Raw genomic sequence first — 57,671 nt, 5'->3', positions numbered from 1 at the left:
TCCTGCGGGATGGGCGGCAGGTTCATGGTCAGGTCAACTACGGCCGGCCCCGTATGACGCCAGTGACTTTCTCCCGCGCCGACACGGACAAAGGTGCCCCGGCCGACCGTCGCATCAATCAGGCCGCGCCGCCGCGCCTCGGTAAACGCCCGGGTCACGGTCGTCAGATTGGCGTCAAGATACTCTGCGATTGTTCGCTGTGGAGGCAGCCTGTCTCCTTCCCTCAGCTCACCCTTGCGGATGGAAAGTGCCAGAGCATCCGCGATCGTCAGATAAATGGCGTTCGGACTCCGTTCGATCTCTTCTTTCCAATGGGCCAGATAGGGGTATGCGGACATGAAGTGAGACTTCCATACAATGGTAAGAGTTATATTTAAACATAATCCGCACAATCAACGCAATCATGCCCAAACCAGACCACTCCACTCCACTGAATGGTCTGCTGTTGTATAAATGCCGTTCGTTCAACGGCACATGTTCCCTGCATCCACGACGTTGTCGGCCGCCTCACGCACGCTGAAGGCAAGCAAGAACCAAAGGTGCAAATTGAACCGCCCCGGGTTTACCGGAGAGTAAAACACTCAAAGGATGAGCCCTATGACGAACCAGAAATTCACCCCTGCCTATCCTGCTGAACTTCGAGAACGCGGAGTTCGGCTTTTTCGAGAGCACCGAGGTGACTATGCCAGCGACAATGCGGCTTACAAGGCGATTGCACCGAAGCTTGGTTGTTCTCCGGACAGCCTGCGTGCCTGGTGCCAGCAGGCCGAACGTGACGCCGGCCAGCGCGGCGGGCTGACGAGCGCTGAGAAGGACCTGAACTCAAAGATCCGTCGTGCTGTGCGCACCCGCGGCCATTTCCCCAGTGAAGAGGCCGCAGCAAAATTGATTCACCTGGCGCTCAATGCTACCTCAGCAGAGTGGAAGCCCTCAGTGCGCGAATGGTACGCTGTCAGATGCCAGCTCGCTATCATGTTCGATGATCGTTTCCCAATGGCCTGAAAAAATGGCACCGCACAAAATTCTACACAGTCTCGGCAACACATCTCAAGGCGCACCGGACATCGGTATCCCTGCTCGAAAAGGGGCTTTTCCCCGCCATATCGGACGGACAAAAGCGGTCTGAACTCAAAACTTCATGCTGTGTGCGATGATCAGGGCCGGCCTGTCCGTTTACATCTGACTGCGGGACAGATCGGTGACTTCAGAGGCGCAGACGTGCTTCTGGCAGATCTCCCCGACGAAACAGAAGAAATCATCGGGGACAGAGGCTATGACAGTAACCGTATCAGGTTATCGCTTGCAGAACGCAATATCACTGCCTGTATTCCCCCGAAAAAGAACCGAAAATTAAAGCCGCCTTACAACTGGCATTTGTATAAAACACGCCATCTGATCGAAAACATGTTCGCAAAGCTGAAAGACTGGCGGCGTGTTGCAACCAGATACGACCGCTGCGCTCATACATTCATGTCTGCAATTCACATCGCAGCAAGCTTCATCTTCTATCTCAAAAAATGAGTCCTGAGCCTAAGAGATGGTGCCTCTTTCTCTCGCTCAAATAAAGCAGCACCAACTCACAGAGATGTCGTTAGGCACCCCAAAAGGGCGGCAACTATTTGGGCCCATTTTGGGCCCACCATGATGTGATATCTAGTTGTATCCAGTGACAATCAGTGATATTAAATACCATGTTATCAACAAGTTAATCTGAAAAACCCAGCTATTTAGCCACCACTTATCGCCCTTTCACGGCGGCAACACGGGTTCGAATCCCGTACGGGACGCCAAGTTTTTCAAGGACTTGCAGCAGGTTAATCTGAAAATCGTTGATTTTTGAGCCAATCCCCAGCCAAACTGGGAGAGGAAAGCTGTTACCCAAGGGCGTCTGGTATCGTGGCCCCAACCAATATCAGGCCCGCAGGATGATGAACTCCTGCGAAGCTGCTTCTCGACCAGACGAGGTTTTCAAGCATTACCCATATATGGTGTGGCTCATCAGGTGGTCGATTGAACAAGGCAGCTGCTTAGGGGAATCCTTCAGTTTGCGCTGGTAGGATATAGACTTCCACAGGCAGACCTTCCCTCGCTCACGTGAAGAGTGACAGACACAAAGAAGAACTTGATCCCGAAATCCGCCCTATGACCAAGGGCGCACAACGCGTTCTCACGAAAAAGCGGGCCACCATGGAAAAATTACCTGACCGAAAAGACATTGTCTTTTCGGTGGGAGAGAGAAAAATCTTTTCTGTTCTGTTCGGTCGCATGACCCGGCAAGCCGGAATTCAGGATTTGACCTTTCATGATTCACGTCATGAAGCCACATCGCGGTTGGCCCGCTATCTGAACCCGATTATACTGCCCCAGCTCACGGGCCATCGCGATCTGAAGTCACTCAATCGCTACTACCAGCCCGTGCCCGGAGATATCGCAAACAAAACACACTAGCTGCCTGTCAGGATAATCAAATGTAACCAGAGCACGTTTAAAAAAAGCCTAAACTATGGTTCCAAAAGCATTTATCGTTAAGATCATCATTGATGATTAAGTGATAAAACAGAGTTCAGGCCAGCAAGTGTCACGAGAAAATTTTAGCGAACTGCTTTCTTTTCTGGCAGTTGCCCAAGAACGGAGCTTTACAAAGGCGGCGGCCCGCAGAGGTGTCACGCCCTCTGCAATAAGCCACACCATGCGTCTTCTGGAGGAACGACTAGGCGTCACTCTTCTGACGAGAACAACACGTCGTGTCGTTCCCACGCCTGCGGGAGACTATCTGCTGCAAAATATTCAGCCGCTTTTCGACGAAATCGAGAACCGAATGAGCAGCCTTGACGAATTCCGCAAATGTCCCAGAGGCAATCTTCGGATCACCGTGACAGATGAATCTCTGGGCTTCTTTCTTCGACCTCGTATTGCAGATTTTCTAAAGAATTACCCGGAAATCTCCCTTGAGATCTCAACGGATTTGCGCCTGATTGATATTGTGGATGAAGGTTTCGACGCGGGCGGGCGCCTTGGAGAACTGGTGACACAGGGGATGATTTCAGTGCCTGTATCGCCTGACATCCCATTTGCAGTTGTTGGGTCTCCGACCTATTTCAAAAACCATGCCATCCCCAAAACCCCGGCCCGTCTGCAAGAGCACAACTGTATCGGTGTTCGTCTACCCACCCATGGAAAGATTTATCCGTGGCGTTTCAGACAGAAAGGAAAAGACCTGAAATTTCAGCCTGTCGGTCAATTTATCTGCAACAACGTGTTCGGTGCGCGCGATGCCTGTCTGGACGGTATTGGTCTCGCCTACATTCCTAAAATTGTTACAGAAGAACACATCCAGAATGGCAAACTGATATCAGTTCTGGAACCCTTCTGTCCGACGCATCTGGGGTTTCATCTCTTCTACCCCCGACACCATCGCCATTCGATGCCTCTGTCGCTGTTTGTCGAGGAAATGAAAGTAAAATGAGAAAGCCTGCTCTTAAGAATACAGGCTTTCTGGCGCGAAGGTTTAACTGCCGATAAGAGGAAGCTGCTTAAGCATTTCCTGCAGGTTCAGGGCATCCCAGGGCATGTGTTCGGCAATTGTCATACCGACCACTTCTTTTTCAGTCGTCACTTCCTGAATCAGTTTCAGAACGTCGGGAATGTTGAGTTTTCCCTCAGCAACGTCTCCAAAATCATGCTTGCCACGACCCGGTTTTGCAAAAAGCAGAGAACGGAAGTTATGCGGATCCAGCACATCAAGATCCAGATGAATAGCAAGCACTTCAATCTGACTGTCTTTTAGCCATTCCATAACCGGCTGTGCACCATCACGCACCTGCTGAGGTGAACATGTCCGCAATCCATGATCCGCAATGAACTGGGCTTCGAACGGAAGTGGATCATGAATGCCCGCAATCATCACATTCTTTGCAGGAACCGGCTTTGTCACTGCCTTTGTCAGGTCGGGATCGCCATGGCCTAACAGAGCCCCCAGAACGTGTGCATGTGCGTTCATATACTGCTTTGGGGTCTGAACGTCTGGATGGGTATCAATCCAGAGCACCCCCAGCTTATCGCCATAGCGTTCTGAAAGCCACGAAAAAGGCACGAGTGAGACAAGACAGTCCCCGCCCAGAACCGCCAGTGACTTCGGTTGATGACGTTCAATGATTGTCCGGGCTTCTCCGATTTGTTTCAGCAAGACACTGCGTCCACGCATTTCATTTTCGACTGGCAGAGGGACGTCTGTCGGAGCGTCAACCGGAACTTCCTCAACAGGTCCAGCAGAAGGAGGAGCCAGCCAGGCTAGAAGTTTTGACCCCAGATAATAGGGAGGATTATCTCCGCCTTGCCACTGAGGGAAAATAAGTCTCAAAGTTTGGGAATTCTGATCCGCCATGGAAGACCTCCTGTCAGGTAAGTGCATGCGGTATGCCTCGGCACCGATCAGACAACTCGCCATCGCGCCAGATGTGAGGGCGATTATCTTTCTTCTTTCGTAAAAAATCCGAGATTTTCCAAACCGCTTCATACAATAGAGTATTTCATGAGAAATATAGAATTAATAGATGTTTATTAATGAAATTTACTCACAAACATTTTGATAAAAAACTCTATAGTCATGCAACCCCTTCGATTTTAAGACAGGAAAATCTCTAAAAAAGGCCAAAGCTGTATCCACGTCGTGTGGATTGGCCCTATCTGAGTTCATATGAAAATGAGTGCCATAAATGAATATAATTACTTCATGTTTAGTAAATACTCATTTACTTTTTGTTTGTATGTTTAATGCGACATTATAGGATATATTTTCCAACCTGAAATTTCAGCAAAAATTCTCTCATCATGCAGCATTTGATTTCTCGGGAGCTTTCTCCTGGTCGCCAGAAACTGGTCATCCTGTCTCTGGCGTTGGGATAATTTGTGTCAGTCACCACTGAATTTCTTCCTATAGGTATCCTGCCTGATATTTCGACAACATTTCCTGTAAGTTCCGGAACGGCGGGGCTTACCATGACAGTTCCTGGAATGATGGCAGCACGTTCCGCTCCTGAGGTCATGCTTTTTTCAAGGCTCATAGATTGTCGCAGGATTGTTTTATGGCTCTCCCTTATTCTGCTCGCAGGTTACCTGATTGCCATCATGGCACCGACATTTGCAGTGATACTGCTTAGCCGGGCACTAGTCGGTATCAGTCTTGGTGCATTCTGGGCGATGGGCCTTTCTGTCGCAGTAGAACTCGGTGCCAAGGAAAAGACGCATAAGGCAGCCGCGGCTGTTTTTGCAAGGGTCAGGGCAGCCATGATCCTTGAGGTTCCAATGGGATCTCTTGTAGCCGAATAATCATCCTGGTGTGGTGCATTTGTGGCCGCCGCAATCATCGCCATTGCCGCTTTAGTCATGCAGTGGAGAATGCTTCCAACTGTTCCAGCGAAAAGCCATGTCCGGCTCACTGACTTCAAAGCATTCGTCTGGATACGCGACGCACGGAAAAGTATCGTTATGATCGCTACCGTTTTTGCAGCACATTGTGCAGCCCAATCTTTCGGGGTTTTCCAAGAGAAACCTCAAAAAATTATTCTCCATTTTAAACCCTAAGCTGCTTATGATGCTTCCCGTTTTCTGTTTCACCACAATCAAACAACCACGTTGCACTCTGATGGAAGTGTCATCATTCAATTTGTAGCAAACGGATCACTTGAGATAGCAAATCACCTTTTCACTTGGGGCAACACAGTCGAAATTGTTGAACCCCACTCTCTTCGAGAAAAACTCTGCGAAATGCTAGAAGCAGCATTCCAACATCACAAAGCTACGACCATTTCTGACGCATTGAACCATTAAACACTTTTTTATGAGCTCATTTATAAGAGTAAAAAACAAAGAGGAAAAGAATAACATTCTGCTACCATATGTTCACCAAAAACGATAGAACACCATAAAATGTAAACATGCATTACTTATTGCATTTACACAAAATGAATATCTTTATGAGGATTAATACCCTATGTTTGATAATACTAATTTATTCCGCTGGGCAACATCAGAGTTATCACAAGATGCTTTTATTTGCTGGCTGTTAAGTTGGGCTGATAGCTCATGTGCAAGCAAAGACCTTAAAATGCATAATGCAGGAAAAATATTTGTTAATTACTTACTTGAATTAAGCAAAGAGAACCCCATTTCAAGTGAAAATATCGTTGTTAAAAAACAACTTGATTCAGCGGACATTGTTGCTGAAATTGGCAAAAATCTCATTCTTCTTATCGAAGATAAAACTGATACTTCCGAACATGGCAACCAATTAGATCGCTATAAAACTGCAATCCAAGCCCGTTACCCCAACCGGAAAATCTTACCGATTTTTTGCAAAACAGGAAATCAATCGAATTATAAAAAAGCAAAAAAGTCTGGATACAACCTTCTTTTGAGAAGAGATTTTTTGAATGTTTTAATAAAAATTAAAGAAAGTGGGTTAGAAAACAATATATTCAATGATTTTTTATCGTTGCTTGATTTTCGTGAAAAAGAAACGCAAAATTTTCTCCACCTTCATCCTAACGACTGGTCCCGTTATTCTTGGCAAGGTTTTTTTCTCTCTCTTCAAGAAGTTTTTCCGGATCTTAATTGGGGATATGTTGCCAATGCACAAGGCGGATTTATGGGAGCTTGGTGGCATTTTGGGGCTTGGTCTGGCTGGCAAACCTACTTGCAAATAGAAGAAAAATCTCTTGTCATGAAATTAGGCTGCTGGACAGAAAAACACCTACCAGCCGCCCGATCGTCTGTTAGAAACAGATGGTTAAAAACGCTTAAAGCCGCAAACAAAGAGAGCGATATAACAATAACTCCTCCAGTAAGGCGCGGAAATGGACGTTCTATGACAGCAGCCCTTGTCAGTTCGGAAAGAAACTGGATACAACTCAATAAAAATCAACTCATTGATTTTGATGCCACGGTGACTTTCCTACGTAAAGCAATGGCAGTAATTGATAAGGCCCGTAGTGATTTAACTTTTGCTGATGATAAGTAAGAAAAGTATTCCATTTATCTTTTTTAAAAAATCAGAAATTTACAGGGGGCTATTTTCTGCCTCCTGTGAAATCTCATAATAATTTAATGAATTATCTTGATTACTCCACGGGTTTACCCACGAAGTGAACCCTTTACCACTTAAGGCAAACGGGTTTGAAGCCCGTGCAGAACACCACGTTTTTCGTAACGCTTACAGAGGATTTTCTTAAAGTTCCACTCCCTCAAATCGCAATGTTGGCGCGCACTTCTTCTGCATCCATTTCTGCAACTTGCCCAGAAAGTATAATTTTACCTCTATCCATAACCTCTACGGTATCAGCAAGATTAAATGCAAAATCAAAGTATTGTTCCACCAACACAATGGCCATGTCTCCACGATCTCTCAACATAGAGATAATAGTGCCAATGTCCTTGATAATATTGGGTTGAATGCCTTCTGTTGGTTCATCCAACACCAAAAGCCGAGGGCGGATAATAAGGGCACGTGCAATAGCCAACTGCTGTTGCTGCCCGCCCGATAGGTCACCTCCACGTCGATTAAGCATTTTTCCCAAAACAGGGAACAGTTCAAAAACTTCGTCTGGTATTTTTCTGTCTCGCCGTTTTAGAAGGCCATACCCGGTTTCAAGATTTTCACGCACACTCAGCAAAGGAAAAATATCGCGCCCCTGCGGCACTGTCGCAATGCCCCGCCTTGCACGTTCATAAGCGGAAAGGCTTGTGATATCCTCTCCCTCCCATACAATCTTACCTGAACTGACAGCATGCATACCTGTAATGGCACGCATAAGGCTGGTTTTACCAACCCCATTACGCCCCAGCACACATGTAACCTTGCCTGCGCATGCTTCTAAAGAAATACCTCGCAAAGCAATGGCAGCCCCATAATGCAGATGCACATCCTCAACCCTAAGCATAAGGACATTCTCCTTTTCTGCATTTACGGTTCAGCATTTTAGCGTCCAAGATAAACCTCAATAACTCTTGGATCATGACTGACATCTTCCAAATTACCTTCCGCCAGAACAGATCCTTCATGCAACACCGTTACTGTCACCCCTAATGCACGCACAAAATCCATGTCGTGTTCTACAACGACCACACTACGTGTTTGGTTGATCTCTCGGAGCAACTCCGCGGTTGCCATGGTTTCTGCATCTGTCATGCCCGCTACGGGTTCATCCACCAAAAGCAAGTCTGGCTCCTGCCCTAACAGCATGCCTATTTCCAGCCACTGCTTCTGCCCGTGGCTCATCCCACCAGCCTGCCGGGCAGCATGATCTTTCAAACGGGTCGTTTCCAGAATCTGGTCTATGCGCTCCTGCTCTTTACCTGAAAAACGCGCAAGCAAAACAGAAAATGGTGCACGAATACCACTTAAAGAAAGCAATAGGTTTTCTTGCACAGTTAACGCTTCGAACACTGTTGGTTTTTGAAATTTGCGGCCAATTCCTAAACGAGCGATTTCTGGTTCATCCAGTTTGATCAAATCATCTCCACAAAACTGAACTGTGCCTGTATCTGGGCGCGTCTTTCCCGTGATGATATCCATCATCGTCGTTTTGCCTGCACCATTTGGGCCAATAATTGCCCGCATTTCCCCTGGATGCAGCGTCAGGTTCAATCCATTAATAGCCCGGAAACCATCAAAAGCTACGCTAACATCACGCATTTCCAGCAAAGGTGTTTGACTCACGCCTCTTCTCCTTCCGGGTTAGAGACTTCAGGCGTAACTTCCTCCGGCTGCTTTTTGACAAGATGATGCCGCAACCCCATAAGGCCCTGAGGGAGAAAAAGGGTGGTAACAAGAAAGAGCAAACCAAGCCCATAAAGCCAAAACTCTGGCAACCATGCGGTAAAAAGTGTTTTACCGCAACTTACCAATACAGCCCCAAGCACAGACCCTGACAATGTACCACGCCCACCCACGGCAACCCAGATAACAGACTCAATAGAATTGGCAGGAGCAAACTCACCAGGGTTGATAATACCCACCTGTGTTACATAAAGAGCGCCGCCAATGCCCGCTACCATGGCCGAAAAAACCCATATCAGCAGCTTGGCCTGTTCTGGACGGTATCCTAAAAAACGCGTGCGGTTTTCTGCATCTCTTACAGCCACCAGCAGATAACCAAATCTGCCCGATACAAGCCACCGAGAGAGCAGCAAACCCCCTGCCAACACAGCCCCAGTAACCACTAAAAGTACTGCGCGTGTAAGAGGTGAATGCAAATCCGCCCCTAAAATATCCTTAAAATCTGTTAGGCCATTATTGCCGCCAAAGCCTAAACCATTCTGAAAAAATGCCAACATCAAAGCATATGTTAGAGCCTGCGTGATAATGGAAAGATAAACACCCGAAACACGAGAGCGAAATGCTAACCAGCCAAATACACCAGCCAGAATACCCGGCACTATCAGTACCAGTAACATCGCCCATGCAAAATGATCACTCCCCCACCAGTACCATGGAAGTGACTTCCACGATAAAAAGATCATAAAATCTGGCAAATTGGGATTACCATAAACGCCACGGGTGCCAATTTCCCGCATGAGGTACATGCCCATGACATAACCACCCAATGCAAAAAATGCTGCATGCCCCAATGTAAGAATACCTGCAAAACCCCATACAAGATCAACAGATAAAGCAAGTATAGCATATGCCAAATACTTGCCTGCCAATGAAACAACAAAGGTTGAAACATGGAGTGGATTTGCTTCTGGAAGTAAACTTGCACCCGCCAACACAATCGTAACCGCAAATGCCACTGCAGCCATACGTATGGCGCCGGAAAAAGACTTTGTGGTTGAAGGTGACAGCGCGTTCATGACTCTACACCCCGACCACGCACAGGGAACATACCTCTCGGATGCCGCTGAATATAGAGAATAACCAGAACAAGAATGGCAATTTTAGCTGATACAGCCCCAATAGTGGGTTCCAGTATTTTTCCACCCATACCAAGTGTCATGGCCGCAGCTAATGTGCCCCACAGGTTACCAACACCACCAAATACCACCACCATAAAGCTATCAATAATGTAAGACTGCCCCAAATTAGGGCTTACATTATCAATCTGGCTTACAGCCACCCCGGCCAAACCAGCAAGCCCAGCCCCCAGCCCAAAAGCCAACGCATCTACACGCGGTGTACGTATCCCCATCAACGCTGCCATACGGCGGTTTTGTGTAACAGCACGCATTTCCAAGCCAAGTGATGTTTTGCGCATAACCAGCATAAGCGCGCCCAGAACCAAAAAGGCAAAAACAAAAATTGCCAATCTGTTTAAGGTAATATCCACACTCCCAAGCATCCATGATCCAGAAAGCCACGCAGGTGTTATAACCGCGATATTGGTAGGCCCGAAAATAGACCGAATAGCCTGCTGAAGAATGAGAGAAAGCCCCCATGTTGCCAACAGAGTTTCCAGCGGTCTGCCATACAAAAAGCGGATCAAACCGCGTTCGATAAGAATACCCAGCAAACCACACACACAGAACGCAACAGGAATTGCCACTAAAAGGGAAACAGGCTCTAACCACGGAACGGTTGCCCGAATACCCTGCTGCACCAGCCATGTTGTATAGGCGCCAATCATCATCAGCTCACCATGAGCCATGTTGATCACACCCATAACGCCAAATGTAATGGCAAGCCCAGTTGCAGCCAAAAGCAATACAGACCCATAGCTCAGCCCGTAAAAGGCATTTTGCAATACGCTCCATACACGCTGTTTCAAATCTATGCTGGAAACAGTTTTTGCCGCTGCCTTCCGCACTTCCACTGTTTCATGATCAGATGCAGCTACAACAGCAAGTAAGCCGCGTGCTTCCAGATCTCCTGCTGAACCAAGCGTTTTTACAGCAGCCAAACGTGTGGCCTCCTGCCCCGGTTGCACAGGTTGTGCCAACATTGTTGCCGCATTTGCCTGTTCAAGTTTCAACCGAACATGACTGTTCTTTTCACGCTCCAGAGCATGATGAATAACCGGCAACATGGCAGGATTATGCTGCGCATACATTTGAGTTGCGGCTTTTAAACGCACTGTATCTTCTGGAGAAAGCAATTCCAGTTCTGCAGTTGCGCTCGCCAAAACCTGGCGAACATGATTATTCATCCGCACAGGTTTAAGATCGGCTGGTATATTTTGTACAGACTGACCGGTTCGAGCATCAACATAGGTTGTGCCTGCCCGAATAAAAACCCCACCCGCAGGAGAATAAACTAGATGCCGTTTTTCCAAGGCATCTATAACCGCTCCAGCTTGCGGATTACCAGAAGCCACCATAGCCGAAACCGTATCAGCTATGGCATTAAACTGGCCACTTTCCAAACCTGAAAATTCGTCTGCTGCTGCCACTCGCATGCCTGAAAATGCAAGCAGTAAACAGACAGCACCAGCCCACAGAAACTGGCTGAACCTACGCATGCTTTTTACCAATACACGTTTTAGTGGCTGTATTATAATTCCCACACGAAATTGGCTTGCTCCAGTCTCCGATCAGATTTTTAGTTTCTGGCACCCACGGAGACCAAGCCTGCCCAGCTATTGTGCTGGGTGTTTTCCAAACAACACTAAACTGACCATCTTCCTGAATTTCACCAATATATACAGGCTTTGTGAGATGATGATTAGGTAGCATTTGCGCTACACCACCCGTAAGATTAGGTTGGCGAATACCTATCATGGTATCTATAACTTTATCATGATCTGTAGTGCCTGCTTTGGTTACGGCCTGCACCCACATATTAAAGCCAATATAATGGGCTTCCATTGGATCATTTGTTGTGCGTTTTGGATTTTTTGTAAATTCATGCCATTGCTTGATGAATAACTTATTTTCTGGCGTATCAATGCTTTCAAAATAGTTCCATGCGGCAAGTTGCCCAACCAATGAGGTTGTGTCCATACCTGCCAGCTCTTCCTCACCTACGCTAAATGCCATTACCGGAATATCTGTTGCAGACACACCTTGGTTACCCAGCTCCTTATAAAAAGGAACGTTGGCATCACCATTAATAGTGGACACAACAGCAGTTTTTTTGCCAGCCGCTCCAAACGCCTTAATTTGCGAAACAATGGTCTGCCAATCAGATTGCCCGAATGGTGTATAATTCACCATAATATCTTCGTCCTTAATGCCTTTGGACTTCAGGTAATTGGCAAGAATCTGGTTTGTGGTCCGAGGATAAACATAATCTGTACCAACTAAAGCAAAACGTTTGGCGTTACCGCCCTCTTCGCTCAACAGATAATCTACCGCCGGAATAGCCTGCTGATTAGGCGCAGCACCTGTGTAAAAAATATTACGGCTACATTCCTGCCCTTCATACTGCACCGGATAGAACAGAATACCGTTGAGTTCTTCAAACACCGGCAACACAGATTTACGGGAAACACTGGTCCAGCACCCAAACACAGCATCTACTTTATCAACAGAAAGAAGCTGACGGGCCTTTTCAGCAAATAGCGGCCAGTTTGATGCCGGATCTACTATCACTGGCTCCAAAGGCCGCCCCAGCAAACCACCTTTGCGGTTTTGCTCCGCAATCAGCATGAGCATGACATCTTTTAGTGTTGTTTCACTAATAGCCATTGTCCCTGAAAGGGAATGCAAAATACCCACTTTAATGGGTTGCCCGGTGGGAGCTGCTGCCAAGGCCTGGCTTGGCCGATATGCTGCGCCTATGGCTGCAACTGATGATGCCAGGGCTAGGCGCCCAAACGCACGACGGGAAAATTTTGGCAAGATGTCGGACATAAGAAAGCACTCCAGTTGCTGCTAGACCCTACGTCAGCGCATCATGGTGTATTTTCCTATACGCATGATTGCGTATAGCCCCATACGGCTCTATGTTACGATACTATAACAAGATATCCAGAAGATCAGGAATCCGCTTTTGCCTCATGATACCAGCCACCTGCGTATCGTGCGTACTCGCAGGGCATATAATCGCTGGGCAGCAGACCAGACTTTTGAAGATTATGCACTGCGCTTTACAGCCCGAAGCGCCCGCACTGCCACCCCCATGCGCGCAGCTTTTACTGCCTTGGGGTCTATCTCGTTTCTGGCACTAGAAGCTATCGGGGGTACACTTACACTCGCTTTTGGCTTCACCAATACAGCTATTGCCATTACATTTGTAACGGTTCTTATTTTTTGTATCACTCTACCGTTATGTGCAACGGCTGCAAAAGCTGGCCTAGATGTAGATCTTTTAACGCGCGGAACAGGCTTTGGTTATATTGGATCAACTGTTACATCGTTAATTTACGCCAGTTTTACATTTATCTTTTTCGGCTTAGAAGCTGCCATTCTGGCGGGCACCTTACACATTCTTCTCAATATTCCATTATGGCTTGCCTATCTTGCATGTGCGGTAGTTATCATCCCACTGGTTGCACGAGGTATAACATTTATTGCAAAATTTCAGATTATTACATTCCCTATATGGTTTTTTCTTAACCTTCTACCGTTATCCATACTTATTATACAACACCCACTTTGGTTAGCTGAGTGGACACATTTTTCTGGGCTGTTACAACACACATCAGGAATTGATACTCTCGCTATTGGCAGTGCAGCTTCTGTTATGATCGTTCTGGTTTGCCAAAGTGCAGAACAGATTGATTTCTTGCGCTTTCTTCCTCCACTTACGGCACAGAACAAACGGCAATGGTGGAGTGCTCTGATTTTAGGTGGCCCAGCATGGATTGTTCTGGATGCAGCCAAGCTTCTTGCCGGATCATTTCTTGGATGGGTTGCTTTACGTGCAGGTTTTTCACCTTTACAGGCCACACAACCTGGTTTGATGTATCATTTGGCATGGAGCAGTTTTACGCCCCCAGAGCTTGCTACAGCCCTTACGATCGCTTTGGTGGCTGTGTCTCAAATCAAAATCAATATTACAAATGCGTATGCAGGATCTCTCGCTTGGTCGAACTTTTTCTCCCGACTTACACATTCTCATCCTGGACGGGTCTTTTACGTTCTTTTTAATATTACCATTGCCCTGATTCTTATGGAAGCTGGATTGGTAAACACAATCCAAACAGGTATCATCTTTTATGCCGTTCTGGCATGCGCATGGATTGGTGTTATCCTTGGGGATGTGACCATTTGCAAACCTTTAAAGCTTTGCCCATCAGAAATAGAATTTAAGCGCTCATTGCTGCCGGATCTCAACATTGTTGGCATTGGCGCTTGGGCTTTAGGAGCAGGCATTGGCACCCTTGCCATGTCTGATTTACTAGGGGTGTATGCCGCTGCTTTTGCACCATTTCTAACACTCTTTGTTGCCTGTGGCACAACGCCTCTTCTGGCTTATCTTACCCATGGACGCACTTACACGGCACGCAAACAGCCCGCAGAATGGAATACCCAGCCGGTTATGCGCTGCGTGATCTGTGAGCATGAGTTTGAAGCCGAAGACATGACATCCTGCCCAGCATATGGGGGTACCATTTGTTCCCTATGTTGCTCGCTTGACGGGCGATGTCATGATCGTTGCAAACCTATTGCAACTCACCTTTCATACCAACTCACTGCCCCATTGCGTACCTTACCTTCTAAACTTAGGCGCATTCTTGTTTCTCCCGGTGGGCGATTTGTATGCCTTCTTATCTGTATCATTTTTGTGCTTGGGTTTCTTGCGCACAAAACCGGGCTGCCGTTTGATGGCACATTGCTCATTGTGTTTCTGGCCTGCGTTATAGGCGCATGGCTTTTGGTTATGGCGCAGGAAGGCCGTAAAACGGCAACACGGGAAACACTGCATCAAACACGCCTGTTGATGAACGAAATACGTGCACGTATGCGTATGGATCAGGCATTACAAAATGCACGTGAAAAAGCAGAAGCTGCCAGTTTGGCAAAAACGCGCTACATTAGCGGTATCAGCCACGAAATCCGCTCTCCTTTAAATGCAATCATGGGGTATATCCAGCTTTTACAGCATGACGCACGTATGCCTCCAGAACGGCAGAAAACACTCAGTATCATGCGGGAAAGCGGAGATCATATCACAAGCATTCTTTCCGGCCTGCTGGATATTTCGCGGATTGAAGCAGGACGCATTGAATTACATTCTGACACAATCCCGCTTGCAGCTTTTTTAGAATCTGTCGCTCAGATGATGCGCCCACAAGCACAGGCAAAAGGGCTAAAATTCTACTGGAAGCCCCAGTTTTTACCATCTGTTGTAACATGCGATGAGCATCGCCTCAGGCAAGTTCTGCTCAACCTGCTTTCAAATGCAATTAAATATACACAACAGGGTTCTGTTACTTTTTCTGCCCGCTGGCATGCACAAATTGCTGAATTTACCGTAGAAGATACAGGTTCCGGAATTGCCATAGAAGATCAAGAACGTATTTTTGATCCTTTTGAACGGGCAGCAGCAACAGCCAATATTCCCGGCACTGGGCTTGGGCTTACTATCACTAAACTTTTAACAGAAGTGATGGGGGGAGAATTGACCTTTACCAGCACAATGGGCAAAGGGTCTTGTTTTAAATTACGCCTTATGTTGCCAGATAAAGATATTCAACTTTCACCGATCCTGCCGGCTTTTCCCATCGGATATGAAGGGCCAAAACGTACAATCGGTATTGTCGATGATAGCTCCAGCCACCGCCAGATTATGCGGGAACTCCTTGAGCGCTGCGGCTTCAATGTACGAGATTTTGAAAATGGACGGGAATGTCTGGACTGTCTTGATCTTGCATGCCCAGATTTATTGTTACTTGACCTGACAATGCCTGAAATGGATGGGCGCGAACTTGCGTTGCGTATTCGACAAACTTCTGCAACCCATATTCCCATCATGTTTCTAACTGGTAACCTTGTAGAAAGTGCCAACCGGCATGTGGCTTCCTTGGAGGATTGTCCTGTTATTGGAAAACCGGTTAATCTTTCAATCCTCATTCAGGAAGTCGGAAAGATTCTTTCTTTATCATGGATCTTTCCAGATTCTTATATAGATGACTACCCAAAACAAGCTGAATTTCAGAAACCTACTGACCATTTACCAGAAAAAGAACGTCTTTATTTGCTAGCTGCTTTGAATAGAGGCAACCTAAAACAAGTGCGAGAAAGATTAGCCTCTCTGCAATCAGAAAAGCCTATGTTACGGGATATGATTGCCCCACTGGCAAAAATGGCTGCCACCTATCAACTGGAAGCACTTCGCATCCAACTGGAGCAGGACGAGGCATGAAAAGCTCATCCCCCCAACGTCGTACCATTCTAATCGTTGATGATGACCCATCTGTTCTGGGCATGATGGATGAAACACTCTCTGATAATGGGTATTCTGTACTTTTGGCACAGTCTGGAACTTCCGCCCTAGAAGTTGTGGCACGCACAGTGCCCGATCTTATTCTTGTGGATGCTCTTATGCCCGGCATGACAGGGTGGGAAGTATGCGAAACACTGCATCAGGACTATCACCTTTCATCTATCCCACTAATATTCATGACGGGTTTAACAGAAACAGAACACGTGCTTCGGGCTTTTGAAGCTGGAGCAGTTGATTACGTTACAAAACCTTTAAGACTAGAAGAAACTCTCGCGCGTATCAGCGTGCATATAGAAGCGGCAGCTCGTATTCGAACCGCTCAAACTGCACTGGATAGTGCTGGTCGCTTTCTGTTCGCAGCAACTTCAGCAGGTAATCTATTATGGCGCACACCCCAAGCGGCAGATCTTTTAGATAAAGATGAACTTGATTTACCTGCCATCCTAAGGCGCTTTCCAACGCTTCCACCACCTGGGCAAGTGATTGACCAGAAGCAGGTAGGTGAAAATGAAGTTCTTATCACCTTTGTGGGTGTTTCATCTACAGATGAACTTTTGTTCCGAATTTCTTCTCATGCGCTCTTGCCGGAAAAAACCTTACAGGAAGCACTGAATATAAGCGCTCGGGAAGCAGAAGTACTACTATGGATTTCTCGCGGCAAAACAAGCCGTGATATTGCAGATATTTTGCTGGTAAGCCCCAGAACCATAGATAAACATATTGAACAGATTTATAATAAAACAGGTTTGAGCACACGTTCTGCTGCGGCCGCAACTGCATCCAGGATCCTGCAGCAACAATAAGCAGGACCCTTAGATTTTTTAATGTAGAAGCCTATCGTGCCTGTTCATCCAACAAGCGTTCATCATCTGCATCTGGCAGCGTCATCGCCGGGCACACTTTGTGTTCCTGTGCCTTTCTGATATCTGCAAGCTGTGATTCCAGCTTATTTATACGTTCATCAGAAATATCTTCCCTTAAAGGCTTACCTTCTGGCGTAAGTGTCATGCCGTTCATCACACCAATACCCGGAATAGGATCTAGTTTTACGTAAAATCCGCTATTATCCGTATCATTACCTTTCTTTTCGGCAGCAACCTTTTTCTTCTTTAGAGCAGATACCTGGTCTGAAACCCTAACCTCTTCCGCAAAAAGATGTCGGCAATCAAGGTTTCGAATATCTGACTCTGCATATGCTGCCCCGGCAAAAAGACCACAGAACACTACGAATGCTCCCTTCAGCCCACGGCACATCATGATCTGCATTTTGTTATCTCCCGGCATCCCTTAAACACCCAATTTTTCAGAAAATGATAAGTTCTGAAAATATGATTTTAGTATTGAAGCTGCATACCTAACAGAAAGGCATTTGAGGCTTTTGTTTTGGCTTCGTGATACCTAACATAATCCAACGTAAACCGTAGATTATGACCATCTAATACATAGTTTGCACCGGCATCAAACTGTGTCGTTTTAGGATGCCCTGATCCATACAAATCTTTTTTGAAGCGGAATTCCTGATACCTTACGAGCGGCTGCAAACGCCCCCAGCCCAATGTGTACGGAATAAGGTAGGCTGTACTGGCAAGAAAAGCCGTGCCATCACTAATTCCACCAACATTCCCGTATTCTGCCGCTCTTTGGCGATAGCCAGAAGCAATATCCTGCACACCACCAGTATAATACTGATAATAAGCACCTTCTAGCGTATACACACCATGCTTTGCATTTTTCCCGATCTTTTTTTCAAAAAGACCGTCAATATTCCATGCCTTGTAATCACCTTTATCCTGCGCTGTACCAACGCCATCAGTTTCGTACTGACCCGCCAAACCAATAGCAAGAATATCGGCTTTGCCGTAATAAGTGCTGGCGGTATAATAGGCTGGTGATGGCTCTGGATCTAGAAAGTTATATTCCAACCGTGCAGCAAACAAAGGATGCTCACCATAATTTGAGCCTCCTTGTACCCAGTTATGGCCTCGGTACACACCTGCCATATACCGGAAATGGTCTTTCACCAGCTTGCCCCACACTGTAATACCATCATCACGACCAGACCATGCCCCTGGATATTGTGACACAAAGGGAAAAGCATAAGTGCTCAGGAAATATGGGCCATCCAGGTTGGATCGATCACTTGGGGTCAACATCCGCCCCATCCAAACATTAAAGAACTTCCATGGTTCAACCTGAAGAATACCGTCCAAAACATTCCAGTTGCCATCACGCAAACGCTCAAGATTAAGCGTGCTTTTTACATATTTATGAAACTGCGCACCCATATAAATACGTAAGTCATTAGCACTAGCGGCTCCGGAATGTGCCGGAGTAGCGTTGGGATCATTAGATAGGTACTGCCCACGCACACCAACACCCAAGGTAAAAAACTGATCCTTACCAAAGTTAAAGGTTGCCGCCGCATGGGATAACTGCGGCAATGCTGCGCTGACCACGACACAAAGAGACAGAATCGTTGTTCCACACTGAAACAATTTTGTTTTACGACTTAATGAAAACCGCGATAGCAACGCGACCATGACCTTCTCCCCTGTAGCCATAATTGCCAAATGGCCATGTCGTTACATTACGATAACGAATCTTTTTGGGGGTATGGGTGAAATTACCTAGATCGAATTAGAAAGAGAAAATCCAAATATGAACCTACGAAATGATATATATATTGGTTACATGAGATACATTTTTATTTAATATTTTATGTAATGAAATTACAATACCTATGAGCTATAATGTAAAATTTATATAAAATGATAACTCATAGGTATTTTAAATAAGAATGTTATTTTCTTTTCTAGAGTGCTCCACGTTCAATAATAAATTGAGCAATATCTTCCACACCTTCGCCTGCTCGAATATTTGTAAAGACAAAGGGCCGTTGCCCACGCATCTTGCGACTATCCCGATCCATAATGCCTAAATCCGCTCCTACATATGGTGCAAGATCAATTTTATTAATGACCAATAGGTCGCTACGCGTAATACCTGGCCCACCTTTGCGGGGGATTTTATCTCCAGCAGAAACATCAATGACATAAATAGTTAAGTCAGCCAATTCTGGGCTAAAAGTTGCCGCCAGATTGTCTCCACCACTTTCCACCAAAATGAGATCAAGCTTTTCAAAGCGTTCTGATAATTCAGCAATACCAGCAAGATTAATACTTGCATCTTCTCGTATTGCTGTGTGCGGGCACCCTCCTGTTTCTATCCCCATAATACGTTCTGGTGGCAAAGAACCTGCTCTAGTCAGAAACTCAGCATCTTCACGCGTGTAAATATCGTTTGTTATGGCCGCAATATTATATATATCCCTAAACCAGCGGCATAAGGCATCCATTAATGCTGTTTTACCCGTTCCTACTGGGCCACCAATACCGACACGTAGCGGGCCATATTTTATGTCTGTCATGTTCTAAATAGCCTTGTAACCTGAGTTTCATGGTGCATGGCAGCAAGATCTGCGCAAAAGCATGCTCCACCAATATCTTCGAGTGTGAGGTTCTGGGTTTTCTGAGTAGCTTTCTGCAACGTTGTTTCCAAACTAGCCAATGCCCGCAGTCCATCTGTTTGCCCTAAAGGCACCAAACGCACTGCGGCAGAAACTAACGCAGCAATAGCAGCATACCCACCCGCCAAAGCTGCTTGCTGGCGTGATACGTTACCATATCGAAACACGACACCTTGCGCGACTGGCAAAGGCCAACGGATATGAGACGGAATAATATCCTGTGGAACAACATTCCAGACTGCAGCGGCTTTCTGAAACGCCTCTCCTTGATACACAGTTTCTTCATAACGCTCACGCGATGAAGCACAGGCACAGGCAAACTCAGCAACCTCATATAACTGTGCCTGATTATATGCGGCATCCCAAGCTGCCTGCAAAATTATCTGATCATTCTGCAAACTTCCGTAATAAAGAAGAGCTTCTATCCATTGGCATAATGATGCGACATTATGCACATCGCCATTCTCAACAGCCCATTCCAAGCCATGACTATAAGCATAGCTTCCTGTTGGAAATGCTGGAGAGACCCATGAAAGAAGACGCAAAAAATCCTTACCTTCCATGCTTTCTTCATTAATCATGAGAGTGGTGTGTATGTCCGTTTTCATGCTGATGTGCACCTATATGCCCTGCATACGCACCACTTTCGGGATCAAATGCAGCCATGACCATATGCACATGGCCACCAAGGCCACGAATCATATCTGCAATGACATGATCATGCCTTATAAGAATACGGTGTTCCTCAATAGTTGCGGGAAGATGCCGGTTTCCTATATGCCATGCCAAACGTAACAAATGTAAGCCATTTATTGCCGTGACTTCCATAAGTTCTTCCGGAAGCGATTTTACCAGAATAATGCGTCCATCCTGTAGTTTCAGACCATCACCAGCCCGCAACAAACGTGCATGTTCCAGATCAAGAAGGATTTTTTCACCAGATTGCAAGCAAATAACCATACGGCGGCGGTGGCGGCCCTCATAGTCGGCTGCAAAAATTTCGGTTGCTGCTGTTTCTGGCCAACTTCCTGCTGGAAGAATTTCAATTATGCGTTGCATCAGAACAGAAAATACCTTTGTGCCATAGGAAGAACTTCTGCAGGTTCGCATGTCAGTAACACACCATCGGCGCGCACTTCATATGTTTCGGGGTCTACTTCGATATGTGGCATAGCATCATTATGAATCATGCTGCGTTTACCGATACTTTCTCGTGTATTGGACACTGCGGAAAGTTTACGTTGTAGCTTAAGTTTATGTCCTAAATCATCTTCCAGTGCGGCTTGAGAAACAAATGTAAGACTTGTATGTGTCAGCGCACCACCGTATCCGCCAAACATCATACGACCATGAACGGGTTGCGGCGTGGGGATAGAAGCGTTGGGGTCGCCCATCATTGCATAAACAATTGCACCACCTTTAATCACCATTTCTGGCTTTACACCAAAAAAAGCAGGTTCCCACAAAACAAGATCTGCCAATTTTCCAACAGCGATAGATCCCACCTCATGCGCCAAACCATGCGCAATGGCCGGGTTTATGGTGTATTTGGCAATATAACGTTTAACCCGGTTGTTATCTGCCACACTATCTCCGGACAGCGCACCACGCTGTAGCTTCATTTTATGCGCTGTTTGCCATGTTCTTAACGGCACTTCCCCCACACGCCCCATGGCCTGACTGTCGGACGACATCATGGAAAGCACGCCCATATCCTGAAAGATATCTTCAGCTGCAATAGTCTCACGCCGAATGCGACTTTCCGCAAAAGCAATGTCTTCTGGAATGTGCGGATCAAGATGATGGCATACCATCAGCATATCCAAATGCTCATCCAGCGTGTTGACTGTGTATGGGCGCGTTGGATTGGTAGAAGATGGTAAAACATTCGGCAAACCAGCTACACGTATAATATCTGGTGCATGCCCCCCACCCGCACCTTCTGTATGAAAAGCATGAATGGTGCGCCCTTTAAATGCAGCAATTGTATCTTCCACAAACCCGCTTTCATTCAGCGTGTCTGTATGGATCATCACCTGAACGTCCATGCGGTCAGCCACGCTCAAGCAACAATCAATAGCCGCTGGCGTTGATCCCCAATCCTCGTGCAATTTCAGACAACACGCCCCTGCCCTTACCATTTCCTCCAAGGCTTCTGGGCGTGATGCATTGCCCTTACCTGCAAAAGCCAGATTAACCGGAAACGCATCTGCGGCCTGCAGCATACGCGCCAGATGCCAAGGCCCCGGTGTGCATGTTGTAGCCGCTGTACCTGTGGCTGGCCCGGTGCCTCCTCCCAGCATAGTCGTTATGCCAGAAGATAAAGCCTCTTCTATTTGTTGTGGGCAAATATAGTGAATATGACTATCAATTCCACCAGCAGTTAGTATTTTACCCTCTGCTGCAATTATTTCTGTGCCCGGACCAATAATAATATCTACACCCGGCTGAATATCCGGATTTCCTGCCTTACCAATTGCTGCAATACGTCCATCTCGCAAGGCAACATCTGCCTTAACAATACCCCAATGATCAACAATTAGCGCGTTTGTGATAACCGTATCTACGGCACCTTGTGCGCGAGACAATTGTGATTGCCCCATGCCGTCACGAATAGTTTTTCCACCACCAAACCGCACTTCTTCCCCATAAATTGTAAAATCTTTTTCTACTTCCACAAGCAAAGCTGTATCTGCCAGCCGAACACGATCCCCTGTAGTGGGGCCAAACTGGCCTGCATATTCGTAACGGGAAAGATGCGTCATTTATCTATACCTCCCATCACTTCCCCTCGAAAGCCAAATACTTGGCGCAAGCCTCGTAATGGAACCAGTGTTACTTCTCGTATCTGTCCCGGCTCAAAGCGAATGGCACCGCCCGAAGGCACGTTTAGCCGCCAACCTTTGGCTTGTTCGCGCTCAAACAGCAGAGCAGGATTTACTTCATAAAAATGATAATGGCTTCCCACCTGTATGGGACGATCTCCTGTATTGGAAACCATCAACTTGCGTTGGAGCTGCCCCTCATTCAGAACAATATCACCTTCTGCAACCAGAATTTCCCCTGGCAAGGCATCTGCAGGCAAAGCATCAACGTATCGGGGCATGAACCGTCACCAATTTTGTTCCGTCAGGAAAGGTTGCTTCCACTTGCACGTCATGAATCATTTCTGGCACGCCAGCCATAACCTGATCACGCGTTAACACACGGCCACCACTTGCCATAAGCGCTGAAACACTCTGACCATCCCGCGCACCTTCCACTACATGATCTGTTATAAGAGCGACAGCTTCAGGGTAATTTAAACGCACCCCACGCTCCAATCTGCGCCGCGCCACCATTGCTGCCATGGCAATAAGCAATTTATCTTTTTCTCGGGGTGTCAGTTTCATAGTTTACGTTTTCTCTACTTTTCCGCTTCATGAACGCCAGGTGGTTGGCATAGATTGTCCATTCCGCAAGATTGGTAAAATACGTTGCAATATAAGCTCTAACTGCCAATTATCCTGCGCTATGCCACGCACAATTAGCATGCCATTCCATGCTGAGGCCGCGAACCCTTTGCATTCTTCTGCTGCTAACACATTACGTAATGGTTCAAGGCGACTGGATACATCGGATGCAACTAAAACAAGCGTTGTAACGACACGATAACCGGCTGCCACCGCAGGATCCTTCAAAAGAACATTTACAGAATCGCTTTCAAGTTTCAGCGTATCTTCCAAAATGCGCCGCCCATCCCGCCGAACGGAGAGACCATCTCTGACATGCAGTTGCTCAACACATTCACCCGAAGCAACGCGACCAAAAAAACGGCTTTCAAGAAACAGAAATCGCGCATTATCCGCCATCTCTACAGTCATTTTGCGCTGTAAACGGCTACCATCAAAAAAAATCGTGCCGTGCGGCAACCATTCCAAACATGCATCTTCCGCGATATGGCAGGAAACATTTATTCGAGCTGCCGGATCATTCGAACGCGCTCGATAAATACGTTCAGCCGCTTGAGATGTGACAAGAAGATTTGTGTGCGGGTTACACCTCAAATCTCCCTCAATGCGGTCTCCTGCCGCTATACCACCTGAAATATTTACCGTGACAACTTCCATCTGTTGGCCTGCAACACGAGGAAATAACAAGCGGCAGCATCCCTCCTGCTCCAACCCGTAGCATTGGGTCTGAGAACGATCATTTCGGACTTCCAACCCAAAACGACCGTAAGCACGTTGCAGAAGAGGCACTTAATTGTATCCAATTCCTGTAAGAACTATTTTTAAATAGATAGGGTATTATGCTTCCGTCAATAAGGGTGGGATATACGCATATTTACGTATAAGAAATAAGGTTATAAATTATAAAATATACTGTAATTATTGAAAAAATCTGTTTTCAGGAAATATCAAACTTCCTAGACTCCTTAGGTTACACATGAGAAGAATACTTTGTTATAACTTCAATGCCACTGCAGAAAATGTAACATGGAAAGCTATAGGGTTGTTTACCATATTAGGTGGTTTTAACATTGCAACTTGGCTTTGGGCCTCCATTGCTTTCCGCTATTCTCCCAGCTTATTAAGTATGGCGTTTGTCGCATATAGCTTGGGCCTACGCCATGCCGTAGATGCTGATCATATTGCTGCTATTGATAATATAACTCGCAAATTAATGCAGGAAGGCAAACAACCACTTTCTGTAGGGCTTTTCTTTTCCCTAGGTCATTCTAGTGTCGTAGTGATAGCATCCATCTTAGTTGCTGCCACAGCGACAACTTTTACACAAAAGCTTCATGTTATTCAGAAATTTGGCGAAATTATCGGACCAATGACTTCTATTGTTTTTCTAATATTTGTTGCCATCATGAATATTGTGATTTTTTATAATCTTTATCAAAATTTTTGTTATGCTAAATCTGGGAACATATCTCACCAAGAAGATATCCAGATTTTTCTTAATAAAGGGGGACTACTCACTCGTTTTCTTAAACCATTATTCGGTCTTATTCATAAAACTTGGCATATGTACCCACTGGGTTTCCTATTTGGCTTGGGGTTTGATACCGCAACAGAAGTTGGGTTACTCAGCTTATCGGCAAGCCAAGCATCCCATGGCATGACGCTCTGCTCTATCTTGGTCTTTCCTGCGCTCTTTACTGCGGGCATGTCTCTTGTAGATACACTAGATGGCGTTTTAATGCTTCGTGCTTATGGTTGGGCTTTTGTAGAACCTGTTCGAAAATTTTATTATAATATGCTGCTTACTGTCGTTTCTATCGTCATTGCTTTGCTCATAAGCGCCATTGAAGCACTTGAACTTATACGGAACCATCTTGGCCCTGAATATGCTTTATGGAACTGGTGTGAAACTTTAAGCGAAAACTTTGGCATTTTAGGTTGCGTGATTATTGCCATATTCATGACGTGCTGGGGTGTATCTGCTGTTATGATCAATCATAAAGAAATATAAAAATACCTCCTTCCACAATTTGGAAGGAGGTATTTTGCAACACACTAGATTTTAAATATCAGACTTTCAGGATACCTGTGGTTTTCTGGAATTAGCTGCTGCAACCTTTTTGCCCCATTCCACCAACGTTTTGGTGCAATCAGAACGTTCAATCTGGCATTCGATAATGGTGGGACCTTCATGGTTTGCCTTAGCTTTTTTGATAGCCTCTGCTAGTTCACCTGCTGTGGTGGCTTTTAGGCCCAGACCATGACCATCTTCCGCATTGAACACTTCCATCAAGCCTGCGTAATCCCAGTTCTTGATGTAGTTGTAAGGGCCATCGTGAATGGCAATTTCAATAACATAGCCACGATTATTCACGAGGAAGATAATAACTGGCAGCTTATAACGCACCATCTGCGCCATTTCCTGCGCAGTAAGCTGGAACGAGCCATCACCTACCATAAGAATATGCTGTCGCTCTTGAGACCCCATGGCGTTCCCGAAAGCAGAGGGTACAGACCAACCAATATGCCCCCACTGCATTTCCAGCTCAACACGTGCACCGCGCGGCAAATCCATGCGCGTAGCGTTGAACCAAGAATCCCCTGTTTCAGCAACCAAGGTAGTATCTGATGTCAGCATTGCGTTGATCTGACGGGTCATTTCATCATTTGTCAGACGCGCATCTGCCTTAGATGCTTCAATAACAGGCGTATGTTTTTTACTTTCCTGCGCCGTTAACGGACGGCTAGGAGCTTTTTTTGCCAGCTCTTCAAGGAATTCACGCAACGTGAAGCCTTCGTATGTCTTGCCGCCCACAGTGACACGGTTAGGTTCTGCCAACAAAACATTGTCACCCTTGGGCCATGCGGTCCAACCTACTGTGGAATAGTCATTAAAGACGGGGGCCACACAAATAAGGGCGTCAGACTTTTCAACCAGCTCCTGCGCACCAGGAGAAGAAACATCCCCCCAATAAAGACCACGAAAACCTTTGTGATCTTCTGGGAAAAAGCTTTTTGCTGCCGCCATAATCGTAACAGCACAGCCTAGCTTATCGGCCAGATGTTCTGTTTGTGTCTGTGCGTGTGCCGCGCGCACTTTGCTACCTACAATCATGGTAACACGCTGAGATTTTTCCAGCAGAGCAACAGAAGCTTCAACGGCCGCTTTTAGACTGACATCATCTACCCGCAATTCTGCCAGCAAGGACGAGACCGGGCCAGGGCGAACACATTCTGCATCAGATACGTTACAGGCAATTTCAACATATGCCGGCTTGCGTTCACGCAGGGCTGTGCGGATTACATGATCAATTTTGGCTGGGGCAGATGCTGCATCTGTAATGCTTTCTGCCGCGCATGTTACATGCCGCATCATTTCCAACTGGTAGGTATAATCGTTCGTGCCCAGCGTATGATGCAGAATATGGCCGGTTCCATAATCATTGCTATTAGGTGAACCAGAAATCAAAATAACAGGCAGGTTTTCTGCATATGCACCAGCAATAGCGTTCATGGCAGAAATGGCCCCCACACTAAAGGTAACCACAGCGGCCGCTGCGCCATGAGCACGTGCGTAACCTTCTGCACTAAAACCACAATTCAGCTCATTACAGCAATAGACCTGTTCCATTTCCTTATTTGCCAGTAACTGATCCAGAAGAACCAGATTAAAATCTCCGGCTACGGCAAAGTGGTGCTTTAATCCAATCTGAGAAAGACGCTCAGCAAGATACATGCCGACTGTATATGTCATGGTTTAATCACTCCTATCGGAATAGCCTCAAAAAAACGGCTTTTAGCTAAAACCCTCAATCAGACAAATGTCCAATATATGAAACTGGTGGTTGTCATATAAAAAACATATCTCACAACCAAGAAAATATCCTATTTCTCCTTCTATAAAATAAGGTCAACCTATTGATATTAAGTATTTATTTTTGATATATGTGGGTTTTTATGTCGATTGCGCAAGCATATATTTATATAATAGATCACAAAATGTCACCACATCGTGAATGATTATTCTTACTAAACAAAATTTTTACGCTTCTTTCCAACACTTTAACTTTAATGCCTTAAAAAGGCGCGGAAAGTGTGAGAATGCGCCAATTCCCAGATCTTCCCGAAAAAACACTCCAACTTTCTGGATAAACATCTAATTTATTTAGAATATGAAAAGAATTTTTTATACCATCAGCGATAATACATGCGCTTAATGCACGTATGATGATAGGAGAAGCTATTATCAAGAATGTTTCTTGGTTTTTGGCGTTATCAAAAAGGCTATCCAGCCATGCTTTTAACCTAGCATGAAATGCATATATACTTTCTCCACCAACTGGAGAGTGCGTAGGATTCATAAATTGCTCCTGCTCTTCTACCGATAAACTTTTCAAACTCCGCCCTGCCAAAGCTCCATAATTTCTATTCCTTAGCTTCTGCTCCAAAACAATATTTTGTTCTAAAAGAAGACGATCTGAAACTACAAAAATATCAGATGCACAAAAAATACGCGAAATATTATGTTTTTCCAAAAAATCTTCTTGGATTATTTTAGAAAATGGAAATTTTATTATTTTGTTTTGCTCTGGTATATAACCTTTACGTACATTATCAGGTATTAAACTTCCTACCAAGACAACGCGTACTACTGGTAGATTGGGCATCATTTCTTCCAAGATTTTAGATAAGTATCATTCTTTCATTACTGTTTGCCACATTGTCGTGAACATCGTAAGTTCCGCCGCATATTTTAACGCTTGAGTGTGTTCTTCCGGAAAGCATGATGTCTATTTTTTCTATACGATTTATCAATAAATTGAATTACAAGACCTGCTACATTGCTGCTTTTCTGGCCCTTACAGGATGCACTCCTCCTGTTTCTGTTCAGCAGCTTAGCCTAACAGAGGCTTATCAAGATCGCACCCATACCGCTCTTAACGGAACAATCCTGAGTAACACCACCCGTATTGTGCTGGAACGCCAAAATTTGCTGGGCATATGGCAGGCACACCCAATTGCCGCCATTGAAATCCTGCGCAAAAGCACGCAAGACCAATTCTACACTCCAGATTTGAATGACCAACTTTTTGCGTTGGCAGAACTCAGCTACTTACGGGGGAAAAAACATAAATCCCGTACAGATTTCATGGCGGCTGCCATGTATGCATATGCCTATCTCAATCCTGCCGATAAAACGACTGAACATCCAGACCCATATGATCCACATTTTCGGCAAGCATGTGATATTTATATGCTCAGCCTGACAGAGGCTTTAGGTTCTCCTGCAAATATCAACTCTCAACACTGGGTGCTACCATTTGGCGATCTGGATCTTTCATCTGTGCCATCAGAACGTATATGGCATGGCTATGAGCTTACTGATTTCCGCCCCACTGCGCGCCTTACTGTAAAAGGCGTTAAAAACATTTACAGCCACATGGGGCTGGGCGAACCCCTTGCAGCCATTCCACATGTAAGTGGTCGTGCACCATCCTCCTTTACAGTTACGGATAAACTACGCATTCCTGTCAGCCTGTTTATGGAAATACCAGACCCACGCAGACAAGTTCTCTCCGATCATATTACCGGCCATCTAACCCTTACAGCTTTAGATAATCGTGGGCATATTCTCACAACCAACAATACACCTATACCTCTACAGTACGATCAAACAGCCTCACGCGCACTTAGCCTCAGCAATGCTGTAGATTGGTCTAGCGAATACAAAGGTTTTCTGGACGGTCGTTTTTTTGATAATGGCCGCAAACCTCAGCTTATTGCCATAGAACCACACCGCTACGGGTGTATTCCCGTTGTGCTTGTTCACGGCACAGCATCCAGCCCTGGGCGATGGGCAGATATGGTGAACGATCTTCTGGAAGATCCTCAAATTCGTGCTCATTTTGAGTTTTGGTTTTTTTCTTACGCTACGGGAAATCCCATCCCATACTCGGCTTTTCAACTCCGCGAAGCCTTGGAATCCGCCATTCAAAACAATGGTGGTACGCAAGCAGATCCTGCACTTGGACATATGGTACTTATTGGCCATAGCCAAGGCGGGCTTTTGGCAAAAATGCAGGTGATAGACCCTAAAGATAAACTCTGGAATGGGCTAACACACCACCCTTTCAACAGTTTACACCTTACCCCAAAAGCTCATAGATTTTTGCAAGAAACTCTGTTTCCAAAACCGTTGCCTGAGGTGCAACAAGTTGTGTTTATCTCTACACCACAACATGGAAGTTATCTGGCGGCACTTTCTTTAGCGCACCTTGTTGGCCGTATGGTGACATTTCCTGTCAGCCTAACTGAAGTAATGCAGCAAGTTGTCATTGGAGAATCTGGTTCAATACGTGTCAACATGAGCCCATGGCGTATGGGCAGTGTGTATGGCATGACACCCCATAGTGCCTTTATCCGCTCTTTAGCATCCATACCGGTTGTGCCAGAAGTACGTACGCACTCCATTATTCCCGTTCTAGGGGATGGCCCATTAGCAACTGCAGATGATGGCGTGGTAAAATACCGCAGTGCGCACATACCTTATGCTGATTCTGAACTGGTTGTGCGGCATTCTGACCATTCCACACAATCCAACCCTATCACTATTGCAGAGGTGCGCCGTATTTTGCTGGAGCATCTCGCTCGCCTTACACCGGGAGCTCCAGAAACAGGGGATATGAGCAAACAAAATATCACACGTATTGGCGGTGAATATCAGCCAACAACACCCCCGGTGCATCCATGAGCAAGTTCCAACATAATTCTTCCACATATGGGTGGGTTTTCTGGGTAAAAGCTGCTGGTGCTTTCTTATTCAGCCTTTACTCTGCGGCTGCATTTTATTATTCCACCTTAACGCCAGATATGCTGCGTTTAGGCCTGAGTATCATTTTTCCGTTGCTTATTTTGGGGATGTTCTTTTTTGCCCCAGCCCGGCTTAGCCGCACCACTATTCCAGTTTTATGTGCTGTTTTTATAATATGGTATTTAACGGATCCACCGCGCAATCATCGTGATTGGGCTGGAGAGTATGCCTTGCCAGCAGATGCCGTTTTGACTGGTCGGACTGTGCATATTCAAAACATACGGAATTTTAAATACAAAACAGAAACAGATTATACACCACACTATTATGATGCCACATATAATCTGGATGACCTTTCATCTGTAGATATGATTACATCCTATTGGGCTGGGGAAAGTATTGCACATGTTTTTCTTACCTTTGGATTCAAAGACGGGCATCACCTAGCCATATCTATCGAAACGCGCAGGCAAAAGCGCTTTCCGTATTCGGCGATTGCTGGCTTCTTCCATCATTATGAAATGTTTTATGTTACCGCAGATGAACAGGATTTAATTGGTGTTCGGACAGATATCCGCAAAGAACGCGTCTATCTTTATCGACTCTTTATTGCACCGCAAACACGTGAACGCCTGTTTAAAAGCTATCTTTCAGAAATTCATTTTCTGCATACTCACCCGCGCTGGTACAATACGCTCGCAGATAACTGCACAACAGAAATTCTCTCCCGCGCTGGCGCTCAACTCCATTACCGGCTGGATTGGCGCGTTTTGCTAAGCGGTTACACGGCCTCTTTGGCATATGATCTGGGGCTGCTGAACACACAGTATGATTTTCCCACCCTCAAACGCCTTAGCCGTATTCAGCGGCCGGACGGAGCGATGCCAGATGCACACTATTCGCAAGAAATCCGGGCTCATTTACCTTTAGATAAGTCCCCTACACTTTCACAAATCAAATAACAGAAATGTTATAAATGCTGTTACATGCTTAAGATGCTGTTTCGACAACAAAAAACATAAATAAGACTTGCGAATAAGAATTACTTATTAAAACTCGTTGATATTTAACGATTTTCTGTTTGCATTATGCCAAAAACATCCGTAAAAACACTTCACAAACTTCCACCAAAATCTGGAAATCGTATCATGGTAAAAGATCCTAAAGTTATCGAACATCTGAATATCCAGCTTACAAATGAGCTGACAGCTATCAACCAGTACTTCCTGCATGCACGCACACTGCGCCACTGGGGCGTTACCCTGCTGGGCAAGAAAGAGTACGAAGAATCCATTGAAGAAATGCGTCATGCTGACTGGCTGATTGAACGCATTCTGTATTTGGGTGGGCTGCCTAACGTCCAGCGCCTGAACACCATCCTGATTGGTCAGGACGTGAAGGAAATTCTGGAATGCGACCTGAAGCTGGAAGAAAAAGCTTTGGGTGATCTGCGCGAAGGCATTGCCTATTGCGAAAGCGTGCGTGACTTTGTTTCCCGTGATCTGCTGCTGAAGATCCTTGAAAATGAAGAAGAACACGAAGACTTCCTAGATCGTCAGTTTGATCTGATCAAGCAGATTGGCATCGAACGCTACATCCAGCTGAACTCTGCAGCGGCTCCCGATCAGGAATAATTGCTGATCAAAGACTATGGGGTGTATAAGTGCCCCATAGTCACCCTGCCATTTAATTTACAGCAAATAAATCTGCATAAACTTCTGGCTTAAAGCCAACCGTAATTTCCCCTTCCCGGTCTAAAACGGGCCTTTTTATAAGGGATGGGTAAGCAACCATAAGCGCTAATGCGCGTGATTCATCAATATTTTCTTTTTCAGAATCGGGCAATTTACGAAACGTGGTGCCAGCTTTATTCAGCAACTTTTCCCACCCAACATTTTGCGCCCACTGTTTGAGTGTTGCTGTATCTATTCCCTGTTTTTTATAATCATGGAAACTATACGCCACACTATGCGCCTCTAGCCACTTCATGGCTTTACGCATCGTATCGCAGGATTTAATTCCGTATATCGTTATTGTTGCACTCATAACCTCTCCCTTGAGCAAACCAACTTTTCCTATGGTTGGATATTCAAAAGTTTCCGCATTTCTTCCATAAAAGCTGCATCCCGTTCCAAATCAAACGTGCGTGCAAAAACACCCGCATACCCCACACAAACAGGTTTGGTTTTTACGGCATCTGCTTCTGTTAAGTAACGCGGCACAATATGGGTATGGAGAGAGGGTTCCTGATTACACCATGTTTCATAATTAATTCTGGCGGCACTCGTTGCCTTTAACAGGGCATCACCTACCGTTACGCAATCTGCCAGATATTGTATACGCTCCTGCCCGTGCAGATCATTCAGGCTCGGTACAATCGGGTCTGACAGAAGCTGGCAATAACCTTGTACTGGTTGTGTATCTGCAACAATAAGCCAACCTGAAGGCATACGCCCAATAACCTGAGGGAACTTCCCTTCTCTCGCCCATTCAACACGTTGTTGAATTACATTTTTTGCCATGCTCAGCCTCAGTCATAATTTTGCTTTCTGCAACACACCCGAGAAAAGCCATGTTACGTGGCTTATCGAATCAATCGCAGGCGTAATACCGAAAGCAGTCTGGTTCATGCCCGTTTACCATGCCTGCGGCTTGCATCCATGCATAAACAATAACCGGGCCAACAAAGCAAAAGCCGCGTTTCTTCAATTCCTTGGAAAGAACCTGTGAAGCGCGCGTTTGCGCAAGCGCATGAGGCTGTTTCGTCTTTACAGAATTTTGCTGCGCCACATCCCACGCAAAACTTGCAAAATCCTCGCCTTTTGCCTGCATCTGCAAATAGGCATGAGCATTTTTAACAGTCGCTTCTATTTTTAAACGTGCGCGAATAATCCCGGCATCCTGCATCAATCTTTGCACATCTTGCTCTGTAAACTGCGCTACTTTTTCTGGATCAAACCCAGCAAAAGCCCTCCGAAAATTTTCACGCTTCTGCAGCACCGTATTCCATGAAAGCCCGGCCTGAAAACTTTCTAGCACCAGCATTTCCCATAAGATGCGCGCATCCTTAATGGGCACACCCCATTCAGCATCATGGTAAGCGCGCAAAATCATGTTCCCACATGCCCATTTGCAACGGTGCTTATGAGAATCCATATAATTTTTCGGCTTTAGAAGCGGCGCTGAGGCTGCGTTGTCTGCACAAAGGCAAACTGTGCGCCTTCTTCCCGAAGGATTTGATCTTTCCTTTTGGTAGATTTTGTTCCGAGTTTATCAGCAATCTCGTGCGTGGCAGATAGCAGGCCTTTGTCACCTTTTAAAAGACCAATCAAAATCCTTACCCGCAAGGCTTCATCTTCACTCTGCAAGCTGTAGTAAATCGTGCGCGATTCGCGACGTGGCACAATAAGGTTAGAACGCCTTAACGTGCCTAACTGCTGGCTGAGAGTCGGCTGGCCAATCCCGGTTCTGCTTTCCAGCTCCCCCACTGCCAGCGCCCCATGCTGCAAAAGTGCATCCAGAATCATGAGGCGCTGCGGCTGAGCAAACAGCTTGAGTTGCTCCACCAACTGTTTTGCTTCGTCTAAAGACATTTCCACCATGAGCTTACCGCCCCTGATCAGGCTTTAAACACATGAACCACGATGGCCCTGCCTGCATAACAGCATCTTGAGTTTGCGCCGTAGGCAGCACCACATTCCCTCCGGGTGCCCAACCTTCGGGGGTGAGAACATCCCCCTCATCCACCCGTTGAAGGGCAGCAAGCAAACGTAGTAATTCCGCCACAGATCGGCCAACAGTCATGGGGTAACATGTTGTGGCCCGCACAATACCTTGTGGGTCAATCATGTACACACTGCGCACGGTTGCGCTATTCCGGGCTGTTGCATCCAGCATACCATACGCACGTGCAATGGCCATGGATGGATCTTCTACCACCGGGAAAGGAATCCGAACGTCAAACCTCTCCCGTATGGCTTCAATCCATGCAAGATGGGCAGGCAGGCTATCTACGGAAAGGCCTACCAATGCACAGTTCATAGCTGCAAATTGCGCAGCAGCCTGAGCAAACGCAATAAATTCACTTGTACAAACTGGTGTAAAATCTGCTGGATGCGAAAACAGCAGCACCCACTGCCCACGCAAAGCACTTAACGTAAGCATGCCTTGGGTTGTCCGCGCCATAAAATCTGGAGCCATGTCTCCAATTCTGGGTGCGGCCACTACCGGCTCCAACTGACTGGTATCTATGATGCGGTCATTCATAGCAGCAGTGTTTACGCGCATTCTTTCACTTGACGCAAGATGCTTTCATTCTTAATTAAAGTGTATATTCATGTTTACTTAAAATAATAAACTGTTGGGAGTTTCCCTTATGTCAGATCCAGCTATCGCCACAGCCACCCAGCAGATTTTAATGGCTGTGCAGCATCCCGAACAACAACCTGTTGTAAAAACCTTTTTTGATGAAAAAACCTTCACAGCCAGCCATGTAGTGCATGATCCACAAACTCTAACGGCTGCCGTTATTGATAGCGTGCTGGATTATGATCAGGCTTCTGGTCGTATTAAATACGATTCTGCTCAAAAAATTGTCGATTATGTGCGCACTGAAAAATTGCAGGTTGCATGGCAACTAGAAACACATGCGCATGCTGATCATCTTTCCGCCGCACCATGGTTGCAGGAACAACTGGGCGGCAAGCTGGGTATTGGTGCCAACATTGTGCAGGTGCAGGAAGTTTTTGGTAAAATCTTTAATGCCGATACCAGATTTGCACGTGATGGATCTCAGTTTGATCATCTTTTTACAGATGGCGAACAGTTCAAGCTGGGCAACCTGAACGCCATAGCATTACACGTGCCAGGCCATACCCCCGCAGATATGGCTTTTATTATCGGTGATGCAGCCTTTATTGGCGATACACTGTTCATGCCAGATTATGGCACTGCCCGTGCAGACTTCCCCGGTGGAGATGCCCGGATGCTGTATCGCTCTATCCGCCGTCTTCTCACCTTACCAGCGGAAACGCGCCTTTTCCTCTGCCACGATTACAAGGCTCCGCACCGTGATACCTATGCGTGGGAAACCACTGTAGGTGCAGAGCGCGCGCATAATGTGCATGTGCATGAGGGCGTAAGTGAGGATGAGTTTGTAAATATGCGCACATCACGAGATGCAACACTTGCCCTACCCAACCTGATTATGCCTTCCGTACAAATCAATATCCGTGGGGGGCATATGCCAGAACCAGAAGATAACGGCACAAGTTACATCAAGATCCCCATCAACAAGCTCTAAAATTTACTGACCTTTCTGGATACCACATATGCTCACCTTATCTGTTCCCCATCTCCTGCTAGAACTTATGTCTGGCGTACTGGTCGGTTTTACTTTGGGATTAATTGGTGGCGGGGGGTCCATTCTGGCAGTACCGCTTATGGTATATCTGGTAGGTGTAAAAAACCCTCATGTGGCTATTGGCACCAGTGCATTGGCTGTAGCTATCAACGCATTGGTGGGGCTAGCACAGCATGCACGCAACCATACGGTCAAATGGCGCTGTGCAGGTATCTTTGCATCGTGTGGGGTCGCGGGAGCGTTTATTGGGGCCGCCATCGGCAAAACAGTTGATGGTAAAAAGCTACTTTTGTTTTTTGCTCTGTTAATGATTGGCGTGGGTATTCTTATGCTCCGCGGGCGGCACAACATTGGTTGTCCGGGTGCAAGCTGTAATAGACACAACGCTCCCAAAGTTATGGGCTACGGCCTTGGCACGGGCTTACTTTCCGGCTTTTTTGGCATTGGTGGCGGCTTTCTAATTGTGCCCGGGCTTATTGCATCTACCGGCATGCCTATTCTCAATGCAGTTGGCACGTCTCTGGTTGCCGTTTCCGCTTTTGGGTTTAGCACTGCTTTAAGCTATATGCTGTCCGGCTATATTGATTGGCAGTTGGCGGCTCTTTTCATTTTAGGTGGGGCCATTGGTTGCCTTTTTGGCACCCGCACAGCCCGCCGCATGGCAAAATCTTCTAGTCATCTTACAACACTTTTTGCCTGCATTATTTTTATCGTGGCAGTTTATATGATCTGGCAAAGTGTACAAAAATTATAAAGCTTATGCGCTACCACACAGCTTACGAGCACTCGCCAACGCTGTGTGAAGCTGCATGTAAATATTATCCTTTCCAAGCACTACTATAATATGGTGGCGCTCCATATCTTTTAGAAAAAATGGAGCAACACGACCAAACAACACGGTAATCCCACGTGCATGCAGCCTTTGCAAAACATCCCGCACCACTTGCGCGGCTGAATAGTCAATATCGGTAATTGCACTGCAATCTACCACAACACATTTTACCGGGTCCGGCGCGGATGAAATCAGCGTCATGATATCATCTGTAAACAAATTACAATTTGCATAAAACAAATCTGCACAAAACCGATAAATGATAATACCCGGCATACTTTGCTCTCCGGGTGCCACCGCTTCAGCCTCTAACATTCCAGTCGTGGCTTCTGGTGCCATTACCAACGTATGCGGCATATAGCTATGCCGAACGTGCCGAAATAAAGAAAGCGCAATAGCAATAAAGATACCCTGTTCCACCCCTACACTTACAACCGTAGCGGCTGTTACCAGTGCTAAACGAAATTCTCCGGGGCTTTCATTGCGAATGCCATTAAGCGCCTGAATATCTATCATTCGCACGGCCACACAAAACACAATGGCACCAAGCACGCAACGAGGGAGATACTGCAACGGTGCAGGAAAAAACAAAAGTACACAGGCTGTTACAGCAGCAAAAACAAGCTGTGCTTTTTGTGATCTTGCGCCTGCCTGCACAGCCATAGCTGTTTGCGTGGGGCTACCATTTACCGTAAACGTGCCTGTTAAGGCAGCCGCAGCATTGGCAGCACACAGGCCCACAATATCTGCATTTTCATCAACATGTTCATGAAACATGTTTGCAAAAGCACGTGAAGTTGCAGCACTTTGCGCAATAATAACAAAAACACAGGACGCCGAAATGGGTAGCAGAGCTAGTATATCATGCCAGCCGGGCAGAGGTACGGAAAACGCTGGCAAACCACCACGTATGCTGCCCAGAATGGCAACGTCGTAATGTTGTAAGTCTAACTTCCAACTACAAAAAATACTGATAACCACAACACACAAGCTTACTGGCCAATGAGGCTTCTGCCTTGCTCCTGCCAACAACACAACACAGCTCAGGCTGGCAATGACCATGCTTAACCCTTGCATCTGCCCGAAACCTTGGAATAACCCTATCGCCTGAGCCAGTGTATTGTGAGAGGATGAGACTAGGCCTGTCATGTCATACAACATGCTTAAGCCCACTTGTACACCCACGCCTGCCAAAAAACCCACCAGCACAGTGCGAGACAAAAAATCTGCCAGAAACCCTAACCGAAATAAGCGGGCAACTAAGAGAAATCCTGCATTAAGGAGAGCAACTGCGCTAACCAACTCCATATATCTGGCACTGCCGGGGGAAACCATTTCTGACAGACCACTGGAAAAGATGGCAGCCGTAGCAGAATCTGCAGCTACCACCAGATGGCGTGAGTATCCAAACAGGGCAAACGCTACCAACGGGAACAACACTGTATATAGCCCGCACACAGCAGGCATTTCAGCAATACGGGCATACCCCAGAACCTGAGGAATGTTCATGGAGGCTAAAGAAAGCCCTGCCAGCATATCCGACCATGACCCGGACTTTTTGGTTATCCGTTGGCCGAGCCAATTTTTTATGCCTAACAAGGGCGACATACTCTCTCCATCCCATTCTATTTGCGTGCCATGATACCCTCAAATATCATAATTGAGGCTTCACTCTTTAGGATGCACCTATGTCAGTTACTCTCTACCACAATCCTTCCTGCGGCACTTCACGCACAGTTCTGGGCCTTATTCGAGATGCGGGAATTGAACCGGAAATTATCCTTTATCTGAAAGCTCCCCCAACTCGTGCGGAATTGGAAAGCATTCTTGCCAAAGGAAAATTGAGCGCACGCGACATTTTGCGCAGCAAGGAAGCATTATGTAAGGAAGTGGGGCTTGATGCACCCGACATCAGCGATGATCAGATTCTTGATGCCATTGCAGAATATCCCAAACTTCTCAATCGTCCTGTTGTAGTCACACCCAAAGGTGCAAAAGCCTGTCGCCCGGCGGATATTGTGCTGGAACTGTTATAAGTTTTTCCACAGCCATACGCCCTATCTCTTACCCAAGGGGGCGTATGGTGTTACTTCAATGAACTCAAATATCATAACACGGATACTTGAGTTCATTGATATTTACTTATCCGATACATCGGCTAAAAGAAGCTCTGCTTTTTCCTGCGCAATCACAACCACATCCTGCTGATCCGTTATTGCCGCAGCATCACCACAATGTAGAACATTTCCGTTTATAGTTACAATGCCTGATACAACCAGCAGATAAAGATCACGCCCTAACGTGGTGCTGTAAGCTGCCCCCTCCGCCGCGGGTATCACCGCATGTAACAAGCGTGCACGCGCAGTTAACGCAACAGGGGCACCATCTGTAATCTGACCTTCTTCCTCCGGGTCATCTTCTGGAAAGCCTGATGCAAGAATTCTAAAACCACCGTCTTCCAATTGGGGAAAACTTGCACGAATTTCTTGCGCAGGCAGCACACCTTCTACATCCGCCATAAACCAGAACTGAATAAACGCAGCACCCGCCAGACCAGCACTCCACTCTACCCTTTGGCACCCTGTACCTGTGCTTAAAAGATGCAACCCTCCGGGCCCAATATCTTCCTGCTCAAAATCATCTGCATTGCTGATCAGACTTCCTGTGGAGAGCCATGTTAGAATATCCACATTAGCTTCAGGCCCCAGATAATATCTTTGGGCCGGCGCAAGCTTACCCAGATTAAGCACACGTAAGCGTCCATCATGCGTGTATGATGGATCTTGATAATCAGCGAATGCAAAATGACAGCGCAGTATGAGCGTATCTGAATGCGCGTTACCCAGAGTTGCCGCACGTCTGATTGTTATCATACGCCAATCTCACACATGTTTTTTTGCTTTCGTTTTGTCTGGGTAAATACCTTCCCAGCCGCCACCAACTGCACGGTAAAGGTGCGTGACAGACCCTGCCACGCGCGCCGTGGCATCTGCCAATGCACTTTGAGAAGACAAAAGCGCATTCTGCAATGTCAGCACATTTAAAAAGTCGGATGAACCCTGCACATATTGGGCCTTGGCTGTATCCACTGCAATTTCGTTTTCATGCACGGCTTCAGCCAATTCATCACGCCGCCGCTGAGCCGCCGTAAAATCGGCCATGGCATCATCAATTTCCTGCCACGCCTTTAAAACCGTGCGCTGGAACATAGTTGCTGCTTCTTTCTGCTGCGCCTTACGCAAATGCAACTGGCCTGTTAGCCTTCCACCTTCAAACAAAGGGAGTGTTGCAGTAGGGCCAAAACCATACTGACGTGATGCCCATGAACCCAAACCACTAAACTGAAGGGCCTGCACATCCAAACTGCCAGATAGTGTGACGCGCGGAAAGAAATCTGCAATGGCTACACCAATACTGGCCGTGGCAGCATGCAAATGATCTGCCGCCATACGAATATCAGGCCGATGCTCTGCCAGTTCGGATGGCAAGCCCACCGGCACCAAGGCAGGCACCAGAGGGATTGGGCCTGGCGCCCCAAGTTCTGCATCCAACGCCCCTGGTTCACGCGCAACCAGAAAGCTCAAGGCATTTAGCATGTGCGTTGCTTGCGCCTGCAAAGGTGGTAAGCGTGCCTCAAATGTATGAAGCTGGCCTGTAGCTTCTGCCACATCCAAACGTGTTGCGGCCCCTTGCTCGAACCGCAATGTGGTGAGTTTTACACTATCTTTTGCAACCTGAATATTATGCTGCAAAATGCCAATCTGCGTTTGCGTTGCGCGTAAATCAATATAATCCTGCGCTGTTTCTGCCATAAGAGATACCAGAATATCTCGTCGCATTTCCTCCGTTTCGTGCATGGCTGCTGTAGCAGCTTCCACCTGCCGCCGCACGTGCCCCCAAAAATCCACTTCCCACGATGCGTTCATACCGTATTGGGGCAAGTTGAATGAGGGATTCCCCACACTTCCGGGCAATGCTGTAGGCCCAAACCCTTGAGAGCCAGATGCAATAGACCCCGCCTGTTCACGCTCCATAGTGCCCAGCAAACCCAGCACACCATTGGTGCTGGCGCGTTCACGCCCATAAGATGCATTGGCTTCTGCATGAGGAAACTGTGCAGCACTGGCAATGCGCCGCTCTGCCTGACTTTGCATCAAACGCAGGCTCGCCGCTTTAATATCCAGATTGGAAGCTGCAACCTCATTTTCCAGCTTAGTCAGCACCGGATCATGAAACAGTGTCCACCACTGCGGATCTGCTGAAGCCGTCGTAATCTGGCTTTCTGCTGGCGGTTGGGTTGTGCGCCAATCTGCTGGCGCTTTAACCTGCGGCTTGTGATAGTTTGGCCCAACAGTGCAACCAGAAAGCACCAGCACGGATAAGCCGGAAAGAAAAAGACGCTTCATGGGACTACTGCCAGATATAACGTGAGTTATTGGCGTGCGGGCCTTCTGGCTTGGAAGCCGTATCAATATTCACTTCAACAGACATACCAACACGCACCTTTGCCGCAAGCGGCTGGTCTGGATCAAACGTAAGTTTAACGGGAATACGCTGCACCACCTTGGTAAAATTACCCGTCGCATTATCTGGCTGAATAGGTGCAAAAGCGACACCGGTGGCAGGTGCCAATGAATCCACATGCGCCTTGAGGGGATGACCGGGAAATGTATCTACCCAAACAGTCGCACTCTGGCCAGTTTGCACTTTTGTAAGCTGTGTTTCCTGAAAGTTAGCCAGAACATAGGCTTCATGAACAGGCACAACAGCCAAAATACCCGTGCCGGGGTGCACATAATTCCCGATACGCACACCACGCTCACCCACTACACCATCCATTGGAGCGGGAATGGTGCAGTAAGACAGGTTCAGTTCTGCCTGTTTTTCATCCCCCTGCATGCGCAGTAAAACACCACGTGCACGCTGAAGCTGGGCTTTTAAAACTGCAACCTGCCGAATGGCAGCATCCACCCCTGCTTGGTCTCGTGCTATGGATGCCGCTGCTTCTTTTTCCTGCGCTTCCGACGATTGCTTTTGTTCAATCGTGCCAGCACCACCGGAGGAAAGATTGCGATACCGGGTTGCGTTCTGCCGGGCAAACATCAATGCGGCCTGATCTGCCAGAACTGCTGCGCGTGCTTGCGCAATAACGGCATCCTGCCGACCAAGCTCGGCTTCCAAATTGGCAACATCGCCTTGGGCAGCTAGCACATTGCCTTTTGCGACCTCCAAGGCTGCACGGTAATCATCATCCTCAATATGCGCCAATTCCTCACCTGCATGCACAAGTTGGTTATCCTGCGCAATAACCCGATCAATACGGCCTGAAACCTTGGGCGCAACCGTGGGAAAATCTGCTGTTACATAGGCATCATTGGTATATTGGTTCACACCATCACCATTGATCAGCCGCGAACCGCCCCATGCTACAAGGGCAAGCACAGCAGCGGCACAGCCAGCATAAAGCAACGGTTTTTTGTAGATCATAATCTGTATTCCGGATTAGCGGGCTGGAGTGTTGGGAGAAGGCGCACGCGGCGGATACACCCGGCGCGGCAGAATAAGATTCATGCAAGCGTATCCAAGGCAGGCCCATATCAGCACATAATAGATATCGTTCAGCGCCAGAACGAGCGCCTGCTCATGCACATAGGTATGGAAAACCTGAAGTGAATTACGGGCAACATGCACACTATCTGGCGATGTAACCGAAAGCTGCTGCATGATGGGGTTACCCATGCCCTGCAGGGCTAGACCATGCGTGCCATGATGATCGAGCAACATGGTGGAATGATATTGCTCTCGCCTACGGGTTAAGGCAGCAAACAGCGCATAGGCAACCGCATTGGCCAGCCCTTTAAGCATATTGACCATGCCAGAAATAAACGGACCATCGGCAGGCCCCATAGCAAGGGTCGCCAGCATGAGGGTAGGAATAACCGTCATGGGTTGGCCAAAAACCTGGAGAATTTGCAGCGGGTAAAAATTATCCCGCACCCAATCCACCGTCAGCCATGTACCCAACCATGCAGAAGCGGCCAGACACAACATGCCGCCCGCCAGTACAAAACGGCAATCAACCTTACGACTGTTACAAAAAGCGGCAATCAACGGCAGCATGATCAGCTGCGGCAACGCAACCACCAGCGATACCGGGGCTGTTTGAATAGGCCGATACCCACGCACAGCAGACAGATAGGTTGCGGGAATATCCCCCATAATCGCACAGATGGCGAGAATGCCCACCAATGAGAGCAAAGACGCCTGAATATTACGGGATCGCCAGTACTGAATGCGAAAATAAGGGCTGGGATGAAACGCCTCGTTAATTACAAAAACAATAAATGCTGCCACACCCCAGAATGTTAGATCCGTAATCACAGGGGAACGGAACCAATCCAACCTATCTCCTTGATACAACACGATCACCAAGGAACAAATTGCTGGCAGCCCTACCAGCAATCCAAGCCAGTTAAACTTTTCAAACCTCTCAAAATGCATTGGGTCTTTCGGCAAGCCATAGGCCATCATCGCAATAGCCAACGCTGCTGTTGGAATAATTTCCCAATACAGCCAATGCCAGCCCATACGTTCGAACCAGAATGCTTCCAGCGGCAAACCCAGATTAGGCCCAAAAGTAGCGCTCATGGCGTATCCGCCAATGCCAAATACCCGAATTTCTGGAGGGAGGTATTTCAGCATTACAGTCATAAGCACAGGCGGTAAACAACCTGCCGTTAATCCTTGAAATGCACGTAGAATGCAAAGTGAAGTGACATCCGGCATAAAGGGCGCTGGAATGGAAAGCAGTGCCAAAGCAGCTGTCATGAAAATGGAAAAGCGATAGATCGAGAACGTCATGTAAAACCACGGCGTAAACGCCATGGCTGCAATATTGAACGCCTCATAAATCGCAATAACCCACGTGCCCTCATCGTGGCCAATGTGCATGGCACCCCGAATATCGGAAAGACCGATCTCGGTCACATGCTCATTAAATCCTGCAACATGCACGGCCAGCAGCATACCCAAACAGCCAACAACAGTGCGTAGGCCAAAAGGGGGAATATAAGAAGGGCGTGGTGGCGCGGCATGAATAACCGGTGCACCAACCCCTTGTGCAGGAGCAGCGTTGGTCATCAGCGCACTTCAAACGGTTCACTGCGCCTTCGACAACCCCTATTTCTGATAAGTGACGAATTCGATTTTCGGAATAGAAAACTCTAGTCATTCCATAAAACAACATCTATTTCTGAAAGGATGAAAGGTTATGATCTCGACCTGCTTCGCTACCTTCAGGTGCTTATCGAAGAAGAAAGCGTCTCTCTTGCCGCACGTCGGCTAAAAATCAGTGAACCGGCTATGAGCCGTCAGCTTGCTAAATTACGCAAAGCATTTGCTGACCCCATTCTTGTGCAATCTGGCCGACGCATGACCCCATCGGCCTTTGCCGCTGGCATACTCAACCGGGTGCAGAATGTTGTTGTCGCCGCAGATAGCCTTATAGAAACACGCGCACTTGTCAATCTGGCAAACATGGCGCCTACCTTTACCCTTCGGGCTAATGATCTGGTTATAGCTGCGCTGGCTCTTCCACTCTTGGAAGCCTTGAAAAAGGATTGCCCTCGGTGTGAAGTGATCTGGGCACCCGAACTCGATGCGGCTGCATCTGTCCCGTTGCGTGATGACAGTGTAGATTTGTACATCGGCGCAACGGAAATGATGAAGCCCGAAATACGCCGCCAGACCATTTTCCGAGACTATATGCGGGGCCTTGTACGTAAAGGGCACCCAATTCTGGCAGAACCCATCACACCGGAAAGCATGGTACGTTACGATTATATCAGTGTTTCACGCAGAGGGCGCGCGCAAGGCCCGATTGATTGGAAGCTGCGCAATCAACATGGGCTGACACGTAGAATTGCAATGGTCGTGCCCAATTACCATGCAATGATAGAAAGTATGAAAAATACAGATCTCATTCTGCCTTTACCAGGCATTGTGATTGATCATATCTCTCAAGAAGCCCTTGGGCTGACATCTTTTGAATTTCCTCTCTCACTTCCATCCGTGGAAGCTTTTCAAGCGTGGCATCCACGCCGTGACATGGACCCCGTACATCGCTGGTTGAGAGAAACCCTTTTTCGTGTTTCTCGACAGGTGTTAGGCAAATTTCCCCCTTGATGTAATAAGAGGATGAGAAACTCTGGAAAGCATACCCAGCTTTCCAGAACATTCCCTATACCCATGCAAACTCTCATAGATATAGAATATTATTTTCTATATCTATGCAGTTCAGGAAGATTAAGGCCGGGGTTAATTTCAAAGTTAACCATTAAGCCAACCTGCGCAGCATATTTAACATTAGGCTGCACTCTGGAAGATGCAAGCTGATCGGGATTCCAAATATATTCAAAATAAGGCGTTGCCATAACACCCGGCGCAACATTCAAGCCATAGTTCAGTTCCATCATGGTTTCCGAACTATTCCATTGATTGCGATAACCTTCGGCTTGCAAAGAAGCATTCATGGAATGCACGACTTTACGATTCCACAAATAACTCTGGAACACGAGGCCTACATAATCCCTCGGTCGTGAACGGAAAGGCCCCCAATCAAACAGACCTGCCACAAAGCCATTTCTTACGGTGCCATCTCCCGATGTCAGAAAGTTTGCAGACCCAAAAACAATAAGCCCCCGTGTATCATTCGGGTCGGGCTTCCAGATCATCTGCTGGGCTTGCGCGTATACAGTTGTACGCCCACGGCGTGGTTGCGCCTTGCCGCCCGCTAATGCGTAAACCTGATGCTCGGTGTTATAAAGTGGATCACTATAAATAGAGGTATCATACGTAAAACCAAGGCTATAAGCACGAGGATACTTATCTGTTGTAAAGTCTGTATGATATCCGGCTTCAACGGGTATGAATTCACCCTCGGCTTTATCAAACCCCCAGTCTGGCCCAGGCCAACCATTATGGTTTTTGGCGCGCACCCAAGGCTCTACTTCCCAGATACCGCCTTTAATATACGTAGAAGCTGTGGGCTTGATCAGCACACGTGCACTCCATGATGAAACCGTAAATGATGGTGATGAGCCATCAATTGTAAATGTTGTTGGTGATGAACACAGGAAGGTTGCAAACTGACAATACAGTTCCGAGCCTTCAAATTCACCACCTTTCGGGTTTGAGCGGCCAGCTAGAATAAAAAGATGTTTGTTAAAAAGTTCTTGATCCCAAGTAAATTCACGAACCTGCAACCCATCATGGTTGCCCCATGTGTTGATCCATGACCAATCAGAAGCATTATACTCCCAACTACGCCCCTGCCCGGCCACATCATCGATAATAAAATGCATCTGACCACCCGATATCCCGGCTATCCGTTGCATATCAAGGTTTAGCCCCAACAAAGCCCAGTTAGTATAAGCAGAACCGTTTTTATACCCACCACCGACGTTGGCATTTAGCTGTGATATATTCCAGCCGTTAAAATAAACACCGTGATCAGCAAGAAATTTCCCTCCCTGTGCTACGGGTTTAAATTGGAGGGAAAAGAAGTAAGGTTGTGTCAAAATGGAATGCGCCCCTTTGCCATTAGGTGCTACAGGCCCATCTCCCCCATTAGGCGCCGGCACAAACCTGGGCACACCAGGTTGCGTAGGTGCATGAGCAGCATCATAATAATGCCTGTTACCTTTAACAAAGTAAAAGTTTCCAACTTGCTCCATCTTTTCGGTGTGTTGTGGTTCAGCAAATACCAAACTTGGCAATAACCCACCAAAAACACCACAACAGCCCATGAATTTTGTAGCACGACAGGAAAAAGAGACTGCGTGTAAACCCGTGTTCTGCATCACGTTATTTTCCTATTTGTGTCACGGAAACTTTGTTCCGGACAGTCCCATCACCTGTGGTTTTCAAGAACAGAAAAAGAATTTATAATGACTTCATGCTGTTTTTCGGAATCATCAGAACCGAAAGTCCACCAAGAAGAACTAAGCCTGCAAAAAGCCAGATCACGCCGGACATATCCCCCGTAACACTACGGGCATATCCAACCAAAGCCGTTGCAAAAAATCCTGCTATATTGGCAATAGAACCCGCCAATGCCAGCCCAACCGCAGCGCTACTTCCCTTAAGCATAATGGACGGCAACACCCAAAAAGGTGGGAGCGCACCAAGAATACCCATATTGGCCGCTGTAATACAGGCAATAACAATAAATGGATTGCCCATGCACAACGGAATACACGCCATTGCAATACTGCCCACAACAATAGGAAGAACAATATGCCACCGGCGCTCACCTCGCTCATCGGAACTCCGCCCGATCAGAAACATACTGGCTACAGCACCAATTTGCGGAATAGCGCTGAGGCAACCGATTTGAAAGGTAGAACGAATGCCATCATCATGCAGCAATGAAGGTGTCCAAAAAGCAATTGTATACAAACCCAGAAGTAACGTTCCATCCACAATGCCCAAAAGCCATACCCACGGGCTGCGAAATGCCGCACCAATACTAACAGAAAGACTAACCTTATCAGAAGGCAGCGGATTTTCACGACGCAGCCACTCACTTTCTGATGCCGTGAGCCATGTAGCTTTATCTGGTGACGTCGGCAGAAATAGAAAAACAGCTACCCCAATAAGGACCGGTGGCAATGCTTCCCAGAAAAAAAGCCAACGCCAACCTTCATAACCAGCTACACCATTCAGCCTGTCCATCAACAGGCCAGATACAGGGCCGCCAATCACACTGGCTAAAGGAATACCCGCCATAAAAGCCGCAGTGACTTTGGAGCGATACTGAGGAGGAAACCACAATGCCAAATAATACAGCACACCAGGCATAAAACCTGCTTCTGCAACACCCAATAGAATACGCAGAATATAAAACTGTGTGGGTGTATGCACAAACATCATCAGGCCAGAGCACAATCCCCACGTTACAAGGATACGAGCAATCCAGTTACGCGCACCAAATTTAACTAGCATCAGGTTACTAGGGACTTCGCACAAAATGTAACCAAGAAAGAATAGCCCCGTACCCAAACCATACGCAGCTTCACTCATCCCCAAATCAGAAAGCATACGCAGTTTGGCATATCCAACATTCACCCGATCTAGATAGGATGCCAAAAAACCAAGAAAAAGTAGCGGCAGAATACGCCACGCCATTGTACTAAAAAGCCTGTTCCCGCTTTGCTCGGAACGGCTTGCCTGCCCGGAAACAGCAACACTTCGCATGAGCACTCCAGATCACATATTACCAGCAAGAAACTTCCAACAAACAGCCCCACACCGCCCGAGAAATTTATTGCGATTCCGATATGATAAGATAGTCGCGTACACACCATAGTTGTAAAGATTATATTTCTTATTCGAAACATTATTTTCCGATGTGTCCTTTGCGCAACGCGCCAACACAGAAATTTTAGATGATTTCACTCAGGCTAAATATTTTACAGACAACATAAATTGAGAAAATTATTATGTTCAAAAAATATAATAAATTACAAATGTTTTTGATATAAAAGAAGTAATAATATATATAATTAGCGTACACATCGCATTTTATAAAAACACATCTACTCGCTTTTAAAATTTTTGATGGAGAGGAAAATACATGTAACCTCTCCACCAATAAGTTTAATATGCGCCAGAAAGAAGTGCACCACCCCCAGGTGCTACTGCTTCCAACTTCATGGCTTTAAGCATGGCATACGTTGTTGCTACAGCAGCACTCAAAGTCGGTTTGCCAGTTATAGCTTCCACCATAGATACAACGGGAAGCGAAGGCATCTGCACACAAGCCGAAACAATAACTGCATCAGCATCCTGATAACGTAAGCCCTTCACAATCTCCGGTAAACGCTGGCAATCATGACGCCCCACATCCAGATTATCTGGAATTTCCAGCGCCACATAATCAATAACATCAATACCTTCGCGGCTGATGTAATCCACTACCAATTCCGTCAAAGGCCGCATGTAAGGTGCTACAACCACAATTTTCTTGGTGCCAAGAACCTTTAAGCCCTCAATCAGCGCTCCTGCACTGGTGATAACAGGCGCAGGATGTCCGTTTTCAACTGTTCGTTCATGTAGGCGCTTTTCGGAAACACGGTGATAGCCCGGCCCCATGGACATAGTGGCAACAAGGCAGGCATAACCTAGCACATCCAAAGCTGCATCACTCAGTTCAAACGCGCAACGGTCTGATTGCCCGTCCATGGCAGCCAGCTCATCCTTACTCACCGTTTTCATGCGCATACGTGCAGAATGAAACGTAAACCGTTCTGGCCGAATATTTTCACGCAGCTTTAACAGTGCAGGAATTTCCGTTTCCATTGTAATGTTGGAACTGGGAACAATCTGCCCGATACGATAAATTTTCTTCATCAGAACCTCTTGTGAAGACAATAAATGGGATCACCCATAAAAATGAGTGTCCCCTTAAAGTTCCTGCTTTATTCAGCAGTTTCAAATTTAGGGCTATTTTACAGTAACAGCGCTATAAAAGCCTTCTTCATTATCCCACGGGATCATATGTCCCGCGTTTTCAACGTGCACGATCTCAATAGCACTGTTCAAACTGGATATTTCAGCTTCATCTTCTTTCTGAATCACCCCACCGCGTGTTGCGACAACCAAACGAGCTGGCACCTTCAAATGTGGAAGGTCCTGATGGATGTCTTCCGTATGGAATTTTTCGAACGAAATGCGTGTTGCCAGTTCATCACAAGTATGCAGCCATTCAGCACGTAGTTGACGCTGTTCCTCTGTCCATGTCGGACAAAAACGCTGCATGTCTTCAGCACTCATCCCCTTACGGGAAAGGCGAATAGATTCTGTATACCAGTCTAAATTTGCAGGATAAGCACGCCGTCCGGGGCCGCTAACAGGAGGATCAACCAAAATAAGCTGAGCAAGATCTACTGAATTCTTGCGCGCAGCACGAATAGCAATACGTGCCCCCATGGAATGCCCCATGAGTGTAACATCCTTCAGACCAAGCGCTTTAATGAATTCCAAAACATCATCAGCATAGCTATCCAGATCATAATCTAGATCTGGCCCGGTTGAAGAAAGGCCCCGCCCACGTATATCAAGAATGTAAACATCATGATCCGCAGCAAGCCGTTCTCCTACAAACCCCCATGTAATGGCAGGGCTGGTAATGCCAGGAGCCAACACCAACGGCTTACCTTTGCCACCATACCGCAGATAATGCTGACGAATGCCGTTGGCATATACGTTGGCACCATAAAGAAATTTTTCTTCACTCATAACTCAATAATCTCCTGAATATTAATTAGAAATACGGGATAGCAGCGCATCCAACGGCATAACGTCTGCAACTTTCTGGGCCATATCGAACAGATTGGCCTCATGCGGGCCGATTGCACGATCTCCTACGCAATCTGAGATAACAATAGGGCGAAAACCAGCCTGCATGGCATCCAGCACGCTTGCACGTACACAACCCGATGTTACACAACCCGCCACCACCACAGTCTGCACACCGTGGCTTACAAACCAAGCTGCAAGCGGTGTGCCTGCAAATGCAGAAGGCACCGTTTTACGCACAACATATTCACCCGGCACCGGCGCAAGTTCAGGCACAATAGCCGAAGCCGGATTATTTTCCGTAAGCCCCAACATGGAGGGAACCTTTAGGGAAAAAATATTCGCATCAGCACCATCATCCGCAAAAATGATGCGTGAATGCGCAACTTTCCAACCTTTCTCGCGCGCAAATGCAAGTAGATCCTGCGTACGTTCAATAGCCTGCGGAATATTCCCACCGCCAAATGCTTCCGGATCAGCAAAACCATTGACAAAATCAATGATTAACAGGCCGACACCTCCAACAATGCCGATCTCGTTACCAAAACCCTGTTTCTGATATCGTGCCTCATCACGCATATCTTCTGTTGTCATTTGGATTCTCCAACCAGTTTACCATTTCGCACCACGGCTTCATCATCCAGCATTACTGTGCAATCACGCATGGGAATATCAATATGGCAGGCAGTATCACGGTCACCACCAGCTTCATTATTAGGGCCAGTGGACCATAGGAAATTACCGGCACAAGCACGGGGATCCATGCCAATACTTGCCTCTCGATCATAGAACCCCATCACAGACCAATGTGCGCGGTTCTGTAGTCCCCAGCCTATGTGCGAAACCGCAAAAACTTCGGGGTCATGAAAACTTTCCATGTAATCACGCAGGTGATCAGCTTCAAAACCACCTTCAATAGCGCGCACGTAGCCTTTTTCCAGATGACACGTAATAGGGGCCGTAATGTAACTTTTCTGCGGCAGAAGAATATCCCCTGGCGCCAACACAATCTTGCCTTCAGCCGAGCCTTCATTTGCCCAAGTTGCCAAAAAACCGCTTGGCCAATGGTCCCATCTTCCCGGTTTATCTACAAAACCGTATTCTTCCAGAATAGGATATTCACCCAACGCAAACGTAGCGTCCGTGCCTGCTGCAGATGTTACTTTCATAACTTTGGCAGCTTTGAGCCGTGCTGAATTCTTCAGCACGCGCGTACGATCCTCGGCTGTAGGCGTCATACGCACCAACACATCTGGTGGCTCTACTACCAGTAGAATACGCCCACCAGCATCTAAAATCTCATGTTGTTCAGCAGAGAAAAGCAATGTCATAAGATCCAGAACAAGATCACTGGCCTTTAACATTTCCACTGCGGCCCTGTTACCAGTAAGTGGTGTTGTGCCAACATAAGCTAAAGGATCTCGTGAAAGAGACGTTCCACCATTGGTAGGTTGCAAATCAAGCCGATTAGCAATGGCACCTTTTTCCTGCACCGCAAGAAGAGCGCAACGTAAGGTCTGTGCATTTGTTCCTATTGAGGTCAGGATTGTAACGCTCTGGCCGCTCTGTAAATTACAAAGATCCAGAACCTGACGCCATGATTGGACGAGTTCAAAATCACTTACGGGCATTGGAATGTTCCCCTAGAAAAGGCGTTCCGGTGTGGCGCTATTGGACAAAAGGCAAAAGACACATGGCTTAGTGCCCTCCTTCCGCACGAATACGCGCAACCCGAGCCACAAGATCGCTCCATTCCCCTTTTTCCGGAGCCATGGTGCGACGCAGGAAGGCCACGACTTCCGCAATCTGCCGATCAGAGAACAGGTTACGGTAAGCTGGCATCATGTTGGCTGCCTGATGTGCTGGTGATGGTGCACCATCAAGCACCACACGAATAAGATTATCTGGTGTATCGGCCCATACATTACTGTTCAGCGCCAATTGAGGGCGTGCTCCATACAGATGCGTCCCTTCCCCTTCATGACACACTGCACAGCCTGAATTGTAGATACGTGCCCCTTCCCCTTTCTCCATGGATTGAAGATCTGCAGTGCGGGTCAGTATCTGTTGTCGTAAGGCTGGCGCGCCCTCTGCCGTTTGCCTTGTATCAAAAGAGGCAATGTAATGGGCTATAGCCCGCACATCTACATCTGGCAGGTCTTCCATGGCGTGCACAACAGGTGCCATAGGGCCGCCAGCAGGGCCATGATTGGGACTGAAGCCAGTACGCAAATAGGCGTAAAGATCATCTTCGCTCCAGGGCAGCGGAGAGCGTGACAGTGTAGATAATGCTGGTGCAACCCAACCTTCGGCTTCTCCTCCAGCCAGATAAGCTGTTTTCCAGCGCTCTGCCCCCAAAGCATTCCGTGGCGTATGGCATGCAGAACAGTGACCCAAACCTTCCGCCAGATATGCTCCCCTATTCCACTGCTCTGAACGGTTCTGATCCGGCACAAACGGCGCTGTGCTATGGAACAGCATATTCCACCCGGCCATGGAAAAACGTAAGTTATACGGAAATTTCAATGACGTTTTGGGAAGCTTCTGCTCTACAGGTTCCTGCGACATCAGGTAAGCGTAAAGCGCCTGCATGTCTGCATCACTTGTTTTTGCAAATGCCGTATAAGGAAAGGCCGGATACAAATGCCTTCCATCACGGCTAATTCCTTCACGCATGGCGCGTTCAAAGGCTGCATAAGACCATTGGCCAATACCTGTTTTAGTATCTGGCGTTAGGTTAGTAGAATAAATCGTGCCGAATGGTGTTTCCAACGCAAAACCACCAGCATTTTCCTTACCGCCCGGGATTGTATGGCAAACAGCACAATCTCCCGCTGCTGCAACCTGTTTGCCTTTAGCGATAATTTCCGCAGAAAACATACCGGGCACTGGGGGTGCAACTGGAGCGATAGGTGCACGCCATGGCAAAACTGTTGCTAATGCACTGCCTGCCACGGCCAAAGCCGCCCCTAACCCAGCCTTACGTAGCAAGCTTTTCCATCCCTGGCTTGCCATAGCCGGACGGGCACCTTCTCCATGAAAAGACAACGGCGCTAAAGGTACAACAGAAGAGCGCTCTAACGGCCCCAATACCTCATCCAGACGCGTTTTGACTTTTTCAGGTGTAAATGGAACATCCCGAAAACGCACGCCAGTAGCAGCATATATTGCATTTGCAATAGCTGCGGCACTAGGCACGGATGCAGACTCTCCTGCTCCGAGAGGGGGCTCCTCCGGGCGATTCATAAGCACCGGATTGATTTCAGGAATATCTGGAAATTGAATAATCGGATATCCGCCCCATTCCCGGCTTTCTACACCTTCATGGTCGAACTTAATCTGCTCTGTCAGCACACGGCTTGTGGACTGCACGACATTGCCATGCAGTTGGTGACGAATACCAGCCGGATTAATCATCAACCCAGCATCTTGCCCGACCACAGCACGCGTCACGCTTACTTCACCTGTAAGGCGATCAACTGCAACATCAGCTACCCATGCAGACCATGCAGCCGGCTTGCCAGGGAAAGGCCCATGAACATACAGCGCATAGGCCAATCCACGCCCGCGCAGGATACGTTCCTTTGGATCAACCTGAGGCGGTTGCGTACGCGGTTCCCATCCAGCTTTTGCCGCTGTTGCCTTAAGAAGTTCTGCAGCACGTGTATCTGGAAGATAACGCAGGCGATACTCCAGCGGATCTACGCCTGCCTCTGCAGCCAGTTCATCAATATAGCTATCATGCGCAAAACTGTTGGGCAGTGCAGATACACCACGAAACCATGAAGCACGCGCCAAAGGCGGCATATCTTTTACTGTAACCCGTGCATTCGCATAATCATAAGGAGGGATAGACGTTCTATCTCCCATCTGAGCTACAGCAGGTACTTCCGCAGGCACTTGCCCAGTCAGCACCAGCGCCAGCAATGGCGATACATTGGAAGGGTAACTTGTATCTAAATTATAAGCGACAGGCGCACCATTAGCATCCAGTCCACCTTCAATACGCACAAGCTGGGCCGCGCCTTTAGGTTCCCAAACATGTTCCTGAGCACGGGAAAGCTGAACCCGAACAGGCCGCCCAACTGCGCGAGAAAGAAGAGCGGCATCCCCCCCCACATCATCCGCACAATTCCGCCCGTAACATCCTGCTGCTTCGTGACGAATAACTGTTACGTTGGTAACAGGCAAATCCATCAACAACGCGATATCGGCTTGCAACATATGCGGATTTTGCGTGCCAGACCAAACTGTCAGGCTACCTTCATGCCAGGATGCCACAGAGCAAGAAGGCCCAATAGAGCCATGCATCTGATAAGGCCAATGGTATTCGCGATCTAGACGATGGGAGAGTTTACCCAACGTCGCATCCACATCTCCACGATCCAAAACAACGCGAGGCTCGTACGGGTTAGCCCGTATCGCTTCTATCGGATCTGAAAGATCTGGTACAGCAACTGGTGCCCACGTAACTTGTAACGCTTCTGCCGCTGCAATTGCCTGTTCTTCACGCTCAGCAACCACCCCGACAAAATCACCAATCACCACTACATCCACAAGGCCCTCAATATGAGTCACAGATGCACGGTCCACCTTTAATAACGAACGCCCTACAAACGGACCATGATCATAACCCGCATAGGGAGGCCGAATAACACGACCATGCAGCATGCCCTCTACGCGCACATCATGCACATAAACCATGCGGCCCGTTACTTTATCTCGAATATCGACCCGCGGATGGCTGCGGCCCACCAGACGATATTCAGATGGAGGCTTCACCGACGTAGTTTCATCCAATTCCTCACGGATTTGAACACCACGTACAATATCTCCCATCCCCCAGTTTGTTATTCCGGGCAAAGATCCTGTTAACTTCCCATTGCGGAAAGATAATGATTCAACAGGGGAGTTTGTAAGTTGTGCAGCACGTTGTAGCAGCAACTTGCGTGCCTGCGCCGCTGCCCGACGTAACGGACGAGATGAAACCTGAATGGTCTCACTTGCAATTGTCGCCCCTTGATCAGGGGTACGATCTGTATGCCCCAACACCATCCGAACATATGTAGGATCTGCATCCAGTTCTTCTGCTACAATCTGAGCCAGAGAAGTTGCAATACCTGTCCCAAGATCTACATGCCCACAAAACCCTAAAATCTGACCGTTTTCATCAACCTGAACCAGCACCTCATCCCGTGGGATAAATTCTCCTCGTGCAGAAAGCCCTTGGGGAGGAAGTGATTTCCGGAATATCTGGAGCACACCGGTCATTTTCCGCTATCCTCCTTTTCCAATCCGGCTGCAATTCGTGCAGCACGCATAATTTCTACATGAGTGCCACAACGACAAAGATTATAGCGCAGGGCAGCCTTTAGTGCGCCTTCATCGGGATTGGGGGTCGCGTCTAAAAACGCCCGTAGCGTCATGACCATACCGTTCAGGCAGTAGCCGCACTGCGCTGCCTGTGCTGCAACCACAGCCTTTTGCACAGGATCACTTCCATCTGGAGAAAGGCCTTCCAGTGTCACAATGTTTTTACACTTTACTGCAGCGTTTAACGAGACCACACAACTACGTGCAGCTTTCCCGTCCATTAGCACCGTGCAGGCACCACATGCCCCTAAACCGCAGCCATATTTGGGGCCATTCAGCCCCAAATCATTGCGCAAAACTGTAAGAAGTGGCGTATTCCCGACTGCCGTAATGGTATGACGGCGGCCATTAACTGTTAGAAAGACGCTGGCTGCCATAACGCCCATCCTCTTTTCTACGCTTATTCGATTGTCAGATCGTAGATATTGTCACCGTAACACCAGTAAGGATCTTCAGGCTGCCGTAGCCATGTATTGGCATTGGAAATGCTCTGAACTTTGGTCGCACGCTCTTTTCGTGCTTCATGATAAGAACGGAATGTACGTTCCAGATCCTTTGTACCTAACTCAGTAAGGCACCGGGCCAAAACAGCTGCATCTTCCACTGCCATAGCCGCCCCTTGCGCCATATGCGGCTTCATTGGGTGGCAAGCATCTCCCAGCAATACAGAACGACCTTGATACCAAACAGGCAATGGCGCACGCGTTTTAAGCGGCCATTTCGTAACAACATCAGTCGCGTCGATATAGCCCTGAACCATTGGATGGAAGCCCTTGAATGCTTCACGCAACGCTTCACGTGAGCTTGGCAACTGTCCTGCACGAGAAGTCCATTCTGCTGGCTCCCCTGTTACCAGGTAGAACTCATCCTCGTTCTTATCAAGATAATAGCACACGATATGCCGATCAGCAGACCACCACTTCGCGTTCAGGTCAGCTCCCAAGCTCTTGGCGGCTGCACCCGGAATAATGGCACGATGTGCAATCCATCCGGTATAAACAGCCTCATCCAAACCGAAGATTTTTTCGCGTACACGTGAGTTTATACCGTCAGCACCAATAAGGATATCAACCTTTTCTGAAGCGCCGTTTTCGAAATTCAGTGTAACGCCGTGACCATCATCTGTAAAATCGACCAGTTTGTGAGCCCATTTCACACGTTCCGAACTTACACAATCCAGCATAGCCTGATGCAGATCACCACGGTGAATGGTAATATAAGGCGCACCATAGCGTCCCCGTTCAGCATTAAGCGGAATCTTGGCCATAACTGTGCCGTCGTCCCACTTACGGCTGAGCCAATAATCAGGAAGACATGAAATTTCTTCTAGCTTTTTATCGAGACCATCTAAAGTGGCGAGAATTTTAAGGACGTTGGGACCAAACTGGATGCCCGCACCCAGCCGAGAAAAAGCGGGAGCCTGATCAAACAGAACAACATCAAAACCAGCTTTCTCCAGCAGCCCTGCTGCTGCAACGCCACCAAGCCCTGCCCCTGCAATGCCTATACGAACTCCACCTGACATATTAACTCTCCGACCAGCAGTAAAATTACAGACTTAATAGCGTATACGCGATATATGAATGTTCAGGGAGGAACGGAGAAACGTCAAGATAATAATTTCATTATCGTTACGTTTTTTTATAACATATTGATTTTTAGAGTTTTATTATTCTTTGCTCTTCGTGCAAAATAGCCTGAGACTTTCAAATTACGAAAATCATCAGAATTTTAAAGCACTAAAACCAGTTATATTTTTATGATTTTCTATAACAACAGATGTAGCCGTAGCGTATTTCTCTGCCATCAATGAGATGCCAATATGACAGCATTATACTTCAAAATGAGATAACTTCTGTAAAATATGGAGCACAGCAATCTGCTCACACTCATTTAACGGAGACAACGTTATATCAGTCACCTGCCGTGCTACAGGAGTGGTCTCATGTAAAAGTTGTTCACCTTCAGGCATAAGCGAAACAAGTTTCTGCCTACGATCTTGCTTACTCTGTTCTACCTTCAACAACCCACGTTTTTTTAGACGCGATACAATGTCACGCAATGTCGCATGATCAATCGCAGCTTCATGGCTAATCTGAACCAAAGAAGCCTGACCAAGTTTATGGGTGGTAACCAAAACAGCAAATTGCGCAGAGGTAAGATGTTGGTCTGGAATATGCTCCTGAAAAATAGCTGTATGACGCTGATAAGCACGCCGTAACAGAAAACCAACTTGTTCATCCAAGGCATAATTCTGTTCAGATTTCTTTTTATTATTCTTCATATCGCATTTCCCTTAAGTATATTTTGATAAAAAATAACATTTAAATTTCTGTTGTTCGATATACACTTTTATACATAATCTAGCCTTCAGTTCAGCTTAAAAAACTAATCTTATGAGAGTTCCTATTTCTACTAGCATGTTTTCTCTCTAATCGGCTCAAATAATCTTTAATAAAAGCCTTATGAGTCATTCAAAGCAAGAAACAGAGATTTTAATGGGACTGAATAGAAATTATAGATGTTAGACAAATCATTTAAAATAAGGTTCGAATCCCGCCGCGGACACCATTATGTATTATTCTAGTGATTTAGACGCCTGTTGAGGCGGGTCATATACGCAGCACCCCGC

55 protein-coding genes and 1 pseudogene (1 of these 56 running past the window's edge) are annotated in these 57,671 nt (G+C 47.0%); 18 read left to right on the top strand and 38 right to left on the bottom strand.

What is annotated here, in order from left to right; genetic code table 11:
- Positions 1–338, bottom strand: the 5' end (the start) of a protein-coding gene (locus FKW19_RS01800) for a PLP-dependent aminotransferase family protein (protein ID WP_089179630.1). The gene continues 1,066 nt to the left of window position 1, outside the view; 338 of the gene's 1,404 nt are visible here — the first part of the coding sequence; the start codon lies at positions 336–338; its stop codon lies beyond the left edge, outside the window.
- Positions 339–597: 259 nt separating this feature from the next.
- Between FKW19_RS01800 and FKW19_RS15635 the strand changes: the two genes are divergently transcribed.
- From FKW19_RS15635 to FKW19_RS01780, 4 genes are all read left to right on the top strand, one after another.
- Positions 598–1,002 (top strand): transposase, encoded by a 405-nt coding sequence (locus FKW19_RS15635; protein ID WP_238331225.1) that lies wholly within the window; start codon positions 598–600, stop codon positions 1,000–1,002.
- Between the two features lie 141 nt (positions 1,003–1,143).
- Complete coding sequence (locus FKW19_RS01790; protein ID WP_164076298.1) at positions 1,144–1,521, top strand: IS5 family transposase; 378 nt, start codon at positions 1,144–1,146, stop codon at positions 1,519–1,521.
- 621 nt (positions 1,522–2,142) lie between these two features.
- Positions 2,143–2,448 carry a tyrosine-type recombinase/integrase gene (locus tag FKW19_RS15630; protein WP_238331224.1) on the top strand — a complete coding sequence of 102 codons (306 nt, stop codon included), beginning with the start codon at positions 2,143–2,145 and terminating at the stop codon, positions 2,446–2,448.
- A 100-nt stretch (positions 2,449–2,548) separates the two neighbouring features.
- Positions 2,549–3,466 (top strand): LysR family transcriptional regulator, encoded by a 918-nt coding sequence (locus FKW19_RS01780; protein ID WP_089179632.1) that lies wholly within the window; start codon positions 2,549–2,551, stop codon positions 3,464–3,466.
- A 42-nt stretch (positions 3,467–3,508) separates the two neighbouring features.
- Here the strand turns inward: FKW19_RS01780 and FKW19_RS01775 are convergent, their stop codons facing one another.
- Entirely contained in the window at positions 3,509–4,384 is an 876-nt protein-coding gene (locus FKW19_RS01775; RefSeq protein WP_089179633.1) for an arginase family protein, read from the bottom strand.
- 524 nt (positions 4,385–4,908) lie between these two features.
- Between FKW19_RS01775 and FKW19_RS01770 the strand changes: the two genes are divergently transcribed.
- The 4 genes and pseudogenes from FKW19_RS01770 (at position 4,909) to FKW19_RS01760 (ending at position 7,018) form a co-directional block, all read left to right on the top strand.
- Positions 4,909–5,328: an MFS transporter gene (locus FKW19_RS01770; RefSeq protein WP_116100210.1), complete on the top strand. Its 420-nt coding sequence runs from the start codon at positions 4,909–4,911 to the stop codon at positions 5,326–5,328.
- 21 nt (positions 5,329–5,349) lie between these two features.
- The gene (locus tag FKW19_RS15625; protein WP_238331222.1) at positions 5,350–5,583 is read left to right on the top strand and encodes a hypothetical protein; all 234 of its coding nucleotides are present in this window, start codon (positions 5,350–5,352) and stop codon (positions 5,581–5,583) included.
- Between the two features lie 18 nt (positions 5,584–5,601).
- Positions 5,602–5,829 (top strand): annotated as a pseudogene (locus FKW19_RS15620) (WYL domain-containing protein); the annotation flags it as partial.
- A gap of 163 nt (positions 5,830–5,992) precedes the next feature.
- Complete coding sequence (locus tag FKW19_RS01760) at positions 5,993–7,018, top strand: PD-(D/E)XK nuclease family protein (protein WP_089179635.1); 1,026 nt, start codon at positions 5,993–5,995, stop codon at positions 7,016–7,018.
- Between the two features lie 223 nt (positions 7,019–7,241).
- Here the strand turns inward: FKW19_RS01760 and urtE are convergent, their stop codons facing one another.
- From urtE to urtA, 5 genes are read right to left on the bottom strand one after another with little or no spacing between them, the layout of a single operon-like run.
- Positions 7,242–7,937, bottom strand: coding sequence for an urea ABC transporter ATP-binding subunit UrtE (gene urtE / locus FKW19_RS01755; protein WP_006115808.1), 696 nt, complete (start codon positions 7,935–7,937; stop codon positions 7,242–7,244).
- A gap of 38 nt (positions 7,938–7,975) precedes the next feature.
- Positions 7,976–8,716 (bottom strand): urea ABC transporter ATP-binding protein UrtD, encoded by a 741-nt coding sequence (gene urtD, locus FKW19_RS01750; RefSeq protein ID WP_089179636.1) that lies wholly within the window; start codon positions 8,714–8,716, stop codon positions 7,976–7,978.
- Entirely contained in the window at positions 8,713–9,852 is a 1,140-nt protein-coding gene (urtC, locus tag FKW19_RS01745) for an urea ABC transporter permease subunit UrtC (RefSeq protein ID WP_089179637.1), read from the bottom strand. Before urtC ends, urtD begins: the two co-directional genes overlap by 4 nt.
- Entirely contained in the window at positions 9,849–11,453 is a 1,605-nt protein-coding gene (gene urtB, locus FKW19_RS01740) for an urea ABC transporter permease subunit UrtB (protein ID WP_089179638.1), read from the bottom strand. Before urtB ends, urtC begins: the two co-directional genes overlap by 4 nt.
- Positions 11,446–12,786, bottom strand: coding sequence for an urea ABC transporter substrate-binding protein (gene urtA / locus FKW19_RS01735; RefSeq protein ID WP_089179639.1), 1,341 nt, complete (start codon positions 12,784–12,786; stop codon positions 11,446–11,448). Before urtA ends, urtB begins: the two co-directional genes overlap by 8 nt.
- A 139-nt stretch (positions 12,787–12,925) precedes the next feature.
- Here urtA and FKW19_RS01730 point away from each other — a divergent pair, with 139 nt between their 5' ends.
- Both FKW19_RS01730 and FKW19_RS01725 read left to right on the top strand, forming a co-directional pair.
- A complete protein-coding gene (locus FKW19_RS01730; RefSeq protein ID WP_089179640.1) occupies positions 12,926–16,243 on the top strand; it encodes an ATP-binding protein in 3,318 nt (1,105 codons plus the stop codon).
- Positions 16,240–17,127 (top strand): DNA-binding response regulator, encoded by an 888-nt coding sequence (locus FKW19_RS01725; RefSeq protein WP_089179641.1) that lies wholly within the window; start codon positions 16,240–16,242, stop codon positions 17,125–17,127. The genes FKW19_RS01730 and FKW19_RS01725 overlap by 4 nt, the downstream gene beginning before the upstream one ends.
- Before the next feature lie 31 nt (positions 17,128–17,158).
- Here the strand turns inward: FKW19_RS01725 and FKW19_RS01720 are convergent, their stop codons facing one another.
- The 9 genes from FKW19_RS01720 to FKW19_RS01680 all read right to left on the bottom strand — a co-directional run bounded on the left by FKW19_RS01720 (position 17,159) and on the right by FKW19_RS01680 (position 24,091).
- Positions 17,159–17,608 (bottom strand): hypothetical protein, encoded by a 450-nt coding sequence (locus FKW19_RS01720; RefSeq protein WP_063354636.1) that lies wholly within the window; start codon positions 17,606–17,608, stop codon positions 17,159–17,161.
- A gap of 50 nt (positions 17,609–17,658) precedes the next feature.
- The gene (locus FKW19_RS01715) at positions 17,659–18,609 is read right to left on the bottom strand and encodes a porin (protein ID WP_193561118.1); all 951 of its coding nucleotides are present in this window, start codon (positions 18,607–18,609) and stop codon (positions 17,659–17,661) included.
- Between the two features lie 527 nt (positions 18,610–19,136).
- Entirely contained in the window at positions 19,137–19,751 is a 615-nt protein-coding gene (gene ureG / locus FKW19_RS01710; protein ID WP_089179642.1) for an urease accessory protein UreG, read from the bottom strand.
- Entirely contained in the window at positions 19,748–20,413 is a 666-nt protein-coding gene (locus tag FKW19_RS01705; protein WP_089179971.1) for an urease accessory protein UreF, read from the bottom strand. The genes ureG and FKW19_RS01705 overlap by 4 nt, the downstream gene beginning before the upstream one ends.
- Positions 20,414–20,423: 10 nt before the next feature.
- Positions 20,424–20,909: an urease accessory protein UreE gene (locus FKW19_RS01700; protein ID WP_089179643.1), complete on the bottom strand. Its 486-nt coding sequence runs from the start codon at positions 20,907–20,909 to the stop codon at positions 20,424–20,426.
- Positions 20,909–22,615 carry an urease subunit alpha gene (gene ureC, locus FKW19_RS01695; RefSeq protein ID WP_089179644.1) on the bottom strand — a complete coding sequence of 569 codons (1,707 nt, stop codon included), beginning with the start codon at positions 22,613–22,615 and terminating at the stop codon, positions 20,909–20,911. The genes FKW19_RS01700 and ureC overlap by 1 nt, the downstream gene beginning before the upstream one ends.
- A complete protein-coding gene (locus FKW19_RS01690; protein WP_089179645.1) occupies positions 22,612–22,956 on the bottom strand; it encodes an urease subunit beta in 345 nt (114 codons plus the stop codon). The genes ureC and FKW19_RS01690 overlap by 4 nt, the downstream gene beginning before the upstream one ends.
- Positions 22,940–23,242 (bottom strand): urease subunit gamma, encoded by a 303-nt coding sequence (locus FKW19_RS01685; RefSeq protein ID WP_006115792.1) that lies wholly within the window; start codon positions 23,240–23,242, stop codon positions 22,940–22,942. The genes FKW19_RS01690 and FKW19_RS01685 overlap by 17 nt, the downstream gene beginning before the upstream one ends.
- 27 nt (positions 23,243–23,269) lie before the next feature.
- Complete coding sequence (locus tag FKW19_RS01680) at positions 23,270–24,091, bottom strand: urease accessory protein UreD (protein ID WP_089179646.1); 822 nt, start codon at positions 24,089–24,091, stop codon at positions 23,270–23,272.
- A gap of 187 nt (positions 24,092–24,278) precedes the next feature.
- Here FKW19_RS01680 and FKW19_RS01675 point away from each other — a divergent pair, with 187 nt between their 5' ends.
- Entirely contained in the window at positions 24,279–25,313 is a 1,035-nt protein-coding gene (locus tag FKW19_RS01675) for a HoxN/HupN/NixA family nickel/cobalt transporter (RefSeq protein ID WP_089179647.1), read from the top strand.
- 66 nt (positions 25,314–25,379) lie between these two features.
- On the opposite strand, the gene FKW19_RS01670 is transcribed toward FKW19_RS01675, so the two are convergent.
- Both FKW19_RS01670 and FKW19_RS01665 read right to left on the bottom strand, forming a co-directional pair.
- Positions 25,380–27,056 (bottom strand): alpha-keto acid decarboxylase family protein, encoded by a 1,677-nt coding sequence (locus FKW19_RS01670; protein ID WP_006115789.1) that lies wholly within the window; start codon positions 27,054–27,056, stop codon positions 25,380–25,382.
- A gap of 322 nt (positions 27,057–27,378) precedes the next feature.
- A complete protein-coding gene (locus tag FKW19_RS01665) occupies positions 27,379–27,972 on the bottom strand; it encodes a histidine phosphatase family protein (RefSeq protein WP_193561117.1) in 594 nt (197 codons plus the stop codon).
- A gap of 116 nt (positions 27,973–28,088) precedes the next feature.
- On the opposite strand from FKW19_RS01665, the gene FKW19_RS01660 reads away from it, so the two are divergent.
- The 3 genes from FKW19_RS01660 to bfr all read left to right on the top strand — a co-directional run bounded on the left by FKW19_RS01660 (position 28,089) and on the right by bfr (position 31,747).
- The gene (locus tag FKW19_RS01660; RefSeq protein ID WP_089179649.1) at positions 28,089–30,053 is read left to right on the top strand and encodes a triacylglycerol lipase; all 1,965 of its coding nucleotides are present in this window, start codon (positions 28,089–28,091) and stop codon (positions 30,051–30,053) included.
- On the top strand, positions 30,050–31,075 hold the full coding sequence (locus FKW19_RS01655; RefSeq protein ID WP_063354646.1) for a DUF4105 domain-containing protein: 1,026 nt from the start codon (positions 30,050–30,052) through the stop codon (positions 31,073–31,075). Before FKW19_RS01660 ends, FKW19_RS01655 begins: the two co-directional genes overlap by 4 nt.
- Positions 31,076–31,261: 186 nt before the next feature.
- Positions 31,262–31,747: a bacterioferritin gene (bfr, locus tag FKW19_RS01650; RefSeq protein ID WP_035352900.1), complete on the top strand. Its 486-nt coding sequence runs from the start codon at positions 31,262–31,264 to the stop codon at positions 31,745–31,747.
- Between the two features lie 52 nt (positions 31,748–31,799).
- Here the strand turns inward: bfr and FKW19_RS01645 are convergent, their stop codons facing one another.
- From FKW19_RS01645 to FKW19_RS01625, 5 genes are all read right to left on the bottom strand, one after another.
- Complete coding sequence (locus FKW19_RS01645) at positions 31,800–32,159, bottom strand: ArsC family reductase (RefSeq protein ID WP_089179650.1); 360 nt, start codon at positions 32,157–32,159, stop codon at positions 31,800–31,802.
- 29 nt (positions 32,160–32,188) lie between these two features.
- The gene (locus tag FKW19_RS01640) at positions 32,189–32,635 is read right to left on the bottom strand and encodes an HIT family protein (protein ID WP_089179651.1); all 447 of its coding nucleotides are present in this window, start codon (positions 32,633–32,635) and stop codon (positions 32,189–32,191) included.
- 70 nt (positions 32,636–32,705) lie between these two features.
- Positions 32,706–33,269, bottom strand: coding sequence for a DNA-3-methyladenine glycosylase I (locus FKW19_RS01635; protein ID WP_089179652.1), 564 nt, complete (start codon positions 33,267–33,269; stop codon positions 32,706–32,708).
- Positions 33,270–33,283: 14 nt separating this feature from the next.
- Entirely contained in the window at positions 33,284–33,715 is a 432-nt protein-coding gene (locus FKW19_RS01630; RefSeq protein ID WP_006115779.1) for a helix-turn-helix transcriptional regulator, read from the bottom strand.
- A gap of 4 nt (positions 33,716–33,719) precedes the next feature.
- Positions 33,720–34,400, bottom strand: coding sequence for a peroxiredoxin (locus tag FKW19_RS01625; protein WP_006115778.1), 681 nt, complete (start codon positions 34,398–34,400; stop codon positions 33,720–33,722).
- Positions 34,401–34,488: 88 nt separating this feature from the next.
- Between FKW19_RS01625 and FKW19_RS01620 the strand changes: the two genes are divergently transcribed.
- Together FKW19_RS01620 and FKW19_RS01615 are read left to right on the top strand one after the other, a co-directional pair.
- The gene (locus FKW19_RS01620; RefSeq protein ID WP_035352896.1) at positions 34,489–35,415 is read left to right on the top strand and encodes an MBL fold metallo-hydrolase; all 927 of its coding nucleotides are present in this window, start codon (positions 34,489–34,491) and stop codon (positions 35,413–35,415) included.
- A 28-nt stretch (positions 35,416–35,443) separates the two neighbouring features.
- Positions 35,444–36,229, top strand: a complete 786-nt coding sequence (locus tag FKW19_RS01615; protein WP_089179653.1) for a sulfite exporter TauE/SafE family protein — start codon at positions 35,444–35,446, stop codon at positions 36,227–36,229.
- A gap of 3 nt (positions 36,230–36,232) precedes the next feature.
- On the opposite strand, the gene FKW19_RS01610 is transcribed toward FKW19_RS01615, so the two are convergent.
- Positions 36,233–37,915: a SulP family inorganic anion transporter gene (locus FKW19_RS01610; protein WP_089179654.1), complete on the bottom strand. Its 1,683-nt coding sequence runs from the start codon at positions 37,913–37,915 to the stop codon at positions 36,233–36,235.
- A gap of 80 nt (positions 37,916–37,995) precedes the next feature.
- Between FKW19_RS01610 and arsC the strand changes: the two genes are divergently transcribed.
- Positions 37,996–38,343, top strand: a complete 348-nt coding sequence (arsC, locus tag FKW19_RS01605) for an arsenate reductase (glutaredoxin) (protein ID WP_089179655.1) — start codon at positions 37,996–37,998, stop codon at positions 38,341–38,343.
- 102 nt (positions 38,344–38,445) lie between these two features.
- Here the strand turns inward: arsC and FKW19_RS01600 are convergent, their stop codons facing one another.
- From FKW19_RS01600 to FKW19_RS01585, 4 genes are read right to left on the bottom strand one after another with little or no spacing between them, the layout of a single operon-like run.
- Positions 38,446–39,180: a hypothetical protein gene (locus FKW19_RS01600; protein ID WP_089179656.1), complete on the bottom strand. Its 735-nt coding sequence runs from the start codon at positions 39,178–39,180 to the stop codon at positions 38,446–38,448.
- 9 nt (positions 39,181–39,189) lie between these two features.
- A complete protein-coding gene (locus FKW19_RS01595) occupies positions 39,190–40,713 on the bottom strand; it encodes an efflux transporter outer membrane subunit (RefSeq protein ID WP_089179657.1) in 1,524 nt (507 codons plus the stop codon).
- Between the two features lie 4 nt (positions 40,714–40,717).
- A complete protein-coding gene (locus FKW19_RS01590; protein ID WP_089179658.1) occupies positions 40,718–41,794 on the bottom strand; it encodes an HlyD family secretion protein in 1,077 nt (358 codons plus the stop codon).
- Positions 41,795–41,809: 15 nt separating this feature from the next.
- A complete protein-coding gene (locus tag FKW19_RS01585) occupies positions 41,810–43,447 on the bottom strand; it encodes an MFS transporter (RefSeq protein ID WP_150150539.1) in 1,638 nt (545 codons plus the stop codon).
- A 120-nt stretch (positions 43,448–43,567) separates the two neighbouring features.
- Here FKW19_RS01585 and FKW19_RS01580 point away from each other — a divergent pair, with 120 nt between their 5' ends.
- The gene (locus FKW19_RS01580) at positions 43,568–44,491 is read left to right on the top strand and encodes a LysR family transcriptional regulator (protein WP_150150538.1); all 924 of its coding nucleotides are present in this window, start codon (positions 43,568–43,570) and stop codon (positions 44,489–44,491) included.
- Between the two features lie 89 nt (positions 44,492–44,580).
- Here the strand turns inward: FKW19_RS01580 and FKW19_RS01575 are convergent, their stop codons facing one another.
- The 10 genes from FKW19_RS01575 to FKW19_RS01530 all read right to left on the bottom strand — a co-directional run bounded on the left by FKW19_RS01575 (position 44,581) and on the right by FKW19_RS01530 (position 57,323).
- Positions 44,581–46,041 carry a carbohydrate porin gene (locus tag FKW19_RS01575; protein WP_255446474.1) on the bottom strand — a complete coding sequence of 487 codons (1,461 nt, stop codon included), beginning with the start codon at positions 46,039–46,041 and terminating at the stop codon, positions 44,581–44,583.
- 208 nt (positions 46,042–46,249) lie between these two features.
- Positions 46,250–47,563, bottom strand: coding sequence for an MFS transporter (locus tag FKW19_RS01570; RefSeq protein ID WP_089179662.1), 1,314 nt, complete (start codon positions 47,561–47,563; stop codon positions 46,250–46,252).
- A 402-nt stretch (positions 47,564–47,965) separates the two neighbouring features.
- Positions 47,966–48,718 (bottom strand): Asp/Glu racemase, encoded by a 753-nt coding sequence (locus FKW19_RS01565; protein ID WP_089179663.1) that lies wholly within the window; start codon positions 48,716–48,718, stop codon positions 47,966–47,968.
- Positions 48,719–48,811: 93 nt separating this feature from the next.
- Positions 48,812–49,606 carry an alpha/beta fold hydrolase gene (locus tag FKW19_RS01560; protein ID WP_089179664.1) on the bottom strand — a complete coding sequence of 265 codons (795 nt, stop codon included), beginning with the start codon at positions 49,604–49,606 and terminating at the stop codon, positions 48,812–48,814.
- Between the two features lie 21 nt (positions 49,607–49,627).
- Positions 49,628–50,260, bottom strand: coding sequence for an isochorismatase family protein (locus FKW19_RS01555; protein WP_089179665.1), 633 nt, complete (start codon positions 50,258–50,260; stop codon positions 49,628–49,630).
- A complete protein-coding gene (locus FKW19_RS01550; RefSeq protein WP_089179666.1) occupies positions 50,257–51,297 on the bottom strand; it encodes a 2,5-dihydroxypyridine 5,6-dioxygenase in 1,041 nt (346 codons plus the stop codon). The genes FKW19_RS01555 and FKW19_RS01550 overlap by 4 nt, the downstream gene beginning before the upstream one ends.
- A 67-nt stretch (positions 51,298–51,364) precedes the next feature.
- Positions 51,365–54,937: a molybdopterin cofactor-binding domain-containing protein gene (locus FKW19_RS01545; RefSeq protein WP_089179667.1), complete on the bottom strand. Its 3,573-nt coding sequence runs from the start codon at positions 54,935–54,937 to the stop codon at positions 51,365–51,367.
- Positions 54,934–55,416, bottom strand: coding sequence for a (2Fe-2S)-binding protein (locus FKW19_RS01540; RefSeq protein ID WP_089179972.1), 483 nt, complete (start codon positions 55,414–55,416; stop codon positions 54,934–54,936). Before FKW19_RS01540 ends, FKW19_RS01545 begins: the two co-directional genes overlap by 4 nt.
- Before the next feature lie 23 nt (positions 55,417–55,439).
- Positions 55,440–56,564: an FAD-dependent monooxygenase gene (locus FKW19_RS01535; protein WP_006115757.1), complete on the bottom strand. Its 1,125-nt coding sequence runs from the start codon at positions 56,562–56,564 to the stop codon at positions 55,440–55,442.
- 306 nt (positions 56,565–56,870) lie between these two features.
- A complete protein-coding gene (locus FKW19_RS01530) occupies positions 56,871–57,323 on the bottom strand; it encodes a MarR family winged helix-turn-helix transcriptional regulator (protein ID WP_063354666.1) in 453 nt (150 codons plus the stop codon).
- Between the last annotated feature and the right edge of the window lie 348 nt (positions 57,324–57,671).

Source organism: Acetobacter sp. DmW_125128 (genome assembly GCF_008704325.1).
Lineage (GTDB): Bacteria > Pseudomonadota > Alphaproteobacteria > Acetobacterales > Acetobacteraceae > Acetobacter > Acetobacter oryzifermentans.
This window is presented reverse-complemented; position numbering and strand designations above follow the sequence as displayed.

Bases quoted from the DNA above. Each gene is read 5' to 3' on its own strand.
- FKW19_RS01575 (WP_255446474.1), bottom strand. From the start codon at position 46,041: ATGGAGCAAGTTGGAAACTTTTACTTTGTTAAAGGTAACAGGCATTAT.
- FKW19_RS01660 (WP_089179649.1), top strand. From the start codon at position 28,089: ATGTCTATTTTTTCTATACGATTTATCAATAAATTGAATTACAAGACC.
- FKW19_RS01530 (WP_063354666.1), bottom strand. From the start codon at position 57,323: ATGAAGAATAATAAAAAGAAATCTGAACAGAATTATGCCTTGGATGAA.
- FKW19_RS01760 (WP_089179635.1), top strand. From the start codon at position 5,993: ATGTTTGATAATACTAATTTATTCCGCTGGGCAACATCAGAGTTATCA.
- FKW19_RS01630 (WP_006115779.1), bottom strand. From the start codon at position 33,715: ATGGTGGAAATGTCTTTAGACGAAGCAAAACAGTTGGTGGAGCAACTC.
- FKW19_RS01625 (WP_006115778.1), bottom strand. From the start codon at position 34,400: ATGCGCGTAAACACTGCTGCTATGAATGACCGCATCATAGATACCAGT.
- FKW19_RS01560 (WP_089179664.1), bottom strand. From the start codon at position 49,606: ATGAGTGAAGAAAAATTTCTTTATGGTGCCAACGTATATGCCAACGGC.
- FKW19_RS01610 (WP_089179654.1), bottom strand. From the start codon at position 37,915: ATGTCGCCCTTGTTAGGCATAAAAAATTGGCTCGGCCAACGGATAACC.
- FKW19_RS01615 (WP_089179653.1), top strand. From the start codon at position 35,444: ATGCTCACCTTATCTGTTCCCCATCTCCTGCTAGAACTTATGTCTGGC.
- FKW19_RS01570 (WP_089179662.1), bottom strand. From the start codon at position 47,563: ATGCGAAGTGTTGCTGTTTCCGGGCAGGCAAGCCGTTCCGAGCAAAGC.
- FKW19_RS01655 (WP_063354646.1), top strand. From the start codon at position 30,050: ATGAGCAAGTTCCAACATAATTCTTCCACATATGGGTGGGTTTTCTGG.
- FKW19_RS01595 (WP_089179657.1), bottom strand. From the start codon at position 40,713: ATGAAGCGTCTTTTTCTTTCCGGCTTATCCGTGCTGGTGCTTTCTGGT.
- FKW19_RS01620 (WP_035352896.1), top strand. From the start codon at position 34,489: ATGTCAGATCCAGCTATCGCCACAGCCACCCAGCAGATTTTAATGGCT.
- FKW19_RS01640 (WP_089179651.1), bottom strand. From the start codon at position 32,635: ATGGCAAAAAATGTAATTCAACAACGTGTTGAATGGGCGAGAGAAGGG.
- FKW19_RS01565 (WP_089179663.1), bottom strand. From the start codon at position 48,718: ATGAAGAAAATTTATCGTATCGGGCAGATTGTTCCCAGTTCCAACATT.
- FKW19_RS15635 (WP_238331225.1), top strand. From the start codon at position 598: ATGACGAACCAGAAATTCACCCCTGCCTATCCTGCTGAACTTCGAGAA.
- urtE (WP_006115808.1), bottom strand. From the start codon at position 7,937: ATGCTTAGGGTTGAGGATGTGCATCTGCATTATGGGGCTGCCATTGCT.
- FKW19_RS01675 (WP_089179647.1), top strand. From the start codon at position 24,279: ATGAGAAGAATACTTTGTTATAACTTCAATGCCACTGCAGAAAATGTA.
- FKW19_RS15630 (WP_238331224.1), top strand. From the start codon at position 2,143: ATGACCAAGGGCGCACAACGCGTTCTCACGAAAAAGCGGGCCACCATG.
- FKW19_RS01690 (WP_089179645.1), bottom strand. From the start codon at position 22,956: ATGCCCCGATACGTTGATGCTTTGCCTGCAGATGCCTTGCCAGGGGAA.
- FKW19_RS01555 (WP_089179665.1), bottom strand. From the start codon at position 50,260: ATGACAACAGAAGATATGCGTGATGAGGCACGATATCAGAAACAGGGT.
- urtB (WP_089179638.1), bottom strand. From the start codon at position 11,453: ATGCGTAGGTTCAGCCAGTTTCTGTGGGCTGGTGCTGTCTGTTTACTG.
- FKW19_RS01545 (WP_089179667.1), bottom strand. From the start codon at position 54,937: ATGACCGGTGTGCTCCAGATATTCCGGAAATCACTTCCTCCCCAAGGG.
- FKW19_RS01700 (WP_089179643.1), bottom strand. From the start codon at position 20,909: ATGCAACGCATAATTGAAATTCTTCCAGCAGGAAGTTGGCCAGAAACA.
- urtA (WP_089179639.1), bottom strand. From the start codon at position 12,786: ATGTCCGACATCTTGCCAAAATTTTCCCGTCGTGCGTTTGGGCGCCTA.
- ureG (WP_089179642.1), bottom strand. From the start codon at position 19,751: ATGACAGACATAAAATATGGCCCGCTACGTGTCGGTATTGGTGGCCCA.
- FKW19_RS01540 (WP_089179972.1), bottom strand. From the start codon at position 55,416: ATGGCAGCCAGCGTCTTTCTAACAGTTAATGGCCGCCGTCATACCATT.
- FKW19_RS01535 (WP_006115757.1), bottom strand. From the start codon at position 56,564: ATGTCAGGTGGAGTTCGTATAGGCATTGCAGGGGCAGGGCTTGGTGGC.
- bfr (WP_035352900.1), top strand. From the start codon at position 31,262: ATGGTAAAAGATCCTAAAGTTATCGAACATCTGAATATCCAGCTTACA.
- FKW19_RS01775 (WP_089179633.1), bottom strand. From the start codon at position 4,384: ATGGCGGATCAGAATTCCCAAACTTTGAGACTTATTTTCCCTCAGTGG.
- FKW19_RS01600 (WP_089179656.1), bottom strand. From the start codon at position 39,180: ATGATAACAATCAGACGTGCGGCAACTCTGGGTAACGCGCATTCAGAT.
- FKW19_RS01590 (WP_089179658.1), bottom strand. From the start codon at position 41,794: ATGATCTACAAAAAACCGTTGCTTTATGCTGGCTGTGCCGCTGCTGTG.
- FKW19_RS01725 (WP_089179641.1), top strand. From the start codon at position 16,240: ATGAAAAGCTCATCCCCCCAACGTCGTACCATTCTAATCGTTGATGAT.
- FKW19_RS01720 (WP_063354636.1), bottom strand. From the start codon at position 17,608: ATGCCGGGAGATAACAAAATGCAGATCATGATGTGCCGTGGGCTGAAG.
- FKW19_RS01645 (WP_089179650.1), bottom strand. From the start codon at position 32,159: ATGAGTGCAACAATAACGATATACGGAATTAAATCCTGCGATACGATG.
- FKW19_RS01550 (WP_089179666.1), bottom strand. From the start codon at position 51,297: ATGCCCGTAAGTGATTTTGAACTCGTCCAATCATGGCGTCAGGTTCTG.
- ureC (WP_089179644.1), bottom strand. From the start codon at position 22,615: ATGACGCATCTTTCCCGTTACGAATATGCAGGCCAGTTTGGCCCCACT.
- FKW19_RS01580 (WP_150150538.1), top strand. From the start codon at position 43,568: ATGAAAGGTTATGATCTCGACCTGCTTCGCTACCTTCAGGTGCTTATC.
- arsC (WP_089179655.1), top strand. From the start codon at position 37,996: ATGTCAGTTACTCTCTACCACAATCCTTCCTGCGGCACTTCACGCACA.
- FKW19_RS01665 (WP_193561117.1), bottom strand. From the start codon at position 27,972: ATGATGCCCAATCTACCAGTAGTACGCGTTGTCTTGGTAGGAAGTTTA.
- FKW19_RS01705 (WP_089179971.1), bottom strand. From the start codon at position 20,413: ATGGAAGGTAAGGATTTTTTGCGTCTTCTTTCATGGGTCTCTCCAGCA.
- FKW19_RS01635 (WP_089179652.1), bottom strand. From the start codon at position 33,269: ATGGATTCTCATAAGCACCGTTGCAAATGGGCATGTGGGAACATGATT.
- FKW19_RS01670 (WP_006115789.1), bottom strand. From the start codon at position 27,056: ATGACATATACAGTCGGCATGTATCTTGCTGAGCGTCTTTCTCAGATT.
- FKW19_RS01585 (WP_150150539.1), bottom strand. From the start codon at position 43,447: ATGACCAACGCTGCTCCTGCACAAGGGGTTGGTGCACCGGTTATTCAT.
- FKW19_RS01715 (WP_193561118.1), bottom strand. From the start codon at position 18,609: ATGGGTGCGCAGTTTCATAAATATGTAAAAAGCACGCTTAATCTTGAG.
- FKW19_RS01685 (WP_006115792.1), bottom strand. From the start codon at position 23,242: ATGAAACTGACACCCCGAGAAAAAGATAAATTGCTTATTGCCATGGCA.
- urtC (WP_089179637.1), bottom strand. From the start codon at position 9,852: ATGAACGCGCTGTCACCTTCAACCACAAAGTCTTTTTCCGGCGCCATA.